General features: G+C 42.7%; 69 protein-coding genes, 1 pseudogene and 2 other annotated features (1 of these 72 cut by a window edge). Of the genes and pseudogenes, 66 read left to right on the top strand and 4 right to left on the bottom strand.

Annotation, left to right across the window (positions count from 1 at the left end; genetic code table 11):
• From disA to rpsI, 62 genes and pseudogenes are all read left to right on the top strand, one after another.
• Positions 1–1,066 carry the 3' portion of a DNA integrity scanning diadenylate cyclase DisA gene (gene disA / locus ACTWPM_RS16970; protein WP_443134192.1) on the top strand. Its footprint begins 8 nt before the window's first position, so the window shows 1,066 of its 1,074 coding nt (coding positions 9–1,074); its start codon lies beyond the left edge, outside the window; it ends in the stop codon at positions 1,064–1,066.
• 156 nt (positions 1,067–1,222) lie between these two features.
• Positions 1,223–2,323, top strand: a complete 1,101-nt coding sequence (locus ACTWPM_RS16965; RefSeq protein ID WP_443134191.1) for a PIN/TRAM domain-containing protein — start codon at positions 1,223–1,225, stop codon at positions 2,321–2,323.
• 122 nt (positions 2,324–2,445) lie between these two features.
• Positions 2,446–3,645 (top strand): bifunctional 2-C-methyl-D-erythritol 4-phosphate cytidylyltransferase/2-C-methyl-D-erythritol 2,4-cyclodiphosphate synthase, encoded by a 1,200-nt coding sequence (locus tag ACTWPM_RS16960; protein WP_443134190.1) that lies wholly within the window; start codon positions 2,446–2,448, stop codon positions 3,643–3,645.
• Between the two features lie 55 nt (positions 3,646–3,700).
• Positions 3,701–5,170, top strand: coding sequence for a glutamate--tRNA ligase (gene gltX / locus ACTWPM_RS16955; RefSeq protein WP_443134189.1), 1,470 nt, complete (start codon positions 3,701–3,703; stop codon positions 5,168–5,170).
• Positions 5,171–5,214: 44 nt separating this feature from the next.
• Positions 5,215–5,428, top strand: a binding site (T-box leader).
• A gap of 69 nt (positions 5,429–5,497) precedes the next feature.
• Positions 5,498–6,148: a serine O-acetyltransferase gene (cysE, locus tag ACTWPM_RS16950; protein ID WP_443134188.1), complete on the top strand. Its 651-nt coding sequence runs from the start codon at positions 5,498–5,500 to the stop codon at positions 6,146–6,148.
• Position 6,149: 1 nt separating this feature from the next.
• Positions 6,150–7,550, top strand: a complete 1,401-nt coding sequence (gene cysS, locus ACTWPM_RS16945; RefSeq protein ID WP_443134187.1) for a cysteine--tRNA ligase — start codon at positions 6,150–6,152, stop codon at positions 7,548–7,550.
• Between the two features lie 4 nt (positions 7,551–7,554).
• Complete coding sequence (locus ACTWPM_RS16940; protein WP_443134186.1) at positions 7,555–7,965, top strand: Mini-ribonuclease 3; 411 nt, start codon at positions 7,555–7,557, stop codon at positions 7,963–7,965.
• The gene (gene rlmB / locus ACTWPM_RS16935) at positions 7,958–8,701 is read left to right on the top strand and encodes a 23S rRNA (guanosine(2251)-2'-O)-methyltransferase RlmB (protein WP_443134185.1); all 744 of its coding nucleotides are present in this window, start codon (positions 7,958–7,960) and stop codon (positions 8,699–8,701) included. The genes ACTWPM_RS16940 and rlmB overlap by 8 nt, the downstream gene beginning before the upstream one ends.
• A 2-nt stretch (positions 8,702–8,703) precedes the next feature.
• Complete coding sequence (locus ACTWPM_RS16930; RefSeq protein ID WP_089752371.1) at positions 8,704–9,213, top strand: NYN domain-containing protein; 510 nt, start codon at positions 8,704–8,706, stop codon at positions 9,211–9,213.
• 81 nt (positions 9,214–9,294) lie between these two features.
• Positions 9,295–9,951 carry an RNA polymerase sporulation sigma factor SigH gene (gene sigH / locus ACTWPM_RS16925; protein ID WP_443134184.1) on the top strand — a complete coding sequence of 219 codons (657 nt, stop codon included), beginning with the start codon at positions 9,295–9,297 and terminating at the stop codon, positions 9,949–9,951.
• 76 nt (positions 9,952–10,027) lie between these two features.
• Complete coding sequence (gene rpmG, locus ACTWPM_RS16920) at positions 10,028–10,177, top strand: 50S ribosomal protein L33 (RefSeq protein ID WP_224895898.1); 150 nt, start codon at positions 10,028–10,030, stop codon at positions 10,175–10,177.
• A gap of 42 nt (positions 10,178–10,219) precedes the next feature.
• On the top strand, positions 10,220–10,396 hold the full coding sequence (secE, locus tag ACTWPM_RS16915) for a preprotein translocase subunit SecE (protein WP_014641406.1): 177 nt from the start codon (positions 10,220–10,222) through the stop codon (positions 10,394–10,396).
• Positions 10,397–10,523: 127 nt separating this feature from the next.
• The gene (nusG, locus tag ACTWPM_RS16910; RefSeq protein ID WP_443134200.1) at positions 10,524–11,060 is read left to right on the top strand and encodes a transcription termination/antitermination protein NusG; all 537 of its coding nucleotides are present in this window, start codon (positions 10,524–10,526) and stop codon (positions 11,058–11,060) included.
• A 152-nt stretch (positions 11,061–11,212) separates the two neighbouring features.
• Positions 11,213–11,638, top strand: a complete 426-nt coding sequence (gene rplK, locus ACTWPM_RS16905) for a 50S ribosomal protein L11 (RefSeq protein ID WP_014641408.1) — start codon at positions 11,213–11,215, stop codon at positions 11,636–11,638.
• Between the two features lie 115 nt (positions 11,639–11,753).
• Complete coding sequence (rplA, locus tag ACTWPM_RS16900; protein WP_443134183.1) at positions 11,754–12,449, top strand: 50S ribosomal protein L1; 696 nt, start codon at positions 11,754–11,756, stop codon at positions 12,447–12,449.
• Between the two features lie 54 nt (positions 12,450–12,503).
• Positions 12,504–12,657, top strand: a sequence feature (ribosomal protein L10 leader region).
• 40 nt (positions 12,658–12,697) lie between these two features.
• Complete coding sequence (gene rplJ, locus ACTWPM_RS16895; protein ID WP_443134182.1) at positions 12,698–13,198, top strand: 50S ribosomal protein L10; 501 nt, start codon at positions 12,698–12,700, stop codon at positions 13,196–13,198.
• Between the two features lie 54 nt (positions 13,199–13,252).
• Complete coding sequence (gene rplL / locus ACTWPM_RS16890; RefSeq protein WP_014641411.1) at positions 13,253–13,618, top strand: 50S ribosomal protein L7/L12; 366 nt, start codon at positions 13,253–13,255, stop codon at positions 13,616–13,618.
• Positions 13,619–13,696: 78 nt separating this feature from the next.
• On the top strand, positions 13,697–14,299 hold the full coding sequence (locus ACTWPM_RS16885; protein ID WP_443134181.1) for a class I SAM-dependent methyltransferase: 603 nt from the start codon (positions 13,697–13,699) through the stop codon (positions 14,297–14,299).
• Positions 14,300–14,618: 319 nt separating this feature from the next.
• The gene (gene rpoB, locus ACTWPM_RS16880; RefSeq protein WP_443134180.1) at positions 14,619–18,146 is read left to right on the top strand and encodes a DNA-directed RNA polymerase subunit beta; all 3,528 of its coding nucleotides are present in this window, start codon (positions 14,619–14,621) and stop codon (positions 18,144–18,146) included.
• A gap of 73 nt (positions 18,147–18,219) precedes the next feature.
• Positions 18,220–21,828, top strand: coding sequence for a DNA-directed RNA polymerase subunit beta' (gene rpoC, locus ACTWPM_RS16875; RefSeq protein ID WP_443134179.1), 3,609 nt, complete (start codon positions 18,220–18,222; stop codon positions 21,826–21,828).
• A 142-nt stretch (positions 21,829–21,970) separates the two neighbouring features.
• Entirely contained in the window at positions 21,971–22,222 is a 252-nt protein-coding gene (locus ACTWPM_RS16870) for a 50S ribosomal protein L7ae-like protein (protein ID WP_443134178.1), read from the top strand.
• Positions 22,223–22,319: 97 nt separating this feature from the next.
• Positions 22,320–22,733, top strand: coding sequence for a 30S ribosomal protein S12 (gene rpsL, locus ACTWPM_RS16865; protein ID WP_014641416.1), 414 nt, complete (start codon positions 22,320–22,322; stop codon positions 22,731–22,733).
• A 52-nt stretch (positions 22,734–22,785) separates the two neighbouring features.
• Positions 22,786–23,256 carry a 30S ribosomal protein S7 gene (rpsG, locus tag ACTWPM_RS16860; protein WP_014641417.1) on the top strand — a complete coding sequence of 157 codons (471 nt, stop codon included), beginning with the start codon at positions 22,786–22,788 and terminating at the stop codon, positions 23,254–23,256.
• Positions 23,257–23,298: 42 nt separating this feature from the next.
• Positions 23,299–25,377, top strand: a complete 2,079-nt coding sequence (fusA, locus tag ACTWPM_RS16855; protein ID WP_443134177.1) for an elongation factor G — start codon at positions 23,299–23,301, stop codon at positions 25,375–25,377.
• Positions 25,378–25,510: 133 nt separating this feature from the next.
• Positions 25,511–26,701 (top strand): elongation factor Tu, encoded by a 1,191-nt coding sequence (gene tuf, locus ACTWPM_RS16850; RefSeq protein ID WP_443134176.1) that lies wholly within the window; start codon positions 25,511–25,513, stop codon positions 26,699–26,701.
• Between the two features lie 412 nt (positions 26,702–27,113).
• Complete coding sequence (rpsJ, locus tag ACTWPM_RS16845) at positions 27,114–27,422, top strand: 30S ribosomal protein S10 (RefSeq protein ID WP_014641420.1); 309 nt, start codon at positions 27,114–27,116, stop codon at positions 27,420–27,422.
• Between the two features lie 31 nt (positions 27,423–27,453).
• Positions 27,454–28,086, top strand: a complete 633-nt coding sequence (gene rplC, locus ACTWPM_RS16840) for a 50S ribosomal protein L3 (protein ID WP_443134175.1) — start codon at positions 27,454–27,456, stop codon at positions 28,084–28,086.
• A 22-nt stretch (positions 28,087–28,108) separates the two neighbouring features.
• Positions 28,109–28,732 (top strand): 50S ribosomal protein L4, encoded by a 624-nt coding sequence (gene rplD, locus ACTWPM_RS16835; protein ID WP_443134174.1) that lies wholly within the window; start codon positions 28,109–28,111, stop codon positions 28,730–28,732.
• Positions 28,732–29,019 carry a 50S ribosomal protein L23 gene (gene rplW, locus ACTWPM_RS16830; protein WP_443134173.1) on the top strand — a complete coding sequence of 96 codons (288 nt, stop codon included), beginning with the start codon at positions 28,732–28,734 and terminating at the stop codon, positions 29,017–29,019. The genes rplD and rplW overlap by 1 nt, the downstream gene beginning before the upstream one ends.
• Positions 29,020–29,053: 34 nt before the next feature.
• Positions 29,054–29,887, top strand: a complete 834-nt coding sequence (rplB, locus tag ACTWPM_RS16825) for a 50S ribosomal protein L2 (RefSeq protein ID WP_443134172.1) — start codon at positions 29,054–29,056, stop codon at positions 29,885–29,887.
• A 57-nt stretch (positions 29,888–29,944) separates the two neighbouring features.
• Positions 29,945–30,223 (top strand): 30S ribosomal protein S19, encoded by a 279-nt coding sequence (gene rpsS / locus ACTWPM_RS16820; protein ID WP_197318418.1) that lies wholly within the window; start codon positions 29,945–29,947, stop codon positions 30,221–30,223.
• Positions 30,224–30,242: 19 nt separating this feature from the next.
• Positions 30,243–30,584 carry a 50S ribosomal protein L22 gene (rplV, locus tag ACTWPM_RS16815; protein WP_443134171.1) on the top strand — a complete coding sequence of 114 codons (342 nt, stop codon included), beginning with the start codon at positions 30,243–30,245 and terminating at the stop codon, positions 30,582–30,584.
• Between the two features lie 3 nt (positions 30,585–30,587).
• Positions 30,588–31,254: pseudogene (rpsC, locus tag ACTWPM_RS16810) on the top strand (30S ribosomal protein S3).
• Positions 31,248–31,682, top strand: coding sequence for a 50S ribosomal protein L16 (gene rplP / locus ACTWPM_RS16805; protein ID WP_224895885.1), 435 nt, complete (start codon positions 31,248–31,250; stop codon positions 31,680–31,682). The pseudogene rpsC and the gene rplP overlap by 7 nt, the downstream one beginning before the upstream one ends.
• The gene (rpmC, locus tag ACTWPM_RS16800; protein WP_008636054.1) at positions 31,672–31,872 is read left to right on the top strand and encodes a 50S ribosomal protein L29; all 201 of its coding nucleotides are present in this window, start codon (positions 31,672–31,674) and stop codon (positions 31,870–31,872) included. The genes rplP and rpmC overlap by 11 nt, the downstream gene beginning before the upstream one ends.
• 24 nt (positions 31,873–31,896) lie before the next feature.
• Positions 31,897–32,160, top strand: coding sequence for a 30S ribosomal protein S17 (rpsQ, locus tag ACTWPM_RS16795; RefSeq protein WP_443134170.1), 264 nt, complete (start codon positions 31,897–31,899; stop codon positions 32,158–32,160).
• Positions 32,161–32,202: 42 nt separating this feature from the next.
• Positions 32,203–32,571, top strand: a complete 369-nt coding sequence (gene rplN, locus ACTWPM_RS16790) for a 50S ribosomal protein L14 (protein ID WP_014641430.1) — start codon at positions 32,203–32,205, stop codon at positions 32,569–32,571.
• A gap of 39 nt (positions 32,572–32,610) precedes the next feature.
• Positions 32,611–32,922: a 50S ribosomal protein L24 gene (rplX, locus tag ACTWPM_RS16785; protein WP_089752384.1), complete on the top strand. Its 312-nt coding sequence runs from the start codon at positions 32,611–32,613 to the stop codon at positions 32,920–32,922.
• Positions 32,923–32,948: 26 nt separating this feature from the next.
• Positions 32,949–33,488, top strand: a complete 540-nt coding sequence (gene rplE / locus ACTWPM_RS16780) for a 50S ribosomal protein L5 (protein WP_014641432.1) — start codon at positions 32,949–32,951, stop codon at positions 33,486–33,488.
• Between the two features lie 26 nt (positions 33,489–33,514).
• Positions 33,515–33,700: a type Z 30S ribosomal protein S14 gene (locus tag ACTWPM_RS16775; RefSeq protein WP_014641433.1), complete on the top strand. Its 186-nt coding sequence runs from the start codon at positions 33,515–33,517 to the stop codon at positions 33,698–33,700.
• A gap of 30 nt (positions 33,701–33,730) precedes the next feature.
• Positions 33,731–34,129, top strand: coding sequence for a 30S ribosomal protein S8 (gene rpsH / locus ACTWPM_RS16770; protein WP_443134169.1), 399 nt, complete (start codon positions 33,731–33,733; stop codon positions 34,127–34,129).
• A 31-nt stretch (positions 34,130–34,160) separates the two neighbouring features.
• Positions 34,161–34,697 (top strand): 50S ribosomal protein L6, encoded by a 537-nt coding sequence (gene rplF / locus ACTWPM_RS16765; RefSeq protein WP_443134168.1) that lies wholly within the window; start codon positions 34,161–34,163, stop codon positions 34,695–34,697.
• Between the two features lie 35 nt (positions 34,698–34,732).
• Positions 34,733–35,095, top strand: a complete 363-nt coding sequence (gene rplR / locus ACTWPM_RS16760) for a 50S ribosomal protein L18 (protein WP_443134167.1) — start codon at positions 34,733–34,735, stop codon at positions 35,093–35,095.
• 20 nt (positions 35,096–35,115) lie between these two features.
• A complete protein-coding gene (gene rpsE / locus ACTWPM_RS16755) occupies positions 35,116–35,613 on the top strand; it encodes a 30S ribosomal protein S5 (protein ID WP_443134166.1) in 498 nt (165 codons plus the stop codon).
• Between the two features lie 18 nt (positions 35,614–35,631).
• Positions 35,632–35,817 carry a 50S ribosomal protein L30 gene (gene rpmD / locus ACTWPM_RS16750; RefSeq protein ID WP_014641438.1) on the top strand — a complete coding sequence of 62 codons (186 nt, stop codon included), beginning with the start codon at positions 35,632–35,634 and terminating at the stop codon, positions 35,815–35,817.
• A 27-nt stretch (positions 35,818–35,844) separates the two neighbouring features.
• The gene (rplO, locus tag ACTWPM_RS16745; protein ID WP_443134165.1) at positions 35,845–36,285 is read left to right on the top strand and encodes a 50S ribosomal protein L15; all 441 of its coding nucleotides are present in this window, start codon (positions 35,845–35,847) and stop codon (positions 36,283–36,285) included.
• Complete coding sequence (gene secY, locus ACTWPM_RS16740) at positions 36,285–37,577, top strand: preprotein translocase subunit SecY (protein WP_443134164.1); 1,293 nt, start codon at positions 36,285–36,287, stop codon at positions 37,575–37,577. The genes rplO and secY overlap by 1 nt, the downstream gene beginning before the upstream one ends.
• A gap of 41 nt (positions 37,578–37,618) precedes the next feature.
• Complete coding sequence (locus tag ACTWPM_RS16735; protein WP_443134163.1) at positions 37,619–38,272, top strand: adenylate kinase; 654 nt, start codon at positions 37,619–37,621, stop codon at positions 38,270–38,272.
• On the top strand, positions 38,269–39,015 hold the full coding sequence (gene map, locus ACTWPM_RS16730) for a type I methionyl aminopeptidase (protein ID WP_443134162.1): 747 nt from the start codon (positions 38,269–38,271) through the stop codon (positions 39,013–39,015). Before ACTWPM_RS16735 ends, map begins: the two co-directional genes overlap by 4 nt.
• A 16-nt stretch (positions 39,016–39,031) precedes the next feature.
• Positions 39,032–39,367, top strand: coding sequence for a KOW domain-containing RNA-binding protein (locus ACTWPM_RS16725; protein WP_014641443.1), 336 nt, complete (start codon positions 39,032–39,034; stop codon positions 39,365–39,367).
• Positions 39,345–39,563, top strand: coding sequence for a translation initiation factor IF-1 (infA, locus tag ACTWPM_RS16720; protein WP_422165908.1), 219 nt, complete (start codon positions 39,345–39,347; stop codon positions 39,561–39,563). The genes ACTWPM_RS16725 and infA overlap by 23 nt, the downstream gene beginning before the upstream one ends.
• A 29-nt stretch (positions 39,564–39,592) precedes the next feature.
• The gene (gene rpmJ, locus ACTWPM_RS16715) at positions 39,593–39,706 is read left to right on the top strand and encodes a 50S ribosomal protein L36 (RefSeq protein WP_002509257.1); all 114 of its coding nucleotides are present in this window, start codon (positions 39,593–39,595) and stop codon (positions 39,704–39,706) included.
• A gap of 23 nt (positions 39,707–39,729) precedes the next feature.
• Positions 39,730–40,095: a 30S ribosomal protein S13 gene (gene rpsM, locus ACTWPM_RS16710; RefSeq protein ID WP_443134161.1), complete on the top strand. Its 366-nt coding sequence runs from the start codon at positions 39,730–39,732 to the stop codon at positions 40,093–40,095.
• A gap of 29 nt (positions 40,096–40,124) precedes the next feature.
• Complete coding sequence (gene rpsK / locus ACTWPM_RS16705) at positions 40,125–40,520, top strand: 30S ribosomal protein S11 (protein WP_089752391.1); 396 nt, start codon at positions 40,125–40,127, stop codon at positions 40,518–40,520.
• 178 nt (positions 40,521–40,698) lie between these two features.
• Complete coding sequence (locus ACTWPM_RS16700) at positions 40,699–41,643, top strand: DNA-directed RNA polymerase subunit alpha (protein ID WP_014641447.1); 945 nt, start codon at positions 40,699–40,701, stop codon at positions 41,641–41,643.
• 43 nt (positions 41,644–41,686) lie between these two features.
• Complete coding sequence (gene rplQ, locus ACTWPM_RS16695; protein ID WP_014641448.1) at positions 41,687–42,046, top strand: 50S ribosomal protein L17; 360 nt, start codon at positions 41,687–41,689, stop codon at positions 42,044–42,046.
• 194 nt (positions 42,047–42,240) lie between these two features.
• Positions 42,241–43,080, top strand: coding sequence for an energy-coupling factor ABC transporter ATP-binding protein (locus ACTWPM_RS16690; RefSeq protein WP_443134160.1), 840 nt, complete (start codon positions 42,241–42,243; stop codon positions 43,078–43,080).
• A complete protein-coding gene (locus ACTWPM_RS16685) occupies positions 43,056–43,928 on the top strand; it encodes an energy-coupling factor ABC transporter ATP-binding protein (RefSeq protein WP_443134159.1) in 873 nt (290 codons plus the stop codon). The genes ACTWPM_RS16690 and ACTWPM_RS16685 overlap by 25 nt, the downstream gene beginning before the upstream one ends.
• Positions 43,921–44,718: an energy-coupling factor transporter transmembrane component T family protein gene (locus ACTWPM_RS16680; RefSeq protein WP_443134158.1), complete on the top strand. Its 798-nt coding sequence runs from the start codon at positions 43,921–43,923 to the stop codon at positions 44,716–44,718. Before ACTWPM_RS16685 ends, ACTWPM_RS16680 begins: the two co-directional genes overlap by 8 nt.
• A 15-nt stretch (positions 44,719–44,733) precedes the next feature.
• Positions 44,734–45,477: a tRNA pseudouridine(38-40) synthase TruA gene (gene truA, locus ACTWPM_RS16675; RefSeq protein ID WP_443134157.1), complete on the top strand. Its 744-nt coding sequence runs from the start codon at positions 44,734–44,736 to the stop codon at positions 45,475–45,477.
• A gap of 189 nt (positions 45,478–45,666) precedes the next feature.
• Positions 45,667–46,104 (top strand): 50S ribosomal protein L13, encoded by a 438-nt coding sequence (rplM, locus tag ACTWPM_RS16670; protein ID WP_443134156.1) that lies wholly within the window; start codon positions 45,667–45,669, stop codon positions 46,102–46,104.
• Positions 46,105–46,123: 19 nt separating this feature from the next.
• Positions 46,124–46,516 (top strand): 30S ribosomal protein S9, encoded by a 393-nt coding sequence (gene rpsI / locus ACTWPM_RS16665; RefSeq protein ID WP_014641454.1) that lies wholly within the window; start codon positions 46,124–46,126, stop codon positions 46,514–46,516.
• 170 nt (positions 46,517–46,686) lie between these two features.
• Here rpsI and ACTWPM_RS16660 read toward each other — a convergent pair whose 3' ends face one another.
• Complete coding sequence (locus ACTWPM_RS16660; RefSeq protein WP_443134155.1) at positions 46,687–48,345, bottom strand: hypothetical protein; 1,659 nt, start codon at positions 48,343–48,345, stop codon at positions 46,687–46,689.
• Positions 48,346–48,582: 237 nt separating this feature from the next.
• Complete coding sequence (locus ACTWPM_RS16655) at positions 48,583–50,682, bottom strand: hypothetical protein (RefSeq protein WP_443134154.1); 2,100 nt, start codon at positions 50,680–50,682, stop codon at positions 48,583–48,585.
• 432 nt (positions 50,683–51,114) lie between these two features.
• Here ACTWPM_RS16655 and cwlD point away from each other — a divergent pair, with 432 nt between their 5' ends.
• Both cwlD and ACTWPM_RS16645 read left to right on the top strand, forming a co-directional pair.
• Positions 51,115–51,837, top strand: a complete 723-nt coding sequence (gene cwlD / locus ACTWPM_RS16650) for an N-acetylmuramoyl-L-alanine amidase CwlD (RefSeq protein WP_443134199.1) — start codon at positions 51,115–51,117, stop codon at positions 51,835–51,837.
• A gap of 79 nt (positions 51,838–51,916) precedes the next feature.
• On the top strand, positions 51,917–52,969 hold the full coding sequence (locus ACTWPM_RS16645; RefSeq protein ID WP_443134153.1) for a P-loop NTPase: 1,053 nt from the start codon (positions 51,917–51,919) through the stop codon (positions 52,967–52,969).
• Positions 52,970–53,015: 46 nt separating this feature from the next.
• Here the strand turns inward: ACTWPM_RS16645 and gerD are convergent, their stop codons facing one another.
• Complete coding sequence (gerD, locus tag ACTWPM_RS16640; RefSeq protein WP_443134152.1) at positions 53,016–53,663, bottom strand: spore germination lipoprotein GerD; 648 nt, start codon at positions 53,661–53,663, stop codon at positions 53,016–53,018.
• Between the two features lie 138 nt (positions 53,664–53,801).
• On the opposite strand from gerD, the gene ACTWPM_RS16635 reads away from it, so the two are divergent.
• A complete protein-coding gene (locus tag ACTWPM_RS16635; protein ID WP_443134151.1) occupies positions 53,802–54,401 on the top strand; it encodes a KinB-signaling pathway activation protein in 600 nt (199 codons plus the stop codon).
• A 35-nt stretch (positions 54,402–54,436) separates the two neighbouring features.
• Here the strand turns inward: ACTWPM_RS16635 and pdaB are convergent, their stop codons facing one another.
• Positions 54,437–55,195 (bottom strand): polysaccharide deacetylase family sporulation protein PdaB, encoded by a 759-nt coding sequence (gene pdaB, locus ACTWPM_RS16630; protein WP_443134150.1) that lies wholly within the window; start codon positions 55,193–55,195, stop codon positions 54,437–54,439.
• Positions 55,196–55,316: 121 nt separating this feature from the next.
• Here pdaB and ACTWPM_RS16625 point away from each other — a divergent pair, with 121 nt between their 5' ends.
• Complete coding sequence (locus tag ACTWPM_RS16625; RefSeq protein WP_443134149.1) at positions 55,317–55,538, top strand: hypothetical protein; 222 nt, start codon at positions 55,317–55,319, stop codon at positions 55,536–55,538.
• Positions 55,539–55,861 lie beyond the last annotated feature (323 nt).

The raw sequence follows: 55,861 nt of genomic DNA, 5'->3' as shown, positions 1-55,861 counted from the left end.
GCATGATATGAAAGAAAATGGAATAGGAGATATTCTGAAGCTCGTGGCTCCAGGCACGCCGCTCCGTGATGGCATCGATAATGTCCTGCGGGCTAATACAGGAGGGTTAATCGTCCTTGGTTATGATGAGGTCATTCGCGACCTGGTAGATGGCGGATTTAACATTCAATCTGACTTCACACCCGCACACTTATACGAGCTGGCTAAAATGGACGGGGCCCTAATTCTAAATGACGAAGCTACAAAGATCCTGTATGCTAATGCGCAGCTCATGCCCGACCCTGATATTCTTTCTACGGAAACGGGGATGCGCCATCGTACGGCTGAGCGTGTAGCGAAGCAGACAGGCTCCTTAGTTATTGCCATATCACAGAGAAGGAATGTCATCACCTTGTATAAAGGATCTTTGCGGTATTCCTTGAAGGATATTGGCGTGATTTTGACAAAGGCTAATCAAGCGATTCAAACATTGGAAAAATATAAGAATGTGCTGGATCAGTCCATAACCAACCTCGGTGCAATGGAGTTTGAAAATATGGTTTCCTTTTCCGAAGTTATTCAAGTGGTCCACCGGGTGGAAATGGTGCTTCGTACTAAAACTGAGATTCTCAACTATGTAAATGAACTAGGAACAGAAGGCCGTTTAATTCAATTGCAGATGACAGAACTGGTATCGAATATTGAAGAAGAGGCTGCTTTATTGTTGAAAGATTACAGCAAGCGTCCAGATTATGAACCTTACTATATTCTAAGAAAAATGCAGGAAGTAACCAACCCGGAGCTGTTATCGGATGAACAGGTTCTGAAGCTGTTAGGATATTCGCCTAATACGAAGATGTCAGATCCGCTTCACCCTAGAGGTTACAGAATTTTAAGTCGTATTCCCCGCCTCCCGCCATTAATCATTGAGCATTTAGTGGAGAAGTTTGGAACCTTGGACGATATGATTCAGGCTTCTCAAAAAGATCTGGTAGGTGTAGATGGTGTGGGAGAAATAAGAGCGACGAAAATCCGGGATGGATTAGAACGGATACAAGAACAGCTATTTGTAGATCGCCATATATGATTCTATTGACTTATTTACTATGAATATGGTATGATAAATCGTTTTGAAGATTGACTTTTTTTGGAAACTATGCTATTTTATTAAGCATCATTCCTCTTATTACACGGTTATTAGGTGTGAGGTTTGGTCATACTGTGAGTGAGGAGGTGGAGACAAGTGCTTAAACGAATTGTACAGTTATTTATTGTAATAACCGGTGGAACGATCGGTTACCTCTATTTTCCAGAATTGTTTACAGCCATGGGACTCACTTGGCAGAATTGGATGCAAGCAGTTTTAGGAGCCGTACTTGGAGCACTTATACTATTTTTATTAACGTTTTGGATCGTGGATTATATTGTAGACTTTCTTAGGTGGATTGAGGATACCCTGGTGCGGGCGCCTGTTGCTGATCTATTATTCGGCAGCCTTGGATTGATTGTCGGTCTAATTGTTGCTTATCTAATTAATATCCCGGTGCAAGATATTCAAATTCAAGTGGTTAACCAGGTGGTGCCGATTTTCTTAACCTTTTTACTAGGTTACTTTGGTTTTCAGGTGGGATTCAAACGTAAGGACGAGTTCCTGAATATGGTCTCGAGAAAAGAAAAAGCCGATGAAGGAGGTTCTTCATCCTCTTTACATGCTGGGGTGGACAGCTCCCTCATTCCTAAAGAAAAGATCTTAGACACGAGCGTAATCATTGATGGCCGTATTGCAGATATTTGCGAGACCCATTTTCTTGAAGGTACGATTGTGATTCCTCAGTTCGTTTTAGAAGAGCTTCAACATATTGCAGATTCTTCTGATGGATTGAAAAGGAACCGAGGTCGACGCGGTCTTGATATTTTGAACCGTCTTCAAAAAGATCTCCCAGTCAATGTAGAGATTTATGAGGGAGACTTTGAAGATATTCAGGAAGTGGATAGTAAACTGGTTAAACTGGCAAAGGTTATGAACGGGATTGTTGTTACGAATGACTTTAATTTAAATAAAGTATGTGAATTTCAAAATGTTCAAGTATTGAATATTAACGACCTTGCCAATGCAGTAAAACCAGTCGTACTTCCAGGTGAAGAAATGAGCATTCAGGTGATTAAAGATGGTAAGGAACAAAATCAGGGTGTAGCGTATTTAGATGATGGCACGATGATCGTAGTAGAAGAAGGGAAAAGTTATATTGGGAAGACAATTGAAGTTGTCGTTACCAGTGTCCTTCAGACATCTGCCGGTCGAATGATTTTTGCTAAACCGAAATCACTTGAAAAAGCCCTTTAAAAAAGGTATAAACAAATAGAGACTAACAAAAGTGATAACCGGTGAGTTATCGCTTTTGTTATTTACAGAGATATTTACAGAGATATTTATAGTGGCTATTTTATGGTTTAAACCAGTTTAGGATGGATATTATGATAAATTATACGGCAGTGGTGCTTGCAGCAGGGCAGGGCAAGCGGATGCTGGCTGGTAAAAATAAGCAGTTTCTAAGAATAGAAGATCAACCATTAATATTACATACGCTCTCCGTGTTTGCTAAAGACGAATGGTGTGCCGAAATCGTTCTAGTGACTAATTCAAAGGAAAGACAACAGATGGAAGAACTTCTTCAAACGTTTCCTTTAAAGAAAGAAATTCAACTGGTAGACGGTGGAGCAGAGCGCCAGGATAGCGTATTTGCGGGTTTAAAGGCAGTCATTAAAACAAATCTGCCTGTATTTATCCATGACGGAGCGCGTCCATTTGTAAAACAGGAACTTTTGCACGAATTGGCTGAGCGCACGATTGAAAAGCATGCCGCTCTATTAGCAGTTCCTGTAACGGATACGATCAAACAGAAGAGTGATCAATTCCTGAACACACTGGACCGCAAGAGTCTTTGGGCAGCCCAGACACCGCAGAGTTTCACTTTCTCATTAATCTATAAAGCGCATCAAAAAGCACGGGAGAGCGGATACTATGGGACGGATGATGCTTCCTTAGTCGAGAGTCTTGGAGAAGAAGTGGCTATAGTTGAGGGAAGCTATGATAACATTAAATTAACAACGCCAGAAGACTTACATAAAGCCGAGTCTTATATCCAAAACCAGCGTAAAGGAAAGGAAGGGGGGAATCCTATGTTCCGAATTGGTCAAGGTTTTGATGTACACCAGCTGACGGAAGGACGTAAATGCATCATTGGAGGAGTTGAGATTCCTCACGAAAAAGGACTGCTTGGACACTCGGATGCTGATGTTCTTCTTCATACCATAGCAGACGCCTGTCTAGGCGCAATAGGAGAAGGAGATATCGGTAAACACTTCCCTGATACAGACCCTGAATATAAGAATGCCGATTCTGGTATGCTTTTGCAGCAAGTCTGGGAGTTTGTAAAAGCCCAGGGCTATGAACTCGGGAATATCGACTGTACGGTCATTGCACAGGCTCCTAAAATGGCTCCCTTTATTGAGGATATCCGTAAGAATATAGCCTCTTTACTGGCCACGGAGACAGATTTAATTAATGTAAAAGCTACTACCACCGAAAAACTGGGCTTTACTGGCAGGAAAGAAGGAATCGCGGCACAAGCCGTCGTTCTTTTGCAAAAAAATCAACAAGCCTGACAAAAAGATGATAAAATAAAATTGGAAAAAGGAACGGTACGAAAGGAGTACAATTATGTCGAATGAAGTTCGTGTACGTTATGCACCAAGCCCGACCGGCCATCTTCATATTGGGAATGCAAGAACGGCCCTGTTCAACTATTTATTTGCAAGGAATGCGGGAGGCAAGATGGTTATCCGCATTGAAGATACAGACGAAAAGCGAAATGTAGAAGGCGGAGAGCAAAGTCAGCTTAATTATTTGCGCTGGCTTGGAATTGATTGGGATGAAAGCCCGGATAAAGGCGGGGAATATGGTCCCTACCGTCAGATGGAGCGCCTGGAGCTTTATCAAAAATATGTGGATGATCTGCTAGAGCGCGGCCTTGCATACAAATGTTATATGACTGCAGAAGAACTGGAAGCAGAACGAGAAGCACAGATTGCTCGTGGAGAAGCACCAAAGTATTCAGGTGCTCATCGTGATCTGAGCCAGGAGCAGATTGATCAGTTTGAGGCAGAAGGCCGTGAACCGAGTATCCGGCTGCGTGTACCTGAAAACCATACGTACACTTTTAACGATATTGTCCGTGAAAAAATTACGTTCGAATCCAGTGATTTTGGGGACTGGGTTATTGTAAAGAAAAGTGGAACCCCCACATACAACTTTGCTGTTGCTGTAGATGATTACCTTATGGCAATTACTCATGTACTGCGCGGAGAAGAGCATATCTCGAATACACCTAAGCAAATGATGGTATATGAGGCGTTTGGATGGGAGCCGCCTAAATTTGGTCATATGACGCTCATCCTGAATGAAAATCGTAAAAAGCTGAGTAAACGTGATGAACACATTCTGCAGTTCATTGAGCAATATAAAAACTTAGGCTATTTACCTGAATCGTTATTTAATTTTATTACTCTGCTAGGCTGGTCACCGGTCGGCGAAGAGGAAATCTTCACTCAGGATAAACTGATTGAGATATTCGATGCCGAACGTCTTTCTACTTCACCAGCTGTATTCGACCCTGCGAAACTGAAGTGGATGAACAATCAATATATTAAATCAGCGGAGTTTGACCGTGTAGTGGATTTAACCCTGCCTCACTTGATTGAAGCGGGGCGCGTTGCTGAGAATATGAGTGCATCCGATCGAGAGTGGGTTCATGAGTTGATTGCTCTTTACCAGGAACAATTGGATTATGGAGCGCAAATTGTTGAACTTACGGAATTATTCTTCAAACAGGAAATACAATATGATGAGAACGCTATGGAGGTACTGGAAGGCGAGCAAGTGCCGGAAGTACTTGATACGTTCAAGAAGAAGCTGAATGAACTGGAAGAATTCACACCAGAAGCCATTAAAAAACAAGTGAAAGCCGTACAAAAAGAAACCGGTCATAAAGGGAAGAAACTCTTCATGCCGATTCGTGTAGCTACAACTGGCCAAACCCACGGTCCTGAATTGCCAAATGCTATTCACCTGCTGGGGCTGGAAACGGTCAATGTTCGCTTGGATGATGTATTAAATAAACTTCAAGGTTAAACTTTTCACAAATGACTCCTTATGTCATATAGTAGAGATACCAATAAGAAACGTTGATGAGGAGAAGTAGAAGAGGTTTCCCATACACAGAGAAAATCACCCCTGGCTGAAAGTGATTATTTGGGACCGCTTTGAAATGCACCTCTGAGTCTTCCGCCGAAATAAGTAGGCAGAAGCGGTTACCTTCCGTTAGCAAGGCTGAAGAGGGGAATAATTTTTTCCAAAGCAGAGTGGAACCACGCGTAACGCGTCTCTGTGCCATAAGGCACGGAGGCGCGTTTTTTCTTAGCTGGATTTCCATTATTGGTTAACAAAGGAGGAGAGCAAATGGGGCTTTTTAAGATGTTTAAGGAAGATGTGGATGTCGTTTTTGATCAAGATCCTGCTGCTCGTTCTTACGTTGAAGTGATCTTAACGTATTCCGGACTGCACTCTATTTGGGCACACCGGGTTGCCCATGCATTCTATAAAAAGAAGTTTTTCTTTCTAGCCAGAGTGATTTCTCAATTAAGCCGCTTCTTTACTGGTATTGAAATTCACCCTGGGGCGAAAATCGGGCGCCGATTCTTCATTGATCATGGAATGGGAGTGGTCATAGGGGAGACCTGTGAAATAGGAAATAATGTGACCTTATTTCAAGGTGTTACGCTTGGAGGTACAGGCAAGGAAAAAGGGAAGCGGCATCCAACGTTACTCGATAATTCTTTAGTAGCTACAGGAGCGAAAGTTCTGGGATCCATCACAATTGGAGAAAATTCTAAAGTAGGAGCGGGGTCAGTCGTCCTCCACGATGTGCCTCACAACTCAACCGTAGTTGGAATACCAGGGCACGTGGTCGTACAGGACGGGAAAAAAGTTCAGCAGAAAGATCTCGATCATCATAAGATGCCCGATCCTGTTTATGATCGGATCAATCAGTTAGAAAAGGAAATTAAACAATTACAAGAGGAAGTTAAAGAAGCTAAAGGAGTGAACTAGCATGAGTATTCAAATTTACAACACGCTGACACGAAAAAAAGAACCTTTCCAGCCTTTGGAAAAGGATAAAGTGAAAATGTATGTCTGCGGACCGACAGTTTATAACTATATTCATATCGGTAATGCACGTCCTGCTATTGTTTTTGATACGGTACGCAGATATTTTGAATACCGTGGTTACGATGTGCACTACGTCCTAAACTTTACGGATGTGGATGACAAACTTATCAAAGCGGCGAATGAGTTAGGTGAGGAAGTCCCTGACATTGCCAACCGCTTTATAGATGCCTACAAAGAAGATGTAGGAGCGCTTGGCGTGAAAGAAGCAGTGGACCATCCGCGTGTCACCGAAAACATGGATGAGATTATTGATTTTGTCAAAGGGTTGATCGATAAAGGGTACGCCTACGAAGCAAAAGGTGATGTGTATTTCAGAACTCGCTCCTTTGATAATTATGGGAAGCTATCCCATCAGTCTGTTAATGAACTGAGGTCTGGTGCACGCATAGAGGTGGGAGACAAAAAGGAAGACCCGCTGGATTTCACGCTATGGAAGGAAGCTAAGCCAGATGAAATATCATGGGAAAGTCCGTGGGGGAATGGACGTCCAGGGTGGCACATAGAGTGTTCCGCAATGGCTAAAAAATATTTAGGGGAAACCATTGATATCCATGCTGGCGGTCAAGATTTGACTTTTCCTCACCACGAGAATGAAATCGCCCAATCAGAAGCACATAATGACCAGTCATTTGCGCGTTACTGGATGCACAACGGGTATATTAATATTGAAAATGAAAAGATGTCGAAATCTCTTGGAAATTTCATTCTTGCACATGATCTTGTTAAAAAGCATGATCCTCAGGTGATTCGCTTCTTTATGCTTAGTGTCCAGTACCGTCATCCTATTAATTTTAGTGATGAGTTGTTAAAAGGGGCGAAAAGCAGTTTCGACCGGATTCGTAATGCTTATGAGAATCTAAAGCATCGTAAATCTGCCAGCATGAACCTCCAGGATGATTCAGAGCGCTGGATTAAGGAAATAGAAATGCATAAAGAGCAGTTTATTCAGGAAATGGATGATGATTTTAATACGGCCAATGCTATTTCTGTTTTATTTGATCTTACGAAATCAGCTAATTTGTATCTCCAAGAAGAACAGACCCATACGATCGTACTTGAGAATTATGAGGATACATTGAAAGAGCTGATGATGGTTCTTGGTCTGGAAATTGAAACCCAGGCAGAATTGCTGGATGAAGAGATCGATGCATTAATTGAAGAACGAAAGCAGGCAAGAAAAGACCGCAATTTTGAAAGAGCCGATCAGATTCGTGATGAGTTAAAAGACAGAAATATTATATTGGAAGATACATCTCAAGGTACGCGCTGGAAACGAGGCTGATCGAATGAGCTTAAACAATGTAAAACAGATGAAAAGCCTTGCGCTTGCCTACATGGGTGACTCCGTATATGAGTTGTACGTAAGAAAGCATCTTTTAGAAAGTGGAAAAATACAGCCGCAACGGCTGCATAAGGCAGCCGTAAAATTCGTCGCTGCTGTTTCCCAGGCCCGGGCGGTAGGTTACTGGCAGGAAGAAGAGTTATTGACAGAAGAGGAAGAAGCGGTGCTCAGGCGGGGCAGAAATGCCAAGTCCGGCTCCGTACCTAAGAGTACAAGTGTACAAACCTATCGTTATTCGACTGGTTTTGAAGCGGTTCTTGGTTTTCTCTATTTATCTGGAAAAACGGAGCGGTTGAACGAATTAATTGAATTAACCATCCAATTTGTAGAAGAAAGGAGTGGAGAAGGTGAATAATGAGTGGATAATAGGTAAAAACCCAGTGCAGGAAGCGTTGAAATCCGGCAGGCCAATTAATAAAGTCCTGGTGTCCGACCAGCTTCAACATCAAGCCTATAAAAAACTGGAACAGTCAGCTAAGGAAAGTGGAGTTATTGTCCAAAAAGTCCCGAAAAAGAAGATAGATCAGCTCGTTGAGGGAAACCATCAGGGTGTAGCGGCATCGGTGGCAGCATATGAGTACAGTGATCTTGAGGATCTGTTTGCTAAAGCTGAGGAAAAAGGGGAACCGCCTTTTTTTATCATTTGTGATGAAATCGAGGACCCTCATAATCTGGGATCGATTTTAAGGACAGCGGATGCGAGCGGAGCACACGGCGTGATCATACCGAAACGGCGTTCAGTGGCGCTCACCTCTACAGTAGCTAAAACATCTACCGGGGCTATTGAATATATTCCGGTAGCTAGAGTAACCAATCTTGCGAGAACAATCGATGAATTAAAAGAGAGATTCGTGTGGGTGGTTGGAACAGACGCAGAGGGTACAGAAGATTACCGACGGCTGGATGGTAATATGCCGATCGCACTTGTGATTGGGAGCGAGGGCCGAGGGATGAGTCGTTTAACAAAAGATAAATGTGATTGGACGGTAAGTCTTCCCATGGCTGGTAAGGTTACCTCTCTAAATGCATCCGTTGCTGCTTCTTTATTAATGTACGAAGTGTATAGAAAGCGCCGCCCTGTCGGTGATTAACAATGAATGTTCTAATAGTAGATGGGTACAACATGATTGGAGCCTGGCCAGAATTAAAAAGATTAAAAGAAGAAGATTTTGGCCAGGCACGAGATCTCCTAATTGAAATGATGGCCGAATACCAGTCCTATACCGGGGACCGGATCATCGTGATCTTTGATGCTTATCATGTCCGGGGTGTCGCCAAAAAACAAAAAAATTACAAAGTGGAAGTTATTTTTACGAAAGAAAATGAAACAGCGGATGAACGGATTGAAAAGCTCGCAGGAGAATTAAATGATGTCCGGACTCAAGTCTACGTGGCTACCTCGGATTATGCTGAACAGCGTACAATTTTTGGACAAGGGGCATTCCGAAAGTCTGCCAGAGAGCTTTATATCGAAGTGAAAAATATTGAAAAACAAATTAAAAAAGATGTCGAAACTCAGAATCAGGTACAGTACCAGCCTAAGATACCAATGAATAAAGAGGTAAGAGAACTGTTTGAAAAGTGGCGTCGAGGAGATAAATAATTCTGACAACTTGTTGACGCTTTTGAAACGCTTACTGTATAATATTGCTATATTGAGGCAGCACGGTCGGGGGGATCCTGAGTGAGCATCATTCACACGGAGAAAGACATCAACGAGTTGGATCTTAGCAAGCTTGATGACGAAGCAATCATCGAACGAATTAATCAGGGAGAGGTCCAATCTCTTGATTATTTAATTAATAAGTATAAGAATTTCGTTCGTGCAAAAGCTCGAACGTATTTTCTTATTGGTGCAGATCGTGAAGATATTGTGCAAGAAGGAATGATCGGTCTCTACAAAGCTATACGAGATTACCAGGAAGGTAAACTATCTTCATTTAAAGCCTTCGCAGAGTTATGTGTCACCCGTCAAATTATTACCGCAATCAAAACCGCCACACGCCAAAAGCACATTCCATTGAATTCCTACGTGTCCTTAGATAAGCCCATTTACGATGAAGAATCAGACCGGACCTTACTTGATGTAATTGCCGGATCAAAAGCAATCGATCCTCAAGAATTAATTGTGAATAAAGAAAAGTTCTGCGATATGGAAGAGAAGATTTCTGAGCTGCTTAGTGATCTCGAGAAAAAAGTTCTTGCTCTTTATTTGGACGGGCAGTCTTATCAAGAGATTTCGGTTGAATTAAATCGCCATGTGAAATCGATTGATAACGCCCTCCAGCGGGTTAAAAGAAAACTTGAAAAGTATCTGGAAGTAAGTGAAATCACACTATAAGACACAGATTGACAGTATGTTTGAAGCATGCTACATTTGTTGAGTGTGTAAACCTCTAATAACGAGGTGAGAACGTATGAGGAAAAAAGTAGTGCTCGCCTGTACAGAATGCCAAAGTCGTAATTATAGTTCATATACAAATCGATCTAATCAATCCGACCGTCTGGAAGTTCGTAAGTTTTGTAAGAAATGTGGCAAACATACCTTACATCGCGAAACGAAATAGAGAAAGAAAGCCGGCAGGCGCAAGTTTGGGGGTATTTGCAGCATGTTTAAATTTTTTAAAAACGTAGCTCGAGAAATGCGCAAAGTGAGCTGGCCTAAGGGACAAGAACTTACGAGGTACACGATTACTGTGTTAAGTACAGTTGTTTTTGTTGCCGTGTTCTTTGCTATTGTGGACCTTGGGATCTCTGAGGTGCTTGAACTTATATCTAAAGAATAGTAGAGTTGATTTTGTGCTATACTTGTAAATAGACTTACAAAAAACCCGTTCAGCGGGTTTTTTCATGTTGGAGAAAAATTTTAAATCGAAAATAAGGGAGGGAAGGGCAAGCATTTGTCCTGAGATAATGGAAAAAAGATGGTATGTTGTTCACACCTATTCAGGTTATGAAAACAAAGTAAGGGCGAACTTAGAGAAACGTGTTGAATCCATGGGTATGGAAGATAAGATCTTTCGCGTTCTTGTCCCTGAAGATGAAGAGACGGAAATTAAAAATGGTAAGAAGAAAATTAACAAGAAGAAAGTATTTCCCGGCTACGTACTAGCTGAAATGGTCATGACTGATGATTCTTGGTACGTGGTTCGAAATACGCCAGGTGTGACCGGTTTCGTTGGTTCTACTGGATCGGGCTCCAAGCCAATCCCTCTCCTGCCCGAAGAAGCAGAAACTGTACTCAAACGTATGGGTATGAACGAACAACCGAAAACTGAAGTTGACTTTGAAGTAAAAGAAAGTGTGAAAGTAACGGATGGACCTTTTGCCAATTTCACTGGAACCATCGAATATATTGACACGGATAAACAGAAAGTAAAAGTTCACGTAAATATGTTTGGTCGGGAAACACCGGTAGAATTAGATTTTTCTCAAGTAGAAAAATTATAAAATATGAACCTCCCCTTGCATTATGCATATAAAGATGCTAGAATTTTTATGTTCTATATGTGCCTCGGGAAAAGAGGCGTTTATGCATATTGCGATGAGTGGGAGGGGTTAAACCCTATTACCACATCACGGACTTTAAGGAGGTGTGTCTCGTGGCTAAAAAAGTTATTAAAGTTGTAAAACTTCAGATCCCTGCAGGGAAAGCAAACCCAGCACCACCGGTAGGACCGGCACTAGGTCAAGCTGGTATTAATATCATGGGTTTCTGTAAGGAGTTCAACGCTCGTACGCAAGATCAAGCGGGTATGATTATTCCGGTTGAAATTACGGTATTTGAAGACCGTTCATTTACATTTGTTACCAAAACTCCACCAGCTGCTGTTCTTCTTAAGAAAGCGGCAGGTATCGAATCCGGTTCTGGTGAGCCGAACCGTAACAAGGTAGCTTCTGTCAATCGCGATCAAGTTCGCGAAATTGCGGAAACAAAAATGCCTGACTTAAACGCTGCTGACGTTGAGGCTGCAATGCGCATGGTTGAAGGTACTGCGCTAAGCATGGGAATTACAGTTGAAGACTAATCCCACAACGTCACTCTGATGGAGTTAAAGGTTGCGAAATAGGAGTTCAACTTCTTTCGCAACCTTTATTCGTGGGAGGTTAATCCGTTAAAACCACAACAAGGAGGAAATTAAAATGGCTAAAAAAAGTAAAAGACAACAAGAACTTCAAAAACTTGTTGATCGTACGAAATCTTATAATGTACAAGAAGCAATCGATCTTGTAAAAGAGACGTCTAAAGCGAACTTTGATGAAACAGTTGAAGCGGCATTCCGTCTAGGCGTTGATCCTAAGAAAGCGGATCAGCAAATTCGCGGAGCTATGGTGCTTCCACACGGTACGGGTAAATCCCAGCGTGTTCTTGTTTTCGCTAAAGGTGATAAAGCGAAAGAAGCAGAGGAAGCTGGTGCTGACTACGTAGGTGAACAAGACCTGATTAATAGAATTAACCAAGGTTGGTTCGATTTTGATGTAGTCGTTGCTACTCCTGACATGATGGCTGAAGTAGGTAAGCTTGGACGTGTACTAGGACCAAAAGGTCTTATGCCAAACCCGAAAACAGGCACTGTAACGTTTGAAGTAGAAAAAGCGGTTAACGAAATCAAAGCTGGTAAGGTTGAATACCGCGTTGATAAAGCTGCTAATATCCATGTTCCAATTGGAAAAGCTTCATTCGATAAGCAAAAGCTTGCAGAAAACTTCGAAGCGATCACAGATGCTCTTGTAAAAGCTAAGCCTCAAGCATCAAAAGGAACTTATATGCGTAATGCTGCTGTTTCATCAACGATGGGTCCTGGAATCAAAGTTGATGTTTCCAATTTCGCTAAATAATATAATTTGGTGTTGACTTAATGTCCCTAATTAAATTATAATTAGGGACGTTGTATAAATGAATACGTTATACCGTAGACAGCAGGTGCAGATGCAAGTCCGCTTAATTTCCTGCCGAGGTGTGTGAATAAGCAGGACAGCGCTAAAAACGCCCTGTTCTCTCATACGTACCTCCATGTCTGCATGGAGGTACTTTTTTGTGAAACCTTCCAGAACGGTATGATGAAAAGTCAATAGGAGGTGGAAAGATGAGCAGTATTATTGAACAGAAACAGCAAATTGTTAATGAATTAGCTGACAAGTTCCGCAATAGTAAATCTGCCGTATTAGTAGATTATCGCGGTCTTGATGTTGCAGAAGTAACAGAACTTCGTTCACAGCTTCGTGAAGCTGGCGTTGATTTCAAAGTGTACAAGAACACGATGACTCGCCGTGCGACAGAAGCAGTAGAACTGAGTGAACTTCACGAAGTCCTTCAAGGACCAACTGCCCTTGCGTTCCATGAGGATGACGCTGTAGCTCCAGCAAAAATTCTTAACAATTTCGCTAAAGATCACGATAACCTTGAAATTAAAGGTGGAGTAGTTGAAGGACAAGTTGCAACTCTTGAGCAAATTCAGGAACTTGCCAACATCCCAAGCTACGAAGGTCTTGTATCTATGTTCCTAAGCGTACTACAAGCCCCTGTCCGAAACTTCGCTTACGCTACGAAAGCTATCGCGGACCAAAAAGAAGAAGAAAGCGCGTAAATCACGCGTTCGACTAAACTATAACTTTTAAAATTAATAAGGAGGAAATTTCTCATGTCTAACGAACAAATTATCGAAGCGATTAAAGAAATGTCTGTTCTTGAGCTTAACGACCTAGTTAAAGCAATTGAAGAAGAATTTGGTGTATCAGCTGCAGCTCCAGTTGCTGCCGGTGGCGCTGCTGCAGGTGCTGAAGCTGAAGAAGAGCAAACTGAATTCGACGTAGTACTAGAATCAGCTGGAAGCTCTAAGATCAAAGTTGTAAAAGCAGTACGTGAAATCACTGGTCTTGGTCTTAAAGACGCAAAAGACCTAGTTGACAACGCTCCTGGCGCAATCAAAGAAGGCGTTTCTAAAGAAGAAGCAGAAGAAATGAAATCTCAGCTTGAAGAAGCTGGCGCAACGATCGAACTTAAGTAATTGTATCTTTAAAGTAAAGCTCGCTGATCATCGGCGGGCTTTCTTTTGCTTACTAGATGAAAAGAGGGTGTTCGGATCATGTCGGAACATTACTATTCTAAGAAAACCGCCGCAAAAAGCGATGAAAAAACCTGGTCTTACACATTGCGTGGCCGTTTATTAACGTTTACTACAGATCACGCCGTTTTTTCAAAAGGTGAAGTGGATTTCGGCTCTCGTTTGCTTATAGACTCGTTTACAGCTCCTTCAGTGGACGGAAACTTCCTTGATCTTGGATGTGGTTACGGACCGATTGGTCTTTCACTTGCGCAAGAGTATCCAGATCGTCAGGTTGTGATGGTAGATGTAAATGAGAGAGCTTTGAATCTTGCGGAAAAGAATGCTGCTAATAATCAGGTTACTAATGTGGAGATTAAAGAGAGTGATCGGCTTCGTCAGTTAGAAGGCCGTCAGTTCGCAGCAATACTGACCAACCCGCCTATACGTGCAGGAAAAAAAGTAGTGCACGCTATGTTCGAAGAGACTAGGGCAGCTCTGCATGAATCTGGGGAGTTATGGGTGGTTATTCAAAAGAAGCAAGGGGCTCCATCAGCAAAACAAAAAATAAAAGATCTATTTGGAAATATTGAAGTGGTTCACAAAGAAAAAGGCTACTATATTTTCAAAGCTCAAAAAGTTTGACTAGGGTATTTTATTATGCTAGTATTGGAAAATGCCAATGTATGCCCGTCCTGTCAAGTCTTTTTTTAGAAAATGTATAAAAAGCTTGGTAGAAGGGTAAAATGGTGAAAATAAATAAGTAAAAGTAAATGAGGTTATCTATATCGAGTCGACCCTTTTTCTTTTTTGTCTAACGTTAGAGAGAAATGAAGAATCACCATTTGCTATAGAGGCGAATGTTTAAATAGTGCTTGTGGCAAGATCAACCGCAAGCCTGTTCGGCATGTCTTGCCGAACGCTTTTTTCGTTATTAAAATGCTTGATTTGAGGGGTGAATCAGTTGACAGGTCAACTAGTTCAGTATGGACGACACCGCCAGCGCAGAAGTTATGCTCGTATCAGTGAAGTTTTAGAGTTACCTAACTTAATTGAAATTCAGACAGCTTCCTACCAATGGTTCCTGGAAGAAGGTTTGAAGGAAATGTTCAAAGACATTTCTCCAATTGAAGATTTTACTGGTAACTTATCATTAGAGTTTGTAGACTACAGCCTTGGCGAACCAAAGTATCCAGTGGATGAGTCAAAAGATCGCGATGTAACATATAATGCACCGCTTCGTGTAAAAGTTCGTCTCTTAAACAATGAGACAGGAGAAGTGAAAGAGCAAGAAGTGTTTATGGGAGATTTCCCTCTGATGACAGATACCGGTACCTTTATCATTAATGGTGCTGAGCGTGTTATCGTTTCGCAGCTTGTTCGTTCTCCGAGTGTATATTACAACAAAAAGATTGATAAAAACGGTAAGAGAGGTTACACAGCTACAGTTATTCCAAACCGTGGTGCGTGGCTTGAGTTCGAAACCGATGCGAAGGATGTAGCACATGTCCGCATTGATCGTACTCGTAAATTACCAATCACCGTGTTGCTGCGTGCTTTAGGATTCGGAACAGACCAGGAGATTATTGATCTTATTGGTGAGAACGAATACTTGAAGAATACGCTTGAGAAAGATAATACAGAGAACAGTGAGAAAGCATTGCTTGAAATCTATGAGCGTCTGCGCCCTGGCGAGCCGCCAACAGTAGAAAATGCTAAGAGTTTGCTTGTTTCTCGTTTCTTTGATCCGAAGCGCTATGATCTAGCACGCGTCGGTCGCTATAAAATGAATAAAAAGCTTCATATAAAAGATCGATTGTTTAATCAAACGCTTGCTGAAACGTTAGTAGACGAAGAGACAGGCGAAGTGCTTGCAGAAAAAGGCGATAAAATTGATCGTCGTCTGCTCAACAAATTGATTCCACATTTCGATGATGAAGAAACTACATTAAGTGAACGATCTCTTGATCCAGTTGAGGGAGTACTTGAAGAGCCGATGCGCGTACAATCGGTGAAGATTGTCGACCCTACAGATCCAGAAGGAGAACGTTCCATTAATGTGATCGGAAATGCAAATATCGACCGTGATGTAAAAAACATTACACCGGCAGATATCATTTCTTCTATCAGTTATTTCTTTAACTTACTGCATAATGTGGGTGGAACAGATGACATTGACCACTTAGGTAATCGTCGTCTCCGTTCCGTAGGAGAGCTCCTGCAGAACCAATTCCGTATTGGACTATCCCGTATGGAGCGAGTAGTACGTGAACGTATGTCTATTCAGGACACTTCATCTATTACTCCACAGCAGTTAATCAATATACGTCCAGTGATTGCTTCGATTAAAGAGTTCTTTGGAAGCTCACAGTTATCTCAGTTCATGGACCAGACTAACCCGCTTGCGGAGCTAACACACAAACGTCGTCTCTCCGCATTAGGACCGGGCGGTTTAACCCGTGAGCGTGCAGGCTTTGAAGTTCGTGACGTACACTACTCCCACTACGGACGTATGTGCCCGATCGAAACTCCAGAGGGTCCGAACATCGGTTTGATTAACTCTTTATCTTCTTATGCGAAGGTAAATGAATTCGGATTTATCGAAACACCTTATCGTCGAGTGGATCCTGATACTAATAAAGTAACTGCTCAATTTGATTATCTTACAGCAGACGAAGAGGATAATTATGTTGTGGCTCAGGCCAACGCAAAACTCGAAGAAGATGGTTCCTTCACGGATCCAGAGGTTATCGCTCGTTTCCGTGGTGAAAACACGGTAGTAAGCCGCGACCGCTTAGATTATATGGACGTATCACCGAAGCAGGTAGTATCAGCGGCAACCGCATGTATTCCATTCTTGGAAAACGATGACTCCAACCGTTCTCTAATGGGTGCAAACATGCAGCGTCAAGCTGTACCATTGCTTCAGCCGGATGCTCCACTTGTAGGTACAGGAATGGAATATGTATCAGGTAAAGACTCAGGTGCAGCCGTCATCTGCCGCCACGAAGGTATCGTTGAACGTGTAGAAGCAAAAGAAGTGTTCGTACGTCGCATATCAGAAGTGGATGGCAAAGAGGTAGAAGGCGATCTTGATCGTTACCGTCTGCAAAAATTCATTCGTTCTAACCAGGGAAGCTGCTATAACCAGCGCCCGATTGTTTCTAAAGGCGATCGTGTAACTAAAGGGGAAATCCTCGCTGACGGACCTTCTATGGATATGGGAGAATTAGCACTTGGACAAAACCCACTGGTTGCATTCATGACATGGGATGGTTACAACTATGAGGATGCCATCATCATGAGTGAGCGTCTTGTAAAAGATGACGTGTACACTTCTATTCATATAGAAGAATATGAATCTGAAGCTCGAGATACGAAACTTGGACCAGAAGAAATTACAAGAGATATTCCTAACGTAGGTGAAGATGCTCTTCGCGACTTAGATGAACGCGGAATTATCCGTGTAGGAGCTGAAGTTAGTGATGGAGACCTTCTTGTAGGTAAAGTTACTCCTAAAGGGGTTACCGAGTTATCTGCTGAAGAACGTCTGCTTCATGCAATCTTCGGTGAGAAAGCCCGCGAAGTCCGTGACACCTCCCTGCGCGTGCCGCACGGTGCAGGCGGAATTGTACTTGATGTTAAAATCTTCAACCGTGAAGATGGAGATGAACTGCCGCCTGGCGTAAACCAGCTGATCCGCGCCTATATCGTTCAGAAGCGTAAGATTTCTGAAGGTGACAAAATGGCAGGACGTCACGGAAACAAAGGTGTTATTTCTAAGATTCTTCCAGAAGAAGATATGCCGTTCTTACCAGATGGAACTCCGGTAGATGTCATGTTAAACCCACTTGGCGTACCATCTCGTATGAATATCGGACAAGTACTTGAGCTGCACTTAGGTATGGCTGCCCGTCTCCTTGGAGAAAGAGTAGCAACTCCGGTATTTGATGGTGCCCGAGAGGAAGATGTCTGGGAGACCCTTGAAGAAGCCGGCATGTCTCGTGATGCGAAGACCATTTTATATGATGGACGTACAGGAGAACCGTTTGATAACCGTGTATCTGTTGGTGTCATGTATATGATCAAACTGGCACACATGGTTGATGACAAATTGCACGCACGTTCCACTGGACCGTACTCTCTCGTAACTCAACAGCCATTGGGCGGTAAAGCTCAATTTGGTGGTCAGCGTTTCGGTGAGATGGAGGTATGGGCACTTGAAGCATATGGTGCTGCTTATACACTTCAGGAAATTCTGACAGTCAAGTCAGATGACGTAGTCGGTCGTGTGAAAACGTATGAAGCGATCGTTAAAGGTGATAATGTTCCAGAACCAGGCGTACCTGAGTCCTTTAAAGTTCTAATTAAAGAGCTTCAAAGTCTAGGTATGGATGTGAAAATTCTATCTGGTGATGAACAAGAAATAGAAATGCGGGATATCGAAGAAGAGCAAACGAAAGAATCCGAGAATTTAAACCTAGACGATTAATAGACGTATTGTTCCAAACACCCGTGTTCTAAGTTTAGGGTAAAACCCGGATACTGAAAGGGAGGTAGGCCCCTTGCTAGATGTAAACAACTTTGAGTATATGAAAATTGGTTTGGCTTCACCTGATAAAATCAGATCTTGGTCTTACGGTGAGGTCAAGAAGCCAGAAACAATCAATTATCGTACGCTAAAACCCGAAAAAGACGGGTTGTTCTGTGAAAGAATCTTCGGTCCGCAAAAAGACTGGGAGTGCCACTGTGGTAAATACAAGCGTGTCCGTTATAAAGGAGTCGTTTGTGACCGTTGTGGTGTAGAAGTAACAAAAGCCAAAGTACGTCGTGAGCGGATGGGGCACTTGGAATTAGCTGCCCCAGTCTCCCACATTTGGTACTTTAAAGGCATTCCAAGCCGTATGGGTCTCGTACTTGATATGTCCCCGCGTGCATTGGAAGAAGTCATTTATTTTGCTGCTTATATTGTAACGGATCCAGGTGAAACAGCTCTTGAGAGAAAACAGCTGCTTTCTGAAAAGGAATATCGTTCCTATCGTGAAAAATTTGGTCAGGGCTTCCAGGCGGCAATGGGCGCTGAAGCTATCCGTAAACTGCTTTTTGATATTGATCTGGAAGGGGAAGTAGAAACCCTGAAAGAGGAATTGAAAACAGCACAGGGACAGCGTAGAACCCGAGCCATTAAACGCCTGGAAGTACTAGAATCTTTCCGTCATTCAGGAAATGATCCTTCATGGATGATCCTGGATGTACTGCCTGTTATTCCACCAGAACTTCGTCCAATGGTTCAATTGGACGGTGGACGTTTTGCAACGTCTGACTTGAACGATTTATATCGTCGAGTGATCAACCGTAACAACCGTCTTAAACGCCTGTTAGATTTAGGGGCACCGACGATTATCGTCCAGAACGAGAAGCGTATGCTTCAAGAAGCTGTAGATGCCCTTATTGATAACGGACGCCGTGGACGTCCAGTTACTGGGCCGGGTAACCGTCCGCTTAAATCCCTTTCTCACATGCTGAAAGGTAAGCAAGGGCGTTTCCGTCAAAACTTGCTCGGTAAACGTGTTGACTATTCCGGTCGTTCGGTTATCGTTGTAGGTCCATCCTTGAAGATGTACCAGTGCGGACTTCCAAAAGAAATGGCGCTTGAACTGTTCAAGCCTTTCGTTATGAAAGAACTCGTTTCCCGCGGACTTGCGCACAACATTAAATCAGCTAAGCGTAAAATTGAACGTGTCCACCATGAAGTGTGGGATGTTCTTGAAGATGTTATTAAAGAACACCCGGTGTTATTAAACCGTGCACCAACACTTCACCGCCTAGGTATCCAAGCATTCGAACCTACGCTGGTAGAAGGCCGTGCCATTCGTCTTCACCCATTGGTATGTACAGCTTATAACGCTGACTTTGATGGTGACCAAATGGCAGTTCACGTACCGTTGTCATCAGAAGCGCAGGCGGAAGCCCGTATTCTAATGCTGGCTGCTCAAAACATTCTTAACCCTAAAGATGGTAAGCCTGTTGTTACACCATCACAGGATATGGTATTAGGTAACTACTACCTGACGCTTGAACGTGAAGGAGCCGTTGGAGAAGGAATGTTCTTCAAGGATCTTAATGAAGCGTTAATGGCCTATCAGAATGGATACGCCCACCTGCATACACGGGTAGCTGTTCAGGCGAGCTCTCTAGGGAATGAAACCTTTACAGAAGAACAGAATCAGCAGCTTCTTCTTACAACAGTTGGTAAGTTGATCTTTAATGAAATGCTGCCTAATTCGTTCCCGTATATGAATGAACCAACCCAAGAAAACCTTGAGGTTAAAACACCGGATCAATACTTTATTCCTAAAGGTACAGATATTCGCCAAGAATTATCAAACCGCGAAGAAGTATCTCCATTCAAGAAAGGGATCCTGGGTGACATTATTGCAGAAGTATTTAAACGCTTCTCTATTAGTGAAACATCCAAGATGCTCGACAGAATGAAAGATCTCGGGTTTGCTTATTCTACTAAAGCAGGTATTACTGTTGGTGTATCTGACGTAGTAGTACTTCCAGAGAAACAAGAAATTCTGGAAGAAGCTCAAGGTAAAGTTGATAAAGTTCTTAAGCAGTTCCGCCGCGGTTTAATTACCGATGAGGAACGTTATGACCGAGTAATTGAAATTTGGTCAGGGGCTAAGGATGATATCCAAAATCGTTTGATGAGTTCCTTAAATCCACGTAACCCTATATTCATGATGAGTGATTCTGGTGCACGTGGTAACGCGTCCAACTTTACTCAGCTTGCTGGTATGCGTGGTCTTATGGCCAACCCGGCTGGACGTATTATTGAACTTCCAATCAAATCAAGTTTCCGTGAAGGTTTAACGGTACTTGAGTACTTTATTTCCACACACGGTGCTCGTAAAGGTCTTGCCGATACAGCACTGAAAACAGCGGACTCTGGTTACCTGACTCGTCGACTTGTCGATGTAGCGCAAGACGTAATCGTCCGTGAAGATGATTGTGGAACAGACCGCGGATTGCCAGTAAGTGCGATTACGGAAGGCTCTGAAGTAATTGAGCCGCTAATCGACCGTCTTATTGGACGTACAGCATTCCAGACTGTGAAGCATCCTGAAACAGGAGACGTATTAGCCACGCGTAATGAAGTTATTTCTGAAGATGGTGCTAAACAGATTGTGGACGCTGGAATTGAGAGCATTGTTATCCGCTCTGCCTTCACTTGTAATACGAAGCACGGCGTATGTAAGAAGTGCTACGGCCGCAACCTGGCAACAGGCGACGAAGTTGAAGTGGGCGAAGCAGTTGGAATCATTGCCGCTCAGTCTATCGGTGAGCCTGGTACACAGCTTACAATGCGTACCTTCCACACTGGCGGTGTTGCCGGAGATGACATCACTCAAGGTCTTCCACGTATCCAGGAGATTGTGGAAGCACGTAACCCTAAAGGTCAAGCAGTGATTACAGAAATTGACGGAACCGTACAGGAAGTTAACGAAGTGAAAGAAAAACAAGAGATCGTGGTGCAAGGGGCAGTAGAAAGCCGCTCTTATACAGCTCCGTATGGCGCTCGTATGAAAGTTACTGTAGGAGATGCTGTTAGCGCAGGAAGTCCTCTTACAGAAGGTTCCATTGATCCAAAAGAACTGTTAAATATCCAGGGACTTGATGGAGTTCAGCAATATCTTCTTAAAGAAGTACAAAAAGTATATCGTATGCAAGGTGTTGAAATCTCTGATAAGCACGTTGAAGTAATGGTACGCCAGATGCTTCGTAAAGTTCGTGTTCTTGACTCTGGAGACACCGATGTACTTCCAGGATCACTTCTTGAGATCCATCAATTTAAAGAAGCGAACCAGAAAGCTCTTGTGGAAGGCGGACAGCCTGCAGTGGGTCGTCCGGTCATTCTTGGTATTACCAAAGCATCGCTTGAAACAGACAGCTTCTTGTCTGCGGCATCCTTCCAGGAAACAACTCGTGTCCTGACTGATGCAGCGATTAAAGGTAAGAGAGATGAACTTCTAGGATTGAAAGAGAACGTTATTATCGGTAAGCTTGTACCAGCTGGTACTGGTATGACACGTTACCGTAAGATTCAAGCTCAGTCTGAAGGAGCTCCGGAACAACAGGCCCAGCCAGAAGAAGTTACTCATTCTTAAAAAGAATAGATAGATGTTAACAAAGGGTAAAATTAATGGAAGCACAAAAAAACTACCCGAAATGCAGTTGACATGCATTTTGGGTAGTGATAATATAATCAAGGTGCTTCCGTTTATCCTTGTTACTTTGGAGGATATGAAGATGTCTTATGAAAAAGTAGCACAGGCTAAATCAGAGATAGTGATTGGAACCAAACAAACACTTAAAGCCATGAAAAATGGTGAAGTGAATGAAGTCATAACGGCTGATGATGCTGATCAGACGATGACAATGAAGGTAGTACGGCTTGCCAGGGAATTAAAAATTCCGCATACTCGAGTTTCTTCTATGAAGGAGCTGGGAAATGCGTGCGGCATTGATGTCGGAGCTGCTACAGTGGCGATAAAGCAATAAAGTTTTGGCGGTAAATCGCGAAAGCTTTGTTTTTTGCCTTTTTATGAACCACCTGGATGTGTGGTATTAAGAAATGTGAAGAAGGGAGGATACAAACATGCCAACTATTAATCAATTGGTACGTAAAGGACGCGAAAGCAAAACTAAACAAACAAATGCTCCAGCCTTGAACAAAGGCTTTAACAGCTATAAAAAACGTATGACAGATCAGTCTTCTCCACAAAAACGTGGTGTTTGCACACGTGTCGGTACGATGACACCTAAGAAACCGAACTCCGCATTGCGTAAATATGCACGTGTTCGTTTGACCAACCAGCTAGAGGTTAACGCCTACATTCCTGGTATCGGCCACAACTTGCAAGAGCACAGTGTAGTTCTAATCCGCGGCGGTAAGGTAAAAGACTTGCCAGGTGTTCGTTACCACGTTGTACGTGGTGCCCTTGACACAGCAAGTGTTGAAGGACGCAGACAAGGTCGTTCTAAATACGGTACGAAGAAACCTAAAAAATAAACGATATGCAAATATCGCTTAACTATTAAAAATATGGAAGGGAGGGGAACATATGCCACGTAAAGGTCCAGTAGCTAAACGTGATGTGTTACCAGATCCGATGTACAACTCTAAGCTTGTCACTCGTTTGATCAACCAGATTATGGTTGACGGTCAACGCGGGAAAGCACAAAAGATTCTTTATAAATCTTTCGAATTAGTTCAAGAGCGCAGCGGGAATGACGCTATGGAAATCTTCGATCAGGCTATGAAAAACGTAATGCCTGTATTGGAAGTACGCGCTCGTCGTGTTGGTGGTTCCAACTACCAAGTACCTGTAGAAGTTCGCCCTGAACGTCGTCAGGCACTAGGATTGCGTTTCATTGTTAACTATGCGCGTCTTCGCGGAGAGAAAACAATGGAAGAGCGTCTTGCTAACGAAATTCTAGATGCAGGTAATAACACTGGTGCAGCAGTTAAGCGCCGTGAAGAAATGCACAAGATGGCGGAAGCTAACAAAGCATTCGCTCACTATCGTTGGTAATCATCAAACAAATAACTTTACAATTGGAAAGGAGAAAGAATCATGCCTAGAGAGTTCTCCTTGGAAAGAACACGTAATATCGGTGTAATGGCTCACATTGATGCTGGTAAGACAACAGCCACCGAGCGTATTCTTTTCTACACAGGACGTATCCACAAAATTGGTGAAACTCACGAAGGAGCTTCCCAAATGGACTGGATGGAGCAGGAACAGGAGCGCGGAATCACAATTACTTCCGCTGCGACCACTGCTCAATGGAGAGATCACCGTATTAACATCATTGACACACCTGGACACGTAGACTTCACAGTTGAGGTTGAACGTTCCCTGCGTGTACTTGATGGTTCTGTAGCTGTACTAGATGCTCAGTCTGGTGTTGAACCGCAGACTGAAACTGTATGGCGCCAAGCGACAACTTACGGTGTACCTCGTATTGTGTTCGTAAACAAAATGGATAAAGTAGGTGCAGATTTCATCTACTCCCTTGGTACTCTACAAGAGCGCTTAGGAGCTAATGCTGCAGCTGTCCAACTTCCAATAGGTGCAGAAGATGAATTCGAAGGAATCATCGACTTGATTACTATGGAAGCTTACTATTACATGGATGACTTGGGTACTCGTGCAGAAGCACGTCCAATTCCAGATGAATACAAAGAGCAAGCTGAAGAGTATCGCGCGAAGCTTATTGAAGCTGTAGCGGAACTTGATGAAGACTTGATGATGCAATACCTTGAAGGGGAAGAAATCACGAATGATCAGCTTAAAGCTGCAGTTCGTACCGCTACTCTAAGCGTTGATTTCTATCCTGTCTTCTGTGGTTCTGCTTTCAAAAACAAAGGTGTTCAGCTACTGATTGATGGAGTTATTGATTATCTTCCATCTCCATTAGATGTGCCTCCAATTGAAGGTCACGTACCACAAACGGAAGAGCCTGTTGTACGTAAAGCTGACGACAACGCGCCATTCTCTGCTTTGGCCTTTAAAGTTGCGACAGACCCTTACGTTGGTAAACTTACATTCTTCCGAGTGTACTCTGGTACGCTTAATGCTGGTTCATACGTGAAGAACTCTACGAAAGATAAGCGTGAGCGTGTCGGTCGTATCCTGCAAATGCACGCTAACTCTCGTGAAGAGATCTCAACAGTTTATGCTGGCGATATTGCTGGTGCTGTTGGACTTAAAGATACAGGTACAGGTGACACTCTATGTGATGAAAAGAGTCTTGTTATTCTTGAATCCATGGAATTCCCTGAGCCGGTTATCTCTGTAGCTATCGAACCGAAATCAAAAGCTGACCAAGATAAAATGGCTATTGCCCTTGGTAAGCTTGCGGAAGAGGATCCGACATTCCAAACTGAAACTAACGTAGAAACTGGCCAAACGATTATCGCAGGTATGGGTGAGCTTCACCTTGACATTATCGTTGACCGTCTGCGTCGTGAGTTTAAAGTTGAAGCGAATATCGGTGCTCCACAGGTTGCATACCGTGAGACTTTCCGTGCTAGTGCCCAAGTTGAAGGTAAGTTCGTACGTCAGTCCGGTGGTCGTGGACAATTCGGTCACGTATGGGTTGAATTCGAACCTAACGATGAAGGTGCTGGATTTGAATTCGTTAACAAAATTGTTGGTGGTGTAGTACCGCGTGAATACATTCCTTCCGTAGAACAAGGGATCAAAGAATCCTTGGAAAACGGTGTATTAGCCGGTTATCCAATGGTCGACATTAAAGCCACTCTTTATGATGGCTCATACCACGATGTTGACTCCAACGAAATGGCCTTTAAGGTTGCCGCATCTATGGCTCTTAAAGAAGCTAAAAACAAATGTAAACCAGTTCTTCTTGAGCCAATGATGAAAGTTGAAGTAGTCATTCCTGAAGAATACATGGGCGATATTATGGGTGACGTAACTTCACGTCGTGGACGTGTTGAAGGTATGGAAACTCGTGGTAACGCACAGGTTGTTAAAGCATTTGTACCACTATCCGAAATGTTTGGTTATGCGACAGCGCTTCGCTCCAACACACAAGGACGTGGAACTTACACGATGCACTTTGACCACTATGAAGAAGTGCCGAAGAGCATCTCAGAAGAAATCATCAAGAAAAATTCTGGTGAGTAATTGATTTTTTTGACGAGTTGAAGTATAACTTGTAATGTAAGCTTAGGAGTGTAGCTTGTACGCTCGCTCCTGAGTTTCATATAAACATTTCAATTCAAATATATCGCTACTTAATTAAAGGAGGAAATATACTATGGGTAAAGAAAAATTTGACCGGTCCAAGTCCCACGTTAACATTGGTACAATTGGACACGTTGACCACGGTAAAACAACACTAACTGCAGCAATCACTACAGTACTTCACAAGCGTTCTGGTTCTGGTTCTGCAATGGCTTATGACATGATCGACGGTGCTCCTGAAGAGCGCGAGCGTGGAATCACAATCTCAACTGCACACGTTGAGTACGAAACTGAAAACCGCCACTATGCACACGTTGACTGCCCAGGTCACGCTGACTATGTTAAAAACATGATCACTGGTGCTGCTCAAATGGACGGCGCGATCCTAGTTGTATCTGCAGCTGACGGTCCAATGCCACAAACTCGTGAGCACATCCTGCTTTCTAAAAACGTAGGTGTACCAGCAATCGTTGTATTCCTTAACAAAGTTGACATGGTAGACGACGAAGAGCTTCTTGAACTAGTAGAAATGGAAGTTCGCGATCTACTATCTGAGTATGACTTTGATGGTGACGAAGCTCCAGTAATCAGCGGTTCTGCTCTTAAAGCACTTGAAGGCGAAGAGCAGTATGAGCAAGCGATCTATGACCTTATGGACGCAGTTGATGAGCACATTCCAACTCCAGACCGTGACACAGACAAACCATTCATGATGCCAGTTGAGGACGTATTCTCAATCACTGGCCGTGGTACAGTTGCAACTGGCCGTGTTGAGCGTGGCCAAGTTAAAGTCGGTGACGAAGTTGAAATCATCGGTATGGCTGAATCAGCTCGCAAAACTACAGTTACTGGTGTGGAAATGTTCCGTAAGCTTCTAGACTATGCTGAAGCTGGCGACAACATCGGTGCACTTCTTCGTGGTGTTAACCGTGAAGACATCAACCGTGGCCAAGTTCTAGCTAAGCCTGGTTCTATCACTCCACACACAAACTTCAAAGCTGAAGTTTATGTACTAGCTAAAGATGAAGGTGGACGTCACACTCCATTCTTCTCTAACTACCGCCCACAGTTCTACTTCCGTACTACGGACGTAACTGGTGTAATCCAACTTCCAGAAGGCGTAGAAATGGTTATGCCTGGCGATAACGTTGAGATGACTGTTGAACTTATTTCCCCGATCGCGATTGAAGACGGAACTCGTTTCTCAATCCGTGAAGGTGGACGTACAGTAGGTTCTGGCGTTGTTAGTGAAATCACTAAATAATCATTGAATATATAAATGAGCAGCAGCTGAAAAGCTGCTGCTCATTTTTTTGTGGGAAAGTGGTTGAAATAAGTAAATTCATTTGTTGTAATGGAAGGTGGAAATTTTGGAGCGAAAATTTAATCTTCATCGAGATTTTCATTTTCCTTTAGTTATGAAGCCACTAAACATTTATAAACCCTTGAATTTGCTCTAAAAGGTTAGTATAATGGTTTAGGTGTTCATATATGAATAAATTATGGATTTATCCTTGCATTGACCGCATTTCTTCTATATAATAAATAATGTTGGTCATAAAAGGCGATGAAGCGAAAGGTTGTTGACACACCCGGCCCCTTTGCCATGGCTAGTGAGTCAAGTTTTTTCGCGGAGAATGTCTATTTCAAAAATGGGCGAAGAAGGAGGGAAAATAATGGCAAAAGAGAAAATTCGTATTCGTTTAAAAGCGTATGATCACAGAGTGTTGGATCAATCTGCTGAGAAGATTGTAGACACGGCGAAGCGTTCTGGAGCTAATGTATCTGGTCCAATTCCGCTTCCGACTGAACGTTCTATCTATACAGTACTTCGTGCAACTCACAAGTACAAAGATGCTCGTGAACAGTTTGAAATGCGCACACACAAACGTCTTATCGACATTGTCAATCCAACACCACAAACCGTTGATTCATTAATGCGTTTGGATCTACCATCTGGTGTGGATATCGAAATCAAATTATAAATTAAACTGAACTATATAGGAGGTGTAACGGATGACGAAAGGAATCTTAGGACGCAAAGTCGGCATGACTCAAATCTTTTCTGAAGACGGAGAGTTAATTCCAGTAACAGTTGTACAAGCTGAGCCGAACGTTGTTCTTCAAAAGAGAACAACAGAAAATGACGGCTATGAAGCCATTCAGCTTGGATTCGCTGATGAAAAATCAAATCGTTTGAAAAAAGCAGCCCAAGGTCATGCTGAAAAAGCAAACACAACACCTAAGCGCTACGTTCGTGAATTCCGTAATGCAAACCTTGATGACTATGAACTTGGTCAAGAGGTTAAGGTGGATATTTTCGAAGCTGGTGATGTAATTGATGTTACAGGAACTTCAAAAGGTAAAGGATTCCAGGGTGCGATCAAGCGCCACAACCAATCTACTGGTCCTATGACTCACGGTTCCCGCTATCACCGCCGTCCAGGTACAATGGGTCCAATTGATCCAAACCACGTACTAAAAGGCAAAAAATTGCCAGGACAAATGGGTAGTGAGACAGTAACACTTCAAAACCTTGAGATAGTAAGAGTTGACGCTGAACGTAACTTGCTTCTTATCAAAGGTAATGTACCAGGTGCGAAAAAATCGTACGTTAAAGTCTCAAGTGCAATCAAGGCTAGCAAATAATTAACGGAAGGGAGGATATGTCATGCCTAAAGTAGCACTATTAAACCAAAGCGGTTCTAATGTTGGAGAAGTTGAACTGAATGACACCGTATTTGGTATTGAACCTAATACTCACGTATTACACGAAACTGTGTTGATGCAGCGCGCGAATCTTCGCCAGGGCACACACAAAGTCAAAGGTCGTTCTGAAGTTAGCGGCGGTGGACGTAAGCCATGGCGCCAAAAAGGTACCGGCCGTGCACGTCAAGGATCCATCCGTGCCCCACAATGGGTCGGCGGTGGAACTGTATTCGGTCCGTCACCACGCAGCTACAGCTACACAATGCCTAAAAAAGTACGTCGCTTAGCTCTACAGTCTGCTTATTCTTCTAAGGTGAAAGAAGAGAACATCATTGTTCTTGAGAGTCTTTCTCTAGACGCTCCAAAAACTAAAGAAGTAGTAAGCCTGCTTAAAGCTCTCGATGTAAATGAGAAGGCATTGATTGTCACAGCGGAGAAAGATGAAAATGTAACTCTTTCTTCTAATAATATCCCTACAGTGAAAAGTTCATCTGTAGAAGAGGTAAGTGTGTTAGATTTACTAACGCATGACAAGCTGATCCTAACGAAGGAAGCAGCTGAAAAAGCAGGGGAGGTGCTCTCATAATGAAAGAACCACGCGATATTATTAAGCGCCCTGTCATAACTGAGCAATCTGCTGACCTTATGGGAGAAAAGAAATATACGTTTGAAGTTAGCCCAGCAGCTAACAAAACTGAAATTAAAAAAGCAGTGGAAGAAATCTTTGGTGTAAGTGTTGATTCTGTTAATACAATGAACATTAAAGGTAAATTCAAACGTATGGGTCGCTATGGCGGCTATCGTTCTGATCGTAAGAAAGCAGTAGTTACTTTGACTGAAGACAGTGAAGAACTAGAATTCTTTGAAGTATAAACTATAAATCTTAATTAAAAAGGAGGGAAAAAAGATGGCGATTAAAAAGTTCCGACCAATTACTAACGGTCGCAGACACATGTCAGTATCTGATTTCGCAGAAATTACCACTGACAAACCTGAACGCTCCCTTGTCACTCCACTTCATAAACGTGGTGGACGTAATAACCAAGGTAAGCTGACAGTTCGTCATCAAGGCGGAGGTCACAAGCGTCAATACCGTATCATCGACTTCAAACGTGATAAAGATGGAATACCTGGACGCGTTGCTACGATTGAATACGATCCAAACCGCTCCGCTAACATTGCGCTAATCAACTACGTTGATGGAGAAAAGCGTTATATCCTGGCTCCAAAAGGAGTTAAGGTAGGCATGGAAATCATTTCTGGTGTAGGTGCAGATATCAAACCTGGTAACTCACTTGCTTTGAAAGATATTCCTGTAGGTACAATCATTCACAACGTAGAACTTAAGCCTGGTCGTGGAGGGCAGCTTGTACGTTCTGCAGGCGCATCCGCTCAAATTCTAGGTCGTGAAGAGAAATACACTCTTGTTCGTTTAACTTCTGGTGAAGTTCGCCTCGTACTAAGCACTTGCCGTGCTACAATCGGTCAAGTCGGTAACCTTGAGCACGAACTAATCAGTGTTGGTAAAGCTGGACGCTCTCGCTGGCAAGGTAAGCGCCCAACTGTACGTGGTTCTGTTATGAACCCTAGTGATCACCCACACGGTGGTGGTGAAGGACGTGCACCAATCGGTATGCCTTCTCCAGTTACTCCATGGGGTAAACCAACTCTTGGGTACAAGACAAGAAAACGCAACAAGCAGTCTGATAAATATATCGTTCGTAGAAGAGGTAAAAAATAACGGGATTGTCGGGCGGGCGATAGTACCCGTCTTTCAATTGCGAAGGGAGGTTTATTCATGGGCCGCAGCCTGAAAAAGGGACCTTTTATAGATGATCATTTGATGAAAAAAGTTGAGAAGTTGAACGAAGACAATAAACACCAAGTGGTGAAGACATGGTCTCGTCGTTCTACAATCTTCCCTAACTTTGTCGGACACACAATTGCCGTTTATGACGGACGTAAACACGTACCAGTTTATGTGACAGAAGATATGGTCGGACATAAGCTAGGTGAATTCGCGCCAACCCGTACGTTTAAGGGACACTCTGGCGATGACAAGAAAACAAAACGCTAAGTAGAGAGGAGGCACTCTAATGCAAGCTAAAGCAGTTGCTAAAACCGTTCGCATCGCTCCTCGTAAAGCCCGATTAGTCATTGATTTGATTCGAGGTAAAGAGGTAGGTGACGCGCTCGCGACACTACGTTTGAAACAGCGCGGCGCATCTCCAGTAGTTGAGAAACTTCTTAACTCTGCGATTGCAAATGCAGAACACAATTATGAAATGGATCCGGAGAATTTATATGTTTCCGAAGCGTTTGTTAATGAAGGTGTAACTCTTAAACGTTTCCGCCCACGTGCAATGGGACGTGCAAGCCAAATTAATAAACGCACCAGCCACATCACAGTGGTCGTATCAGAAAAAAAGGAGGGATAATCAGTGGGTCAAAAAATTAATCCAGTAGGTCTTCGTATCGGCGTCATCCGTGATTGGGAATCCAAATGGTACGCTGGTAAAGACTACGCAGACTTGTTACATGAAGATATTAAGATTCGTGAATTTGTTGAAAAACGTCTAAAAGACGCTGCTATTTCTACTGTTGAAATTGAACGTGCAGCTAACCGCGTAAACATCACCGTACACACGGCTAAACCAGGTATGGTTATCGGTAAAGGCGGCTCTGAAGTTGAAGCTCTTCGTAAAGCTCTCAACAACTTGACCGGCAAACGCGTTCACATTAACATTGTGGAAGTTAAAAAGCCTGATTTGGATGCTACACTAGTAGCTGACAATATCGCTCGTCAGTTAGAAAACCGTGTTTCTTTCCGTCGTGCTCAAAAACAAACACTACAACGCGCTATGCGTGCAGGAGCAAAAGGTATTCGTACCCAAGTATCTGGTCGTCTAGGTGGCGCGGATATCGCTCGTGCAGAATATTACAGTGAAGGAACAGTACCACTACACACACTTCGTGCAGACATCGATTATGGAACTGCAGAAGCTGACACCACTTACGGAAAACTTGGTGTTAAAGTGTGGATCTACCGTGGAGAAGTCCTTCCAACTAAAACAGACAAGTAAGGAAGGGGGAAAAGCATTATGTTAATGCCAAAACGAGTAAAATATCGTAAACAACACCGTACTAGCTTAAAAGGCCGTGCGAAAGGCGGTACTGAAGTAGCATTCGGTGAGTATGGTTTGCAAGCTATCGACCCAGCGTGGATCACAGCCCGTCAAATTGAGGCATCGCGTATTGCGATGACTCGTTATATGAAACGTGGCGGTAAAGTATGGATCAAAATCTTCCCTGACAAGCCTTATACTGCTAAACCCCTAGAAGTTCGTATGGGTTCCGGTAAAGGTGCTCCAGAAGGTTTCGTAGCTGTAGTAAAACCAGGAAAAATCATGTTTGAAATCGCAGGAGTTTCTGAAGAGGTGGCTCGCGAAGCACTTCGCCTTGCATCTCACAAACTTCCGATTCGTACTAAATTTGTAAAACGTGAAGAAATTGGTGGTGAAATCAATGAAGGCTAATGAAATCCGTGAATTAACCACTGCCGAAATTGAACAAAAAGTTAAGTCTCTAAAAGAAGAACTTTTTAACCTGCGCTTTCAGCTGGCAACAGGTCAACTTGAGAACACTGCACGTATTCGTGAAGTTCGCAAGTCCATTGCACGTATGAAAACTGTTGCTCGTGAACGTGAGCTAGGCGTAAATAACTAATAGATGAGAGGAGGTCACCCTCACATGACTGAACGTAACAATCGTAAAGTTTACACTGGCCGTGTCGTATCTGACAAAATGGATAAAACCATCACTGTCGTAGTTGAAACTTACAAATTCCACAAACTTTATGGCAAACGCGTAAAGTATTCTAAAAAATTCAAGACTCATGACGAAAATAACCAGGCTAAAACTGGAGATGTAGTCCGTATTATGGAAACTCGTCCGCTTTCAGCAACGAAACGTTTCCGCCTGCTAGAAGTCGTAGAAGAGTCCGTAATTATCTAATTAAAGTTCGCTCGGAGTTAATCCGAAGGGAGGTTACATGGTATGATTCAACAGGAGTCTCGTTTAAAAGTTGCAGACAACTCTGGTGCTCGTGAAATCCAAACAATTAAAGTTTTGGGTGGATCTGGACGTAAAACAGCAAATATCGGTGACATTATTACCGCAACTGTGAAACAAGCAACACCAGGGGGCGTTGTTAAAAAAGGTGAGGTAGTGAAAGCAGTTATCGTACGTTCAAAAAGCGGTATGCGCCGTAAAGATGGTTCTTACATCCGTTTCGATGAAAACGCAGCAGTAATCGTTCGTGATGATAAAGGCCCGCGCGGTACTCGTATCTTTGGACCGGTAGCTCGTGAACTTCGTGAAGCTAAATTCATGAAGATCGTATCTCTAGCTCCAGAAGTATTATAATGTTTGAACGAAATGCCTTGGTAAGGAGGTGCGCGAAGCATGCACGTAAAAAAAGGTGACAAAGTAATGGTTATTACTGGTAAGGATAAAGGCAAGCAAGGAACTATCCTTGAAGCTTATCCTAAAAAGGAACGTGTTCTTGTTGAAGGTGTTAACGAAGTTAAAAAACACGCTAAACCATCTCAAGAAAACCCACAAGGTGGAATCCTGACACAGGAAGCACCTATCCACGTTTCTAACGTATTGCCGATCGATCCTAAAACTGGCGAACCAACTCGTGTTGGGTACAAAGTTGAGGACGGCAAGAAAGTTCGTATCGCGAAAAAATCTGGTGAAGCACTAGATAAATAATCCGGATAGGAAAGGAGGGCCACACGATGAACGAACTACAAAAGCAATATCAAGAAGAAATTGTTCCATCTTTGATGAACAAGTTTGAATATGAGTCAGTTATGCAGACGCCTAAAGTCGAGAAGATCGTTATCAACATGGGTGTTGGTGATGCTGTTCAGAACGCAAAAGCTCTGGATACAGCAGTAGAAGAATTAACATTAATTTCAGGTCAAAAGCCTGTAATTACGAAAGCTAAGAAATCAATCGCAGGTTTCCGTCTACGTGAAGGTATGCCTATCGGTGCAAAAGTTACCCTTCGCGGAGAGCGTATGTATGAATTCTTCCAAAAGCTTATCTCAGTATCTCTACCACGTGTGCGTGACTTCCGTGGTATTTCTAAAAAAGCTTTTGACGGACGTGGAAACTACACACTTGGCGTTAAAGAACAATTAATTTTCCCAGAAATTAATTACGATAAAGTAAATAAAGTGCGTGGTATGGACATCGTTATCGTTACAACAGCTGATTCTGACGAAGAAGCTCGTGAGCTATTGACTCAATTCGGTATGCCGTTTCAGAAATAACGATCTAACCATAAGGAGGGAAAATAGTGGCTAAAAAATCAATGGTCGCGAAACAGAAGCGTAACCAGAAGTATCAAGTACGTGAGTACACACGCTGTGAACGTTGCGGACGTCCTCACTCTGTACTTCGTAAGTTTAAGCTTTGCCGTATTTGTTTCCGTGAACTTGCATATAAAGGACAAATCCCTGGTGTCAAAAAAGCCAGCTGGTAAACCCGAGACAGGGAAGGAGGTAAATGAGTTATGACAATGACAGATCCAATTGCAGATATGCTTACGCGTATTCGTAACGCTAACATGGTACGTCACGAGAAGCTTGAGCTCCCAGCTTCCAACTTAAAAAAAGAAATTGCTGACATTCTAAAACGTGAAGGTTTTGTACGTGATTATGAATATGTTGAAGATAGCAAACAAGGCGTTCTTCGCATCTTCCTTAAGTACGGACAAAGCAACGAGCGCGTGATCAGCGGTGTTAAACGTATCAGTAAACCAGGACTACGTGTTTACGCAAAAGCTGATGAGCTTCCAAAAGTTCTTAATGGACTTGGTGTAGCCGTAGTATCTACTTCAAAAGGTGTATTAACAGATAAAGAAGCTCGCGAACAAGCCATCGGTGGCGAAGTCCTAGCTTACATCTGGTAGAAAATTCAGATCAGACAGGAGGTGCAAAGATATGTCTCGCGTAGGTTTAAAAACATTAGAAATTCCTGAAGGTGTAGAAATCAATCAGGCTAACAATACGATCACAGTAAAAGGTCCAAAAGGGGAATTGACTCGTACTTTCCACAAGGACATGACAGTGAAGATTGAAGATAATGTTCTTACAGTAGAGCGTCCTAGTGACCATAAAGAACATCGTGCTCTTCACGGTACTACCCGCAGCCTGATCGCTAACATGGTTGAAGGTGTTTCCAAAGGATACGAAAAATCCCTTGAAATTATTGGTGTAGGTTATCGTGCTCAAAAACAGGGAGAAAAAGTCGTTATTAACGCTGGCTATTCCCACCCTGTGGAAGTACCTAACCGTGAAGGTATTGAAATTGAAGTGCCTTCCAACACGAAGTTAACCATTAAAGGTATCGACAAAGAATTAGTTGGCGCTGTTGCGGCTAAAATCCGTGCAATCCGTCCACCAGAACCTTATAAAGGGAAAGGTATTCGTTACCAGGGTGAACGTGTACGCAGTAAAGAAGGTAAAACAGCTAAGTAAGATTCGTAGGTAATGTATAGAAAGGAGTGACCCAGATGATCACAAAGGCAGATAAAAATGTCGTTCGGAAAAAGCGTCATGCACGCGTTCGTAAAAATGTTTTCGGAACAGCTGAACGTCCGCGTTTGAACGTATATCGCTCTAACAAACACATTTATGCTCAATTAATCAATGATGAGAGCCAAGTAACTGTAGCGAGCGCATCTACTATGGAAAATGGCTTTGATCTTGACGTAACAGGTAACGTAGAAGCTGCTCAAAGAGTCGGTGAATTGCTTGCAAAGCGTGCGATCGATAACGGTTATGATATCGTAGTATTTGACCGCGGAGGTTACTTGTACCATGGACGTGTGAAAGCTTTAGCAGAAGCCGCGCGTGAAGCCGGCCTACAATTTTAATCGTTAAAGGAGGGACATGAATGAATACAAAAATTGACCCTAATAAATTAGATCTTGAAGAACGCGTAGTAACAATCAATCGTGTTGCAAAAGTAGTAAAAGGTGGACGTCGCTTCCGTTTTGCTGCATTGGTTGTTGTAGGAGATAAAAATGGTCATGTTGGTTTCGGTACAGGAAAAGCTCAAGAAGTACCTGAAGCTATCAAGAAAGCCATTGATGATGCTAAGAAAAACCTAATTACAGTACCAATTAAAGATACGACTATTCCACACGAGATCACTGGACGTTTCGGTGCAGGAAGCATCTTGATGAAACCAGCTGCTGAAGGTACTGGTGTCATCGCAGGTGGACCTGTCCGTGCGGTACTTGAGCTTGCAGGTGTACAAGACATCCTTTCTAAGTCACTAGGTTCTAACACACCTATTAACATGGTGCGTGCGACACTTACTGGACTTAGCGAGCTTAAGCGCGCAGAAGACGTTGCAAGACTTCGTGGGAAGTCCGTAGAAGAACTGTAGGATAAGGAGGGAAATATAATGGCTAAAAAACAATTAGAAATTACCCTCACGCGCAGTGTTATTAGTAGACCGAAGGATCAACGCTCTACTGTCAAGGCGTTGGGTCTGAATAAGATCCGTCAAACTGTCGTACTTGAAGATAACCCAGCGATCCGAGGTATGGCTAATAAGGTATCTCACCTTGTATCGATTAAAGAAGTTTAACTAGAAAAGAAATAAGGAGGTGCTCGCATGAAACTGCATGAACTAAAAGCGGCAAAAGGTGCTCGTAAAGAACGTAATCGTGTAGGTCGTGGAATGGCTTCTGGAAATGGTAAAACATCTGGTCGCGGTCACAAAGGACAAGGTCAGCGCTCTGGCAGCAAAACTCGTCCTGGCTTCGAAGGTGGACAAATGCCACTATTCCAACGCCTTCCAAAGCGTGGTTTCACTAACGTACACCGTAAGGAATTTGCGATTATCAACCTTGATGCTCTTAACCGTTTTGAAGAGGGAACAGAGGTTACTCCTGAACTATTGCTTGATTCTGGTGCGGTAAGTAACCAAAAATCTGGAATTAAAGTTCTTGGTAAAGGATCTATCGAGAAAAAACTTACAGTGAAAGCTCATAAGTTCTCTGCTTCAGCGAAAGAAGCAATTGAAGCAGCGGGCGGTCAAACTGAGGTGATTTAATGTTCCGTACAATCTCCAATTTTATGCGCGTGGGTGATATTCGACGGAAAATCTTCTTCACTTTAGCTATGCTGATCGTATTCCGGTTAGGGACATTCATCCCTGTACCATTTACAAACAGAGATGCTATTAACTTTATGGATGAACAAAACGCTTTTGGCTTTTTGAACACATTTGGAGGCGGGGCATTACAGAACTTCTCCATTTTTGCGATGGGAATCATGCCTTATATCACAGCCTCAATCATCATGCAATTGTTACAGATGGATGTTGTCCCTAAGTTTGCGGAATGGAAAAAGCAAGGTGAAGTCGGCCGTCGAAAATTAGCTCAGTTTACCCGCTATGGAACGATCGCTCTCGCTTTCATTCAGGCAATTGGAATGTCGATTGGTTTTAATGCTCTGGCAGGCGGTCAGTTGATCGCGGATCCGGGCGTAGCGAAATTCCTGATAATTGCTCTGGTATTAACAGGCGGAACAGCTTTCCTTATGTGGCTTGGTGAACAAATCACATCCCACGGCGTCGGAAATGGTATATCCATTCTGATCTTTGCGGGTATTGTAGCTGCGATTCCTACCGGTGTAAACCAGTTGTATGATCAGTATATCTCCGGTGCAGGAGAGCAACTGTTTATCAATCTTGTGATCATTGCATTAATCGCACTTGTTATAGTAGCCGTTGTAGTTGGAGTTATTTTCATCCAGCAGGCACTGCGTAAAATCCCTATTCAGTATGCCAAGAAACTGGTAAACCGTTCTCCTGTTGGAGGGCATTCAACACACTTGCCAATCAAGGTTAATGCTGCGGGAGTAATTCCAGTGATCTTTGCGATATCCTTTATTATCGCGCCTAGAACAGTAGCTGGATTCTTCGAAAATAGTGAAATAGCATCTGTTATTCAATATATCTTTGATTACCAGAACTGGCCTGGAATGATTATCTACGTGGCTTTGATCATTGCCTTCACTTATTTCTATACATTTGTACAGGTTAACCCTGAACAAATGGCAGAGAACTTGAAGAAGCAAGGCGGGTATATCCCGGGGATACGTCCTGGTGCGAATACAGAAACGTATTTGACGCGAGTGATGTACCGGTTAACGTTTGTAGGATCTATCTTCCTGGCAGCTGTCTCTATCCTGCCGATCATCTTAGGTTCTGTGGCACAACTGCCGCCAACCGTTCAAATTGGCGGAACCAGCTTACTCATCGTTGTTGGGGTTGCTCTGGAAATGATGAAACAGCTGGAAAGTCAGCTTGTGAAACGTCACTATAAAGGTTTTATTAAATAATTACCGAAGAACTAATGAATAATGAGAGCGAGGGGAACAAGTTGAACTTAATTCTGATGGGTCTTCCTGGTGCTGGTAAAGGTACTCAGGCAGAGAAGATAGTCGAAAAATATAACATCCCTCATATCTCAACTGGAGATATGTTCCGTTTAGCTATCAAAGAAGGAACAGCACTAGGTAAGGAAGCTAAATCATATATGGACAAAGGCGAATTGGTTCCAGATGAAGTTACAATCGGAATCGTTCGCGAGCGTCTGAGCAAACCGGATTGTAAAGAAGGCTTTCTTCTGGATGGCTTTCCGCGAACCATTGCTCAAGCTGACGCCCTTGAAAATTTATTAAGCGATATGGATGACACATTAGATCATGTGCTTCATATCGATGTTCCAAAAGACCAACTCATCGAGCGTCTGACTGGACGACGTATCTGCCCGACTTGCGGCGCCACTTATCATGTAGTATTTAATCCTCCAAAAGAGGAAGGGAAATGCGATCATGATGGCTCTGAGTTGATTCAACGAGAAGACGATCAGCCGGAAACTGTACGGAAGCGCCTTGAAGTGAATGTTGAACAACAACAGCCACTTCTAGACTTCTACCGTGATAAAGGATATTTAGTATCTTTTGAAGGGGATAAGGATATCAACGACGTATTCACTGACATTGATGGAGTACTTGGAGACCTATCTAAATGATTAGTTGTAAAACACCACGGGAATTAGATATCATGCGTGAAGCTGGCAGGATAGTCGCCTTAACGCACCAAGAGTTGGAGAGAAATATCCAGCCAGGGATTACGACTGGCGAATTGGATAAGATTGCTGATGATTTCATACGCAGTATGGATGCAATCCCATCTTTTAAAGGTTATAATGGATTCCGTGGTAGTATTTGCACATCGGTCAATGAAGAGCTCGTCCATGGAATACCCGGTGAACGGGTATTGGATGAAGGAGATATTATCAGTATTGATATTGGTGCCAAATACCAAGGTTATCATGGTGACTCGGCCTGGACTTATCCAGTCGGCACTGTAGATGATAAAGCATTGGATTTGCTAAAAGTGACAGAGACATCATTGTTCAAAGGACTTGATGAAGCAAACCCAGGTGAGCGCCTTTCAAATATATCCCATGCCATTCAAAGCTACGTGGAATCGAAAGGGTATTCGATTGTTCGTGAGTATGTTGGACACGGAGTAGGCAAGAAGCTTCATGAGGATCCCCAGATTCCTCATTACGGCCCGCCGAATAAAGGTCCACGTCTCAAGCCGGGAATGGTATTGGCTGTAGAGCCAATGGTTAATGCAGGGACACGTTATGTGAAAACTCTGGCTGATCGTTGGACTGTGGTCACAAAAGATGGTAAAATGTGTGCGCATTTTGAACACACCATCGCGATTACAGAAGAGGGTTACGAAGTATTAACAAAATCCTAAATGAAGGTGATCGTGTTTGAACGAATCTGAGTCGAGTCCACGAATAGGTCAAATTGTTCGTATTGTGCAGGGGCGTGAGGCAGGACAGTATGCGGTAGTTATCGATGTACTGGATGGCCGCTTTGTGCTGCTTGCCGACGGAGAGAAACGTAAGTATGATCGACCAAAGAAAAAGAATTTGCAGCATATTGAGCTTATGGATTTCATCTCTCCGGAAGTCCAGAACAGCCTTCTAGAAACTGGTCGTGTCACAAATGGCAAGCTTCGTTTTGCCGTATCAAAATATGTCAATGAAGCAGTGACTGATTTGAAGAAGGGAGATCAACTCGATGGCGAAAGACGATGTAATTGAAGTTGAGGGGACAATCGTTGAAACCTTACCTAATGCACAATTTAAGGTTGAACTCGAGAACGGTCATACCGTATTAGCGCACGTTTCTGGTAAAATTCGCATGCACTTCATTCGAATTCTACCAGGGGACAAAGTGACGGTTGAGCTATCCCCGTATGATTTAAGTAAAGGACGTATTACGTACCGTTATAAATAAAAACTCCGATCTTAAAGGAGGTATGGATGATGAAGGTAAGGCCTTCTGTAAAACCAATTTGCGAAAAATGCAAAGTCATCAAACGAAAAGGTAAAGTCATGGTAATCTGTGAAAACCCTAAGCATAAACAAAAACAAGGTTAATCTGAAGGAGGTGTACGTAGCACATGGCACGTATAGCAGGTGTAGACGTTCCGCGCGATAAGCGCATCGTCGTTTCATTAACTTATATCTATGGTGTTGGTAAATCACTAGCTGTTGAGATCCTGGCAGAAGCCGGAGTTTCAGAGAACACTCGTGTTCGCGATCTTACAGAAGACGAACTTGCTAAGATTCGTAAAGCAGTGGATAACCACAACGTTGAAGGTGATCTTCGCCGTGAGAACTCTCTAAACATTAAACGTTTGATTGAGATCGGTTCTTACCGTGGAATCCGTCACCGCCGCGGGCTTCCGCTTCGTGGACAAAAGACAAAAAACAACTCTCGTACACGTAAAGGCCCACGTCGTACAGTGGCCAACAAACGTAAATAAACGAAAGATAAAGGAGGTAAGCTAACCTTATGGCACGTAAAGGACACACACGTACTCGTAAACGTAAGGCGAAAAAGAATATAGAGTCGGGAATGGCACACATCCGCTCTACATTCAACAACACAATCGTTACGATCACTGATGTTCAAGGAAACGTCATCAGCTGGAGCAGTGCAGGTTCCCTAGGTTTCAAAGGATCCCGTAAATCTACTCCATTTGCTGCTCAAATGGCTTCAGAAGCTGCAGCGAAAGATGCTATGGACAACGGTATGAAAACATTAGAAGTTACAGTTAAAGGCCCAGGCGCAGGTCGTGAAGCAGCAATCCGTTCACTACAAGCAGCAGGTCTTGATATCACGGCAATCCGTGACGTGACTCCAGTTCCACACAATGGTTGCCGTCCACCAAAACGTCGTCGCGTATAATAGTTCTGAATAGAATTTGTCACCCTGTCTATAATGGGTTATGATAGGTTTTTAAAATCAAGCGCTTGTAGACAGTGAAAAAAGCAGTTGTCTTGTATCGGAACTGCCTACCTGAGGAATTTCGGTTAGACCAAAGTCTAACCGGGGTTTCGACGTTTTGAAGGAGGGTTTAGTGTAAATGATCGAAATTGAAAAGCCAAAAATTGAAACGGTTGAGATCAGCGATGAGTCCACTTTTGGTAAGTTCGTCGTAGAACCGCTTGAGCGTGGGTATGGTACAACTCTAGGTAACTCCTTGCGTCGTATCCTATTATCCTCACTTCCTGGCTCTGCTGTAACATCAGTTCAAATTGAGGGTGTTCTTCACGAATTCTCTACCATTGATGGTGTAGTAGAAGATGTAACTACTGTCATTTTGAATCTAAAGAAACTAGCTTTGAAAGTTTATTCTGACGAAGAAAAGACTTTGGAAATTGATGTACAGGGAGAAGGAAAAGTCACAGCTGCAGATATTACGCATGATAGTGATGTTGAAGTTCTTAACCCGGATCTTCATATCGCAACTTTGGATAGCACCGCTAATCTTCGCATGCGTATTACAGCGGAACGTGGTCGAGGATATCGACCTGCAGAAGGAAACAACCATGAGGACCTGCCAATTGGCGTAATCCCGGTTGATTCAATCTTTACGCCAGTATCCCGTGTAACGTATCAAGTTGAAAATACAAGAATTGGTCAAACTTCAAACTTCGATAAACTTACTTTGGACGTGTGGACAGACGGAAGCATTCGTCCAGAAGAAGCCATTTCTCTTGGAGCTAAGATCTATATGGAGCACCTCAATATCTTTGTCGGCTTAACAGATGAAGCTCAAAAGGCTGAAATCATGGTTGAGAAAGAAGAGGACCAAAAAGAGAAAGTTCTTGAGATGACGATTGAAGAGCTTGATCTTTCCGTTCGTTCATACAACTGCTTGAAGCGTGCTGGTATCAATACAGTACAGGAACTTGCGAATAAATCGGAAGAAGACATGATGAAAGTCCGTAACCTTGGACGCAAGTCACTTGAAGAAGTGAAGTACAAGTTGGATGAACTTGGACTAGGTTTAAGAAAAGAAGATTGATTAATAAAGCATCATAGAGTTAACGGTAAGGGAGGGATTATCAATGGCTAGAAAACTAGGACGTACCACTGATCAACGTTTGGCGCTTCTTCGCAACTTAGCGACCGACTTGATCATTCATGAGCGTTTAGAAACAACAGAAGCTAAAGCAAAAGAGCTTCGCTCTGTAGTAGAAAAAATGATTACTCTAGGTAAACGCGGCGATCTTCATGCCCGTCGTCAAGCTGAGTCATTCCTCTATAAGGCTGACGCTGATGAAGAAGGAGATCAAACAGCTTTACAGAAGCTATTCTCTGACATTGGCCCACGCTATGAGGACCGTCAAGGTGGTTACACTCGCGTGCTTAAGCTAGGCGAGCGTAAAGGTGATGGAGCTAAAATGGCGATCATTGAATTAGTTTAATGATTACCACAGGTATAAAAGGGCAGGAATGAATCTCATCGTGAGGTTGAATCCAGCCCTTTTTTTATTTGTCAAAAATACTATTTTTACTATGGCCTAAAGACCGTAAAAGTATGTTAGGGATTTAAATAAAGATCTATCCGGAAAATTGTCGTATTTCCTGGGAAATAGTCAGATGAGTGGAGGGGAAATGTATGGGGAACACTCAGATCGAGTTTAGAAATGTTTCATTTCGGTACCAGGAAGATATGCCGTGGGTTCTGAAGGATGTAAGTTTTACCATTAACAATAATGAATGGGTTGCGATGATTGGTCATAACGGCTCCGGGAAATCTACCATTGCTAAGTTAATGAATGGTTTGTTATTTCCTCAAGAAGGGGAAATCTTAGTAGACGGTCAACAAGTTACAGGTTCCAGTGTATGGGAGATACGCAGGAAAGTGGGCATGGTTTTTCAGAATCCGGACAACCAGTTTGTGGGTACTACAGTAAGAGACGATGTGGCTTTTGGTATGGAGAACCATGGCATGGCAAGAGACTTAATGTTAGAACGCATTACAGAGAGCCTGGGAGCCGTAGGGATGAAGGGTTATGAGCGTCATGAACCTCATCGGCTCTCCGGAGGGCAGAAGCAAAGAGTGGCGATTGCCAGTGTGCTTGCCGTATCTCCCCAGTATATTATTCTGGATGAAGCAACAGCTATGCTTGATCCCAAAGGTCGAAAAGAAATTATGGAAACCATTCGTGAAGTACAATCCGAGCGAGATCTTTCACTCATTACCATTACTCATGATTTACTAGAAGTCACGCAGGCTGACAGGGTGATTGTAATGAACAAGGGAGAGATTTGGATGGAAGGCTCTCCAAGAGAAGTCTTCACCAAGAAAGAACAATTAATTGAAATTGGCTTAGATACTCCTTTTGTAAGCAAACTAGCAGATGAATTGAAGAATGCTGGTCTGCCTTTAACACGTGAGCCACTGAATCACCAGGAGTTGCTGGAGGAATTATGGACATTGCATTCGACAAGGTAAGTTATACCTATCAACCCAATACCCCTTTTGAACATCGTGCGCTGGATGAAGTGTCCTTTAAGCTCAACTCTGGTGCTTACGTAGCAGTGATCGGCCATACAGGTTCTGGGAAATCCACCCTTATTCAACACCTGAATGGATTGCTTCAACCCACTAGTGGTGAAGTAAAAGTTGGTGAATACCATCTTAAGGCAAATGAGAAAAACAAACAGCTTAGAAAACTCCGCGAACAGGTAGGAGTGGTTTTTCAGTATCCAGAGCATCAGTTATTCGAGGAAACAGTAGCAAAGGATATTGCATTTGGACCCCAGAACTTTGGGGTCTCGGAAGAAGAAATCAAACGAAGAACGCGTGAAGCAGCAGAAGCAACTCAGCTTCACGAAGAGTTGCTCGAACGATCTCCTTTTGATCTAAGCGGGGGGCAAATGCGCCGGGTAGCTATATCAGGAGTTCTTGCCATGGACCCGCGAGTACTTGTACTTGATGAGCCTACGGCAGGTTTGGATCCTAATGGACAGAAGGAAATCATGCGTATGTTCTATCGGCTGCATAAAGAAAAACAGCTGACAACGATTCTCGTTACTCACAGCATGGAAGATGCGCTTGCTTACGCAGATCATATTGTGATTCTTAATCAGGGTAAAGTATATATGGAAGGTGCTCCATTGGATATATTCAAGCAGCAAAAAGCCCTTGAGGATGTGCAGCTGGACGTGCCGGAGGTTATACAGTTTGTAACAAAAGTCAGGGAGCAGCTGGGAGTAGAGTTAGAATACACAGGACAGAGCATAACAGAATTAGCAAAGGAATTAACCCGTATAGTGAAAGGAGACCGGGTGTATGAGTAATTCAATGATTATCGGTCAGTATATTCCGGGTGATTCATTTGTTCACCGTCTGGATCCTCGGTCTAAAATTGCGATTATCTTCTTCTTTGTAATCATTGTGTTTTTTGCTAATTCTGTTATGAGCTACGGGCTTCTTGCTTTGTTTGCTGTTGGCAGTGCTGCCATTTCCCGCATTCCTCTGAGTTATATTATGAAAGGTCTTAAACCTGTATGGTTTTTAGTTATCTTCACTTTTCTATTACATCTTATAGTAACCAAACAGGGAGAAGTATTAGTTAGTATTTTAGGGTGGGATATTTATGAAGAGGGCGTCATTCAAGGCGCAGCTATTTCGCTTCGCTTCTTTCTACTAATCATGGTGACCTCGCTTTTAACATTTACGACCACACCCATTGAAATTACTGATGCCATAGAAGAGCTGTTAGGTCCTTTGAAAAAAGTTAACTTTCCCGTACATGAACTAGCCCTGATGATGTCCATTTCTTTAAGGTTTATTCCTACTCTCATGCAGGAGACGGAAAAAATATCAAAAGCTCAGGCCTCTCGTGGAGTAGATTTCCGCACAGGGTCATTTAAGGACCGTGTGAAGGCGGTAATCCCTCTTTTGGTACCTTTGTTTGTCAGTGCTTTTAAAAGAGCTGAGGAGCTGGCTATGGCCATGGAAGCACGAGGCTATCAAGGCGGTGAAGGCCGTACAAAATTAAGAGAACTGCATTTAGGTAAATTAGATGTCTATTTATATATCATGTTTATTTTATTAGTAATCGGTCTTTTTTTAACCAGAAGTTAAATGGAGGAAAACGTTTTGGAGCGAATACGATGTATCATTCAGTATGACGGTACAAAATATGCGGGTTATCAGATACAGGCCAATGGAAGGACCGTACAGGAGGAGCTGGAAAAAGTTCTTACTAAAATGCATAAGGGGCGGAAGATAAGAGTGACAGCTTCTGGTCGGACGGACTCAGGAGTTCACGCTGTAGGACAAGTCATTCACTTCGATACGGAGCTGAAGATACCGATGGATAACTGGAAACGTGCCCTCGCTACTATGCTTCCCGCAGACATAACGGTCACACAAGCTGAGCCTGTTAGCAGCGATTTTCACGCCCAATACGATACCACTGGAAAAGAGTATCGCTATTTCATTTGGAATTCTAAAGAACCCAATATTTTCAAGCGACACTATTATTATCATATAAAGAAAGAACTGGATATTACGGCTATGAGAGAAGCATGCCGTTATATAGAGGGAGAGCATGACTTTACTTCTTTTTGTTCACTAAAGTCAGATGTGAAAGGCAGCAAAGTACGCACCATTCGTCAGGCCTTTGTGGAACAGAAGGGTGAAGAACTTATCTTTCAATTCAAAGGCTCAGGTTTCTTATATAATATGGTGAGGATTATTGTAGGTACATTGCTTGAAGTGGGGCATCACGAGAGAGAACCAGCAGATATTCTATCTATCATTGAAGAACAGAACCGTGAATTCGCAGGGAAGACTGCTCCTCCACATGGTCTCTTTTTATGGAAGGTCGATTATGAATAAAGGTTGATAGATATTTTTTTAATAATAACAACGATTCCTGGTGTGTATTCTCTTGACATTAGTAATAAGAGTGTTATATTATATTCTATGGCATTTTATTTCTATACCACGATTAGCCCCGGAAACTAATCGTATTTGAGATAAATAAACGAAGCTTAGTAAAATTAACAATTCAGGAGGGAAACCGACATGCGCACAACTTTCATGGCAAATGAAAACAACGTGGAACGTAAATGGTATGTTGTGGATGCTGCAGGGCAGACACTTGGCCGTTTATCAAGCGAAGTTGCTGCGATCCTTCGCGGTAAAAATAAACCAACGTACACTCCCCATGTTGACACAGGTGATCACGTAATCATCATCAACGCTGGAGAGATTCAACTGACTGGTAACAAAATCAATGACAAGATCTACTATCGTCATTCAAATCACCCAGGTGGTTTGAAGGCCCGTACGGCTAACGAAATGCGTACGAAATACCCAGAGCAAATGCTAGAACTTGCTGTTAAAGGTATGCTGCCAAAAGGAAGCCTTGGACGTAAGATGGGCAAAAAACTTCATGTTTATGCAGGTAACGAACACAAGCATGAAGCACAACAACCAGAAGTTTACGAACTTCGCGGATAATAAAAGGAGGTAATCAAGAGTGGCACAAGTACAATACTCCGGTACTGGACGTCGTAAGAAATCAACTGCTCGTGTACGTCTTGTTCCAGGAACTGGTCGTGTAGTAGTCAACAAACGTGATGCTGAAGACTTCTTTCCATATGAAACTCTTCGCATGATTCTGAAACAGCCTCTAGCTGTTACAGAAACAGAAGGTAACTATGATGTTTATGTAAATGTAGACGGTGGAGGATTCACTGGTCAAGCTGGTGCTATCCGTCACGGTATCGCTCGTGCTTTGTTAGAAGCAGATCCAGAATACCGTACACCACTTAAACGCGCAGGACTGCTAACGCGTGACGCACGTATGAAAGAGCGTAAGAAATACGGTCTTAAAGGTGCTCGTCGTGCTCCACAGTTCTCCAAACGTTAAGATATCAACAACTCAAAGACTCTCAACCATTTTGGTTGAGAGTCTTTTTTATATCTTTTTAGCAACTAAATTCAATGGAAAAAATATTATTGTCTAGTGTTGAGAGGGGTTCAACTTTTTGTTATATGGAGAGAGAAAAGCGTCATGAAGTGCTTTTCTCTCGTTCCTTTTTATTCTGTTACCTGCGGTGGTTCGTTGGGTACGATATTACCTTGTAATACAAAATCCTCTGGTCCCATGCTGAAGTCTTCACCAGATGCAGTAAATCCTACTGGAGCTACAGGTGAGATAATGTCTGTTTCTTCTCCCCAGGGCTGTTCAAAAACAAGCCGATTGATAAGCACTTGGATCTGCCCTGGCTCTGGAGATGTTTCACCGCCAGAATTATAATCCACATACACAGCAAGCCAACCTGGGTGAGGGTTAGTTATATCATTATCTTCAATAAGAATTGAATCTACCCCTGGAAATTCAAATGGTAAGAAGACGATGGAGTTGCCTCCCCGATCCTGGTGATCCATTTCGTTTTCTCTAACCAGAATAGAGACATCTTCATACTTTCTCGTGTCGAATAAGGCAAGTTGAGTATGTCGTTCCACTCTATTTCTTTCGAGCCTCAATGTGCCTTCAAATCGATCTTCTTCACGAGCTCTCGCGAACGAAACTGTGCCTTGGCTTAGCGCACCACCACGAAAAGCATTATCTTTAATGGTCGTTTCTCCTAAGGCCCCTTTAACCGCTATAGATTCTTCATCTCCTGTATGAATGATAGTATTTCCTTCAAAGGTAAGGTTCTCTGCCTTTACACGGGCGGTTCGTTTTCCACCTTCTAGAATGGAATCACGGATAGCTATCCCTTTGTAATATTCGCCTGGTGCTCGTTGAGGGATTTCTAGCAAGGTTTCCTCCTCCTTGGCATTTTCGTCTGTTGTTCTGGAGAGAGAAAGCCTTTCTACAGTAATATTATTAGCGCGTAGTCTTAAGGCAGCAGCGTCAGGGATGGTATCAGGGAAGGTTATTCTGGTCTGTTCCGCAGAGCTTCCACGGAGCGTTAAAGATTTATCAATGAGGAGTGAAGTATCCTGAGGATAAGTTCCTGGCGAAATGAGTAATGTGTCGCCCGAATTTGCATCTTCAAATGCGACATCAATTAAATCATAAAAGGTGCCTTGGTCCACATTAAAGATACGTCCTGTAATCAAAGGTCTGCCAATCGCTAGCGTAGTATGAATTCTGTCCTGAATCCAATCGTAAACTTTTGCTGCACGCATACATAGGTTTTCCTCTAGCTGTACACCTATAAGTGGATTGGAAGCGAGCAGTGGGTAACTCGTTTCGCTCTCTGATGTTCCGCGGCCGAACACTGCCGGGCATTGCGGTGGAAGCACAGGAGGGGGGCAGAAATTGTCGATTTGCTGCGCTCTGGGATTACAGAAGACAGCATCCATGCTTAACGTAACCGTAGTGATGGACTTTACTTCTACACACACATCAATAACAACATTAATTTCTGAAGTTGTAACCGTACAAATCTGGCACGAGTATTCAATAACCTGACAGTCGATGGCTGTTCCTTGAGGAGCGCATAAGTAATAACTTTCGCAAATACTAAATTCAGCGGACTCCGTAGTTCCATCTTCAAAAGTAACCATCGCGGTTCCGGTGACCCGTAGATTGACGCGTTGGAGTGTAACGGTACTACCGTTTGGAAGGGTAAAGTCTCTTTCTTGACGACCGTCTCGCTGGAGGAGCTCCGTACAACTTAAATTAGTAACTATGCATGATATGTTGTTCTCCGCTTGTTGGAGTTGAGTTACTTTAAGTTTCATATCGAACCTCCTTTCCTAATAGATGTATCTGTTTTCAGATATTGTATTTATATGCGATGCATTAAGGGTGGGAAAAATATAAACAAAATAGGCAGAATCCTTCTCAATTTTGGTAAAGGATTTGGTAGGGTAAGCGATCTAAAGGTACCTGACTTTGAAAGAGTAAAAGCAGATAAGGCTTCTGGCCAAATGCTTCATCTGCTATTGGTCGTTTATTCAATATTCTTCTGATAAAGGTTAGGTGGTAATTACAATATTATCGACCAATTCAAAGGCATTAATATTCATTTGAGGCGGAGCAGGAGTTCGGAAACCTACAGGCGCCACATTAGAGGCAATATCAAAAACTCTCCCCCAGGGTGGTGGATAGAACCTCATTGTATTTCGAAACACCTGAATTTGATTCGTGGCGGCAGGTGAATTTCCCAAGCTGTAATCGACATAAACGGCTAGTCTTCCGGTATTGAGGTTAGTAATATCATTTTCTTGAATGAGAATGGTGTCGACCCCCGGAAAGTTCTGGGGCAGAAAGATAATTGAGCTTCCAACGCGATCCTCATGATCAATTGTGTTCCTTTCAACAAAAATTGAAACATCCATCATCGTTCCAGTGTCGAACAATACGAATTGAGAATGTCTTGCCATCACGTTATTTTCTATTCTAAAAGTTCCCCTTAATACGTCGACAGGAGTGTCTGGTTCAAAATACAGGGCGGCAAGGCTGGTTGCATTTCCTTGAAAGGTATTTCCTGTAATTTGTGTTTCCCCAAAAGTACCACGTATTTCTACAGAGCGCTCCGTGTTACCAGTATGAATAATTGTATTGTTTAAGAGAGTAAGGTTAGATGCATTAATAATAAGAGTTCGTTGCCCGCCCTCAAATCTGGAATTTTGAATTGTTATGCCATCATAATAGTCCTCTACACCTTCTGCAGGAATCCGAAGTAACGTCTCATCCGCTGCGCCAGTAAGCTCTCGCATAAAGGAAAGACCTTCCAGGGTTATATTATCTGCTTCAAGACTAACAGCGGTGGCTCCTGTAAAGGCAGCAGAGAAAGTAATCTCTGTTTCGTCTGCTGAGAAACCTCTAATTGTTAAAGATTTATCAATAATTAGCTCAGCATCCTGAGGATAGGCACCTGGAGTCACTAGCAGGGTTTGATTGTCTTCAGCTGCTTCCACTGCCTCTGCAATAAAGTCATAATAAACTCCTGTATTGACATTAAGGATGCGACCCGTGGGAATAGTACAAGATAATCCTGTGGGGAGTGGAACCGCATCTTGTGGGCAAGGGAGACAGGTTTCTGTAGTTCTTTCCAGCTCTATGCTACACGTCTGATTTGAACAAAGAAGTGTTTCGGCACAAGGTTCTTCGCATGGAAAACAGATTAAGTCGCCTTCAGTAAGACCCAAGCATTCCCCGGCAATGTCATTCACTGTGTAAACGCATGACGGGATTGCACAGTAGAATCCCACTGGAAGCGTCACGGCATCAAGAGGACAAGGCACACAATCTTCAGACCTCCTTGTTAATGTCAACGAACAGGTATCATTTGTGCATTGGAGGGTCTCTTCACAGGGCTCATCGCAAGGAAAACAAATAACATCCCCTGTCACGATATCCCCACATTCACCAACTACTTCACTAACTATATAGACACAGAAAAGAGGGGGAGGTATATTAATCGTCACCGTAGTATTCACGCGATTTTGGATCCAGTCATATACGCTATCTGCACGAATACACAGGTTTTCCTCTTGCTGTGGGGCTACTTCCAATGAGTTCGAATAGATAATCGGGCATTTCTGTTCAGGTGATGCTCCAGCATTTCCAAATATAGAAGGGCATTGGGGCGGATGCACTGGATTAGGGCAAGTGCGTTCTATTTGTTGTTCTCGCGGATTACAAAAAGCGGCTTCAAGACCTAACGTGACATTGGCTGTAGATTTTACATCTACACACAAGTCGATGATGACCTCAATGTCTGTGCCTGATTCACTAGTTGTAACGGTGCAAACCTGACATGAGCTATCAGTAACCTGGCAGTTGATTTCTGTCCCTGAAGGGGCGCATAAGTAATAACTCTCACAAATGCTGAAGTCCATTGGGTCCGTAGTGACATCATTAAGAGATACTGTCACGGTTCCCATGATTCTTATATTTACACGTTGAAGGGTGACCGCTGAACCGTCAGGGAGTATGAATACTTTTTCTGAACGACTACCTTGCTGTGGGATCTCGGTACAGGTTAGATTATCAATCATGCATGTTGGCTCGTTTTGGGCTTGCTGCTGTTGACTGATAGAAATTGTTTTTTGGGTTGCTTTAAATTTCATATAGAACCTCCTTTTCCAAATTTTCATCTGCATTCAGATATAGCATTTATATGCGATCGATCCATACTCGGGGAAGGTTTCCTGTAAATTAGGCAGAATGCTAGTTTTGGTAAACCAATTAAAAATATTCGAACTTACACTAAAGAACCCTAACCATGACTTTTTGACATAGATAGGGTTCTTTATAATGAAAGCAGTAGTTAGCCGATTTTATTATTATCTTCTATTCCATTATTGACTGCGCGTTTGTCTGCTTTTTAGTGCTTTAAACGAATAAGCTTCCATTAAAGTCATAATAACGGAGAATGAAGAGGTACAAGATTAAGGTGTTTACGAAGGAAGAAAATGAAAGGTGGTATATCCCACTCATCTGTTCATATTCTCCAGTCCTGTCCCATATAGTGAATTAGGGAGTGTAAGGAGTGTGGAATGATGTTCCGTCAAATGAAGACACCTTTATGGTTAGTGGGAATAATAATACTTGTCTGTCTTGTATCTTATCCCCTGCAAGAAGCAAAAGACGCCTGGACCCTGTGGTCATCTCCTCTATCTGGAAAGGTTATTGTCCTTGATCCAGGACATGGAGGGCCGGATGGTGGAGCAGAAGGAAAAGATGGGACACAGGAAAAAGAGATCACGCTTCGTATGAGTGAATACTTGCGAGATTATCTGCAAGAAGCAGGAGCACTCGTGTATTTAACAAGAAACGAAGATAAGGACCTCGCATCTGAAAATGCCGGGAGTTTATCCAGGCGGAAATCAGAAGATATTCGTAACCGGGTTCAGTACATCAAAGAAAAAGAAGCGGATTTTTATTTAAGCATTCACTTAAATGCGATTCCATCTCCTAAATGGAGAGGAGCTCAGACTTTCTTTAATTCAAGCACCCCTGAGAGTGAACACCTGGCTAAATTTATTCAATCCGAAATTAGTACCAATCTTGAAAATACAAACAGGCAGGCCATGGATTTGACATCCATTTATATTCTGAAACATGTAGAGGTCCCAGGAGCACTTGTAGAAGCGGGCTTTCTCTCAAACGGAGAAGAAAGGGAACTGCTGAAGTCGGAGGAGTATCAAAGGAAAATGGCTGCCTCCATTTACCAGGGAGTACTGCGCTATGTGACAGAAAGAGAATATCCTTCTGAAAATTGATTGTAAGCATATTACTTAGAAAGCGTTCCAGATATGTTATACTTGCATTATTGAACATTTCTAAGGATGGTGAACGGCTTTGTTAACACAAGAAAAAGTACTCGAAATCCTTCATCCAATCGAAGATCCGTTTTTACATAAAACGTTAGAAGAAACCGGTGGGATTGAGGATATATCAATAAAAGAAGAAAAAAACCACGTCAGTGTAAAAGTTTTAATTGCTAAGACAAATACAGCTGAACAAATGGAACTTCAACAGACAATAGTAAACGCACTGAAAAGCGGCGGCGCAGCTACTGTAGGGCTTCGTTTTGATCAACTTCCAGAAGATGTAATTAATAAATTTCAGCCGGAAGCGGAAAGTCAGCAGGAAGAATCTTTACTTGATGGCGGCTCCAATACAAAATTCCTTACCGTTGCCAGTGGTAAAGGCGGTGTTGGTAAATCAACAGTTACCGTCAACTTGGCAGTAGCACTTACACGTTTGGGTAAAAAGGTAGGAATTATTGACGCTGATATCTATGGCTTTAGTGTACCGGATATGATGGGTGTGGAAGAACGCCCGGTTGTACGTGGAGAAAAGATCATTCCTGTTGAGCGGTTCGGGGTAAAAGTTGTATCCATGGGCTTCTTTGTAGAAGATAATTCTCCAATCATTTGGCGAGGTCCTATGCTTGGCAAGATGCTGACAAGCTTCTTTAAAGAAGTAGAGTGGGGCGACCTTGACTATCTACTTCTTGATTTACCTCCTGGAACAGGAGATGTAGCTTTAGATGTTCATTCTATGCTGCCTTCGTCTAAGGAAATTATTGTGACAACTCCTCACCCGACTGCGGCCTTTGTAGCGGCACGAGCTGGTCAGATGGCTTTGAAGACGGAGCATGAAATCTTAGGAGTTATCGAAAACATGGCTTACTTTGAAAGTAAGGAAACCGGAAACAAAGAATTTGTCTTTGGACGCGGAGGAGGAACGAAGCTTGCTGAAACACTGCAAACCGGTGTGCTAGGACATATTCCTTTGCAACAGCCGTATGAAGACGAAGATGTCTTCGCTCCTTCCGTTTATCAATCTGATCACCCAATCGGTTTAAGCTACCGTAATATTGCAGCAAAAATTATCGATAAGTACTAATGAAAAATCACGCGTATCCCTTTACTATAAGGGAAACGCGTGATTTTTACTGGGAAGATTCGCCGCCTTGTTCCTGACCGCCGTTGCCGGATTGTTCTTCACTTCCACCTTGTTGACCTTCTCCCCCGGAAGAGGAAGAACCTTCTCCGGTTTTCATTTTTTCTGCAGCTTTTAACAGCGTATCGCTAATCTTGGCTTGAACCACAGGACTATTTAATGTCTCCTGGATTGTTTTCTCAAGATGCTCACGGAACTTCTGCCCCTGCATAACCGTAACCATTTGCTCCATCATTTCGGGATTTTTGTATATCTCAATTAAGAGCTTTTGGTACTCAGGGTCTTTCATTAAACCTTTCATAAGATCCTTTTCTTGTTCTTCCAAGGTTTTGCTGAAACCCTGTACGAATGTAGGATCGGCAAACAGCTTACTCCAGAACTCTTTTCCTTTATCAGAAACTAAGGTTTCACTGACCGATTGGGCCACCACTTCAGATTCAAGAGTCATGGATTGCTGCATTTTTTCATCAGAGAGAACTTCCGTGAGGGCTTTTTTGCCTTCATCGGTTTTCAGTATATCTACAATCATTTTTTTCGTTGTATCATAATCCGCCTGTTGGCTTGCTCCTGAGCTGCCGTTACAAGCTGCCAGGAAAACAAGAATGATGACGGGACATAATAAGCGAATTTTGGACATAATAGGATGTCCCCTTTCTTTCGTTCTCCTTGCTATTACTATTCGCGTTTCGACAAAATTTATACGGCAGGAGGAAAAAAGCTGTACTTCATGATAAAATACGAAGGAAAATCTTTTTTGCATTTAGGGGGAACATGCGTGAATAGTCGTAAATGGGTGAGGTTATTTTTAACAACGCTGCTGCTTGGCGGAGTTTTAACCCTCGTAACCAGTTTTATATTTAAACAGGATTCTTATGCCGAAGTTCTTCAACCCTTTCAATTATTTGAATTAGTGGGTTTATTATTATTCTTTTCCGGTCTTGGGTTTATATTCAGCGTCATTAGCCAGATGGGTTTTTTTGCTTATCTAACGGTTAATCAGTTTGGGAAAGGATTATTCAGATCTTTCTGGCCTGCATTGCAATTATTTTTAATTGCCTTTACATTGTTCGATCTCGTTTACTTCCGTTATCAAGCGTCTGAAGAAGGTTCAATTGGAGGGTTTTTATTAACTGCCTTGGGAATTTTAGTTATCTCCTTAGTGGTGGCCACTGTAAAAGCAAAAGAGACGAAGCGGCATGCTTTTATTCCGGCCTTATTTTTTATGGTGGTTGTTACCACAGTGGAGTGGGTACCTGCTTTGAGAGCACAGGGAAGTGACTATATATGGATGATGATTATTCCTCTTATTGCTTGTAATGCTTATCAGCTTCTGCTTCTACATCGTCTAAATAATAACCAGGGAACCTCTGCTTAACGTAACCAGCCACTGTGTCTCCACAGTGGCTTTTTTTAATCAATTTGAGTAGTCTCAGATTCTCCCCCGCTGACCAGTTCTGATATGCTGACAAATTTTAATCCTTTTTGTTTCAGACCAGGCAGAATAACTTCCAAAGCTTTAGGAGTCTGCTTAACAGAATCTGAAGCGTGTAATAATATAATATCTCCTTTTTTGCCTTCATTTAATACTTGATCAATAATGGCGTTTGTTCCAGGGTTTTCCCAGTCTCTAGGATTCAGACTCCATTGCACGGCCTGCATGCCTTCGTTTTCAATCAGCTTCAGCACTTCTTTATCCATATGTCCATGAGGAGGACGGATCCATTTGATTTCCTCAAATCCTAATTTTTCAAATGTTTCCTGAGCTTTACTTAAGTCCGATCGTACTTGTTCAGGTTTTAATTCTAAATAGCTCTCATATTCATAACCCATCATCCCAATTTCATGTTTTCCTTCTTGGATAGCTGTCACAATATCTGGATGGCGTTCTGCCCATTCTCCGCTGACAAAAAAAGTCGCCTGGGTCTGGTGTGATTCCAACTGTTCTAAGATCTCATAAACTTTGTCGCTTCCCCAGCTAATATTAAAAGTCAAAGCAACTAACGATGAATCCTTGCTTCCCTGGGTTAGTGCACGAGGCTCATCATTATTAGAGAACACAGGAATCTGGCTCCACTGACCTAACCAGAGAAACAAAGCGCAAAAGAGGGCGAGCGTTACTACAATTCCATATCGCTTTAAACGTTCCATTTTCCATGTATAAAAGCTCAAGGTTTCTGCAACTCCTTCCTTCCAATATGTTCTATACATATGAAATATAGGACAACCTATGCTAAAAACAATGAATTTGGGGTAAAAATATAAAAGGTTGGTTATCAGGGAGGTTCTGGCTATGCACGGAATAATAATCAATGATCAAGAACAACGTGAAATGGAATACCTTTTAAAAAGAGAGATGGAAGAAATCACATTTGATTTAGGAGACCATCGAATAGATATAGGGATTAAAAAAGCGATGGAAGAGCGATACGACGTTTTGTTTCAAATATTTCGGAGGTTTGGTTCTCGGGAAGAATGTCTGCGATACATGCCCAAAAAGAAAAAAGAAAACTAAAAGCATTAAAGTTCAGGGCTTATCCTGAGCTTTTTTCTTTTTAAATCCCCCGTATATATAGGAAACCTAAAAAAAGATAAAAAAATTGCTTAAAAGTATTGCATTCTAATTTTAATCCATGGTATATTATTAATCGTTGTCGGGAAAGGCGAGCAAATGAAATGCGAGCCGAAGACAGCAAACAAAAATTAATTTCAAAAAGTTGTTGACTTAAATGAGTCACAATGATATGATTATTAAGTCGCTGTTTTGAAGCGGCAAACGAAATCTTTTGATCTTTGAAAACTGAACGAACCAACCAGTACGTCAAGATATTCTTTCAT

This window comes from Halobacillus sp. K22 (genome assembly GCF_052246795.1).
Classification (GTDB): domain Bacteria; phylum Bacillota; class Bacilli; order Bacillales; family Halobacillaceae; genus Halobacillus.
This window is presented reverse-complemented; position numbering and strand designations above follow the sequence as displayed.

Bases quoted from the DNA above. Each gene is read 5' to 3' on its own strand.
- rpsJ (WP_014641420.1), top strand. From the start codon at position 27,114: ATGGCAAAAGAGAAAATTCGTATTCGTTTAAAAGCGTATGATCACAGA.
- rplV (WP_443134171.1), top strand. From the start codon at position 30,243: ATGCAAGCTAAAGCAGTTGCTAAAACCGTTCGCATCGCTCCTCGTAAA.
- gerD (WP_443134152.1), bottom strand. From the start codon at position 53,663: ATGTCCAAAATTCGCTTATTATGTCCCGTCATCATTCTTGTTTTCCTG.
- secY (WP_443134164.1), top strand. From the start codon at position 36,285: ATGTTCCGTACAATCTCCAATTTTATGCGCGTGGGTGATATTCGACGG.
- rpsM (WP_443134161.1), top strand. From the start codon at position 39,730: ATGGCACGTATAGCAGGTGTAGACGTTCCGCGCGATAAGCGCATCGTC.
- ACTWPM_RS16655 (WP_443134154.1), bottom strand. From the start codon at position 50,682: ATGAAATTTAAAGCAACCCAAAAAACAATTTCTATCAGTCAACAGCAG.
- rpsQ (WP_443134170.1), top strand. From the start codon at position 31,897: ATGACTGAACGTAACAATCGTAAAGTTTACACTGGCCGTGTCGTATCT.
- secE (WP_014641406.1), top strand. From the start codon at position 10,220: ATGTTTAAATTTTTTAAAAACGTAGCTCGAGAAATGCGCAAAGTGAGC.
- cwlD (WP_443134199.1), top strand. From the start codon at position 51,115: ATGTTCCGTCAAATGAAGACACCTTTATGGTTAGTGGGAATAATAATA.
- rplO (WP_443134165.1), top strand. From the start codon at position 35,845: ATGAAACTGCATGAACTAAAAGCGGCAAAAGGTGCTCGTAAAGAACGT.
- ACTWPM_RS16930 (WP_089752371.1), top strand. From the start codon at position 8,704: ATGAATGTTCTAATAGTAGATGGGTACAACATGATTGGAGCCTGGCCA.
- ACTWPM_RS16690 (WP_443134160.1), top strand. From the start codon at position 42,241: ATGGGGAACACTCAGATCGAGTTTAGAAATGTTTCATTTCGGTACCAG.
- ACTWPM_RS16660 (WP_443134155.1), bottom strand. From the start codon at position 48,345: ATGAAACTTAAAGTAACTCAACTCCAACAAGCGGAGAACAACATATCA.
- gltX (WP_443134189.1), top strand. From the start codon at position 3,701: ATGTCGAATGAAGTTCGTGTACGTTATGCACCAAGCCCGACCGGCCAT.
- rplM (WP_443134156.1), top strand. From the start codon at position 45,667: ATGCGCACAACTTTCATGGCAAATGAAAACAACGTGGAACGTAAATGG.
- nusG (WP_443134200.1), top strand. From the start codon at position 10,524: ATGGAAAAAAGATGGTATGTTGTTCACACCTATTCAGGTTATGAAAAC.
- rpsK (WP_089752391.1), top strand. From the start codon at position 40,125: ATGGCACGTAAAGGACACACACGTACTCGTAAACGTAAGGCGAAAAAG.
- rplW (WP_443134173.1), top strand. From the start codon at position 28,732: ATGAAAGAACCACGCGATATTATTAAGCGCCCTGTCATAACTGAGCAA.
- ACTWPM_RS16685 (WP_443134159.1), top strand. From the start codon at position 43,056: ATGGACATTGCATTCGACAAGGTAAGTTATACCTATCAACCCAATACC.
- rplD (WP_443134174.1), top strand. From the start codon at position 28,109: ATGCCTAAAGTAGCACTATTAAACCAAAGCGGTTCTAATGTTGGAGAA.
- map (WP_443134162.1), top strand. From the start codon at position 38,269: ATGATTAGTTGTAAAACACCACGGGAATTAGATATCATGCGTGAAGCT.
- rplA (WP_443134183.1), top strand. From the start codon at position 11,754: ATGGCTAAAAAAAGTAAAAGACAACAAGAACTTCAAAAACTTGTTGAT.
- rpmG (WP_224895898.1), top strand. From the start codon at position 10,028: ATGAGGAAAAAAGTAGTGCTCGCCTGTACAGAATGCCAAAGTCGTAAT.
- rpmJ (WP_002509257.1), top strand. From the start codon at position 39,593: ATGAAGGTAAGGCCTTCTGTAAAACCAATTTGCGAAAAATGCAAAGTC.
- fusA (WP_443134177.1), top strand. From the start codon at position 23,299: ATGCCTAGAGAGTTCTCCTTGGAAAGAACACGTAATATCGGTGTAATG.
- rpsG (WP_014641417.1), top strand. From the start codon at position 22,786: ATGCCACGTAAAGGTCCAGTAGCTAAACGTGATGTGTTACCAGATCCG.
- ACTWPM_RS16680 (WP_443134158.1), top strand. From the start codon at position 43,921: ATGAGTAATTCAATGATTATCGGTCAGTATATTCCGGGTGATTCATTT.
- rplE (WP_014641432.1), top strand. From the start codon at position 32,949: ATGAACGAACTACAAAAGCAATATCAAGAAGAAATTGTTCCATCTTTG.
- rplQ (WP_014641448.1), top strand. From the start codon at position 41,687: ATGGCTAGAAAACTAGGACGTACCACTGATCAACGTTTGGCGCTTCTT.
- rpsH (WP_443134169.1), top strand. From the start codon at position 33,731: ATGACAATGACAGATCCAATTGCAGATATGCTTACGCGTATTCGTAAC.
- rpmD (WP_014641438.1), top strand. From the start codon at position 35,632: ATGGCTAAAAAACAATTAGAAATTACCCTCACGCGCAGTGTTATTAGT.
- ACTWPM_RS16940 (WP_443134186.1), top strand. From the start codon at position 7,555: ATGAGCTTAAACAATGTAAAACAGATGAAAAGCCTTGCGCTTGCCTAC.
- cysS (WP_443134187.1), top strand. From the start codon at position 6,150: ATGAGTATTCAAATTTACAACACGCTGACACGAAAAAAAGAACCTTTC.
- tuf (WP_443134176.1), top strand. From the start codon at position 25,511: ATGGGTAAAGAAAAATTTGACCGGTCCAAGTCCCACGTTAACATTGGT.
- rplC (WP_443134175.1), top strand. From the start codon at position 27,454: ATGACGAAAGGAATCTTAGGACGCAAAGTCGGCATGACTCAAATCTTT.
- infA (WP_422165908.1), top strand. From the start codon at position 39,345: ATGGCGAAAGACGATGTAATTGAAGTTGAGGGGACAATCGTTGAAACC.
- rplP (WP_224895885.1), top strand. From the start codon at position 31,248: ATGTTAATGCCAAAACGAGTAAAATATCGTAAACAACACCGTACTAGC.
- rplF (WP_443134168.1), top strand. From the start codon at position 34,161: ATGTCTCGCGTAGGTTTAAAAACATTAGAAATTCCTGAAGGTGTAGAA.
- rpmC (WP_008636054.1), top strand. From the start codon at position 31,672: ATGAAGGCTAATGAAATCCGTGAATTAACCACTGCCGAAATTGAACAA.
- rplN (WP_014641430.1), top strand. From the start codon at position 32,203: ATGATTCAACAGGAGTCTCGTTTAAAAGTTGCAGACAACTCTGGTGCT.
- rpsL (WP_014641416.1), top strand. From the start codon at position 22,320: ATGCCAACTATTAATCAATTGGTACGTAAAGGACGCGAAAGCAAAACT.
- ACTWPM_RS16700 (WP_014641447.1), top strand. From the start codon at position 40,699: ATGATCGAAATTGAAAAGCCAAAAATTGAAACGGTTGAGATCAGCGAT.
- cysE (WP_443134188.1), top strand. From the start codon at position 5,498: ATGGGGCTTTTTAAGATGTTTAAGGAAGATGTGGATGTCGTTTTTGAT.
- rpsE (WP_443134166.1), top strand. From the start codon at position 35,116: ATGAATACAAAAATTGACCCTAATAAATTAGATCTTGAAGAACGCGTA.
- rplL (WP_014641411.1), top strand. From the start codon at position 13,253: ATGTCTAACGAACAAATTATCGAAGCGATTAAAGAAATGTCTGTTCTT.
- ACTWPM_RS16625 (WP_443134149.1), top strand. From the start codon at position 55,317: ATGCACGGAATAATAATCAATGATCAAGAACAACGTGAAATGGAATAC.
- ACTWPM_RS16885 (WP_443134181.1), top strand. From the start codon at position 13,697: ATGTCGGAACATTACTATTCTAAGAAAACCGCCGCAAAAAGCGATGAA.
- rpsS (WP_197318418.1), top strand. From the start codon at position 29,945: ATGGGCCGCAGCCTGAAAAAGGGACCTTTTATAGATGATCATTTGATG.
- rplR (WP_443134167.1), top strand. From the start codon at position 34,733: ATGATCACAAAGGCAGATAAAAATGTCGTTCGGAAAAAGCGTCATGCA.
- rplX (WP_089752384.1), top strand. From the start codon at position 32,611: ATGCACGTAAAAAAAGGTGACAAAGTAATGGTTATTACTGGTAAGGAT.
- ACTWPM_RS16870 (WP_443134178.1), top strand. From the start codon at position 21,971: ATGTCTTATGAAAAAGTAGCACAGGCTAAATCAGAGATAGTGATTGGA.
- ACTWPM_RS16960 (WP_443134190.1), top strand. From the start codon at position 2,446: ATGGATATTATGATAAATTATACGGCAGTGGTGCTTGCAGCAGGGCAG.
- rplB (WP_443134172.1), top strand. From the start codon at position 29,054: ATGGCGATTAAAAAGTTCCGACCAATTACTAACGGTCGCAGACACATG.
- rplJ (WP_443134182.1), top strand. From the start codon at position 12,698: ATGAGCAGTATTATTGAACAGAAACAGCAAATTGTTAATGAATTAGCT.